Source organism: Methanolobus bombayensis, from assembly GCF_017873415.1.
GTDB lineage: Archaea > Halobacteriota > Methanosarcinia > Methanosarcinales > Methanosarcinaceae > Methanolobus > Methanolobus bombayensis.
The window spans coordinates 1-57,671 of record NZ_JAGGKD010000013.1; the positions used below are offsets into that span (position 1 = coordinate 1).

The following is a 57,671-nucleotide window of genomic DNA, read 5'->3' on the forward strand; positions in this document are numbered from 1 at the left end:
CTTAAGGTATTTCAAACATAATGCTTTGTGGACAAGCTATCAATCAATGATTGATAATCTACGACAAACAGGTTTGTTGATCGGAATCATTCCCATCAGAATGATTACGAAATGAGACTTATACTCGTAGGAAGCTCCTTCCTCGACAGCCGAAGGCTGACAGGGAGGGGTAGTTCACTGAAGAAATAAAAAAAGGAGGAGAAAAGAAGGAGGAATTGTTTTGTCAGGAACAAAACAATTGGTGTGACGATTAATTACATTCCGACAACGAGATTGCCGAAAAGGCATACATCATTTTTGGAACCCATAATTGCAGGTCTGAGTACATCAATACCGGACTCTACAATGTGTGATGCTTCAAATATTTCTGCAAGCTGTGACTTGCCTTCTTCAAAAAGGTCTCCCACGGCTTTCATGCCTTCAACAAATCCGAGTTCTATTAGTTCTACCGGACTGACTCCTGCTTCCAGGGCTTGTTGGGCTATCTTTTCGACGGCTATTTCATCGAGATTCATTACAGCATGCTTTGCCTTGTCAATGATCTCTTCCTTTGTTGGGTTCATATATCTCACCTTATCTTTGGTGTTTTATTATATTCAGGTCATTTTTCTGATTCTTTGTTTTTTATTCATCAAACAATACTCAGATCAAGTACCAGTGATAATGCAATTGCTATTACCGAGAAGGCAAATATCACCAGGTAATTCATACGTTCTTTTGATACTGAAAGGCTCCACATGATATACTCTAATCCACGGTAGTCTTCTTCAGTCAAAGAAGTTCTATTTTCTATCTTATTAAGCAACTCAAGGTTTTTCAAAACTCCAACCCTGCGTGTTGCAACATGGTATCTGTGTGCAAAGAATATCAGATATCCAAGTACTCCCAGGTAGAACAGAGCTTTTGACAAAATCCCGTTGTAATAATCTGCAATTATTATCAATCTCAGGAATACAGCTGATAACAGTCCTAACCAGAAGTAGAACTGTATTCTCTTAATGCTGTATCCTTCTGGGATGTGGAGGCCATTCAAATTCGTAACAGTTTCTGTCATATTATCTATCTACCTGTTTTCTCTATGGTGTCCAGAAAGTTATTATTTATATGGTTTTTCTGAACAGAATCCTTTTACCGTCTTTATGATATTTAAACTTTATTGCTATGGTGTAATATGGTGAATAATTGAAACTTAATCAGGTTGATTTCTTTTCAGCAAAATCATTATCATCAACCATGATAGGTTATCTTGCTTGAAAGCACACGGGAAATGGGAACTACTGTACCCGTGATTCTTCATTTACAAATAGTAAAATCAAGTTGGCATTTCTATGGATATTCAACTCAACCATCAAAATATCTTATAAAGGAAAGCTTTGGTCTGGTATAAGTTAAAACAAGTTAAGTTTACGAAATAAAATATGAAATGAAAAGAATGGAAAAAGGTCAGACTTCAAGACAGTCAACAGGTCTTTTAAAGAATGCTTTTATCATTCCCTCATCATCGACATTTTCAGTGAAGCGGATTAGTTCCCAGCCATCCATGCCGAACTTGTTTAGATCTTCTTTTGTTCTGTCCCACTCGCCGTAGTGGATAGATTTGATATCATATTCCCATGGTGCCATATTATTAACCTCTGTTGAGTAATTCAATTGAGTATATAATATCGTATAATCGCGTTGTATAAAAAGCTTGTCAAAAAATTTTCTTGCTTATTAATCAATCTGACTTGATATCATAGAATACTTATGATAAAAACAAAAAAGAATGCTAAAATCTCATTCTATTAAAAAAAGATGATTTGTAAAAAATAGTGGAATTATATTTAAAGTCCCGACAGTTTTCTGATCTTGTCAATGTCTTTCTTGTCTCTGACACCTTCAAAGAGGCGGTCCTTATCAATCCACATGTCTGATGCATTTTGCAGCCCTGCAGATTTGTGTGGCGTGAACTCTATTTTAAAACCAGGTGTGACAGGTGTTTCCGTATCAAACGGTTTGTAGAATGTATTCTCAAGCAACAGATTTCTGGTGTCTTTGTTTTCCATCTTTTCCGTTAACACTTTTTCATCTTTCTTGTTCTCGGCCATACTCTAATAAATTGGGCTCATGGTTATTAAAGGATTCTGGTGAGTAATACTACATAATATATGAGCCTGTCATTTTTTACAAAAAAACAAGGGCTATAAATGCAAGTTCTGCAACTGAAGCAGAAAATATTGGAATTACTAGGTTGTCATCGATTTTCACAAAAGTGGTTTCTACGTATGTTGCAACAAATGCCATGATGACTGAAATAAAAGGATTCCTGATGAACAAAAATGCAATGATCAGATCCACTATAAATTCTGCAATGCAACCTTCAATACTTTTACCATTTTTAATTCTGATGTTCCCAAATCTCTTTCCAATAAGTGCAGCACTCATGTCTCCGAAAGTTGTCATCAGTATGGCTGCAAGAACAACATTTTTGCTGAAAACCGATACAACTATCAAAGCACCCATAGTGAAGTAAACATACGAACCAATTCCTGATTTTTCCTTCTGGCGTAAAACTACATGGAAAAAAGGAAGCTTGAATCCTCTGTCAAGCCTTAGATGCTCGATAATAAGAATCGTTACAAGATAACTAATTAATAATGTTTGACATGCCTGCTTTCCCATGAATGCATAGACTAGTACAATGATTATTGAAGTGAAGTGAACACCTTTCCTCAGTAATTCATTGGCAAAAGAAATGCTGGTCATCGGACTTAATTTAGTTTACAGATATATAAAAAGCTTGACAAATAAGAACAGAAGAAGTAGGTATAGGCGAAAGAACCTTTTAACTGAAATTATCGTTATCAGTTCTTTTTAATTAGTTTTTAGATTAAGTTACAAATTCAAAATTTGTAAAAAAAAGAAAAAAGCATCACTCTAATGTGATTGCTTCAACCGGACAGACATCAACACAGTCACCGCAATCGACACATTCATTCGGGTCGACTACCGCAACATCATCGTTCATTGAAATAGCTTCTACCGGGCAGGAATCTACACACTGCTCGCATCCTGTACATGTATTTTTATCAACAACAGCTGGCATTTTCTTTTTACTCCCGTTGTATCTTAATTATGATACTACAATCCCATTGTGGGATTATGGAATAAATAATTATCGAAGATTACTGGCCTGCTCAATTGGCAAGAGTATGGTGAAAATGCTACCTTTTCCTTTTTCACTTTCCAATGAAATCGTCCCATCGTGCATTTGCACCAGCTTTTTTACAAGAGAAAGTCCAAGACCGGTTCCTTCATATTGTCTGCTGAGACTTGAATCTATTTGTTTAAAAGGTAAAAATAGTTGTTTTTGCTCCTCAGCTGAAATGCCAATACCTGTATCCTCTACCTGAAAACATAAATAATTATTTTTTCTGAATGTGGATATACTCACATACCCACCGGCAGGAGTGAACTTAAGAGAATTTCCTACAAGATTGATCATTATCTGTTTTAGTCTGCTTTGATCAGCCTGTATAGTTGTATCTTCAATATTCTTTACTTCTAATATGAGTTGATTCTTTGATGCAAGAGGTTTCATTATACTTATGATTTCATAGATAAGTTTTTTATCAGAAACCTCTCCGCAATTCAATATCATCTTACCGGCTTCGATCTTAGAAAGGTCAAGTATGTCATTGATTATTGTCAGTAGATGTTTCCCACTGTTGGAAATATTATTTGCGTATCGGGTCTGTTTTTTATTGAGGTCTCCAAAATAGCCTTCTGTGAGCATCTCTGAGAAGCCGATTATAGAATTTAGTGGAGTACGCAGTTCATGGCTCATATTAGCAAGGAATTCGCTTTTAGCACGGTTGGATGATTCCGCGTCCATTCTGGCATCAAACTCTCTGTTCTTTTCTTCCATTTCCCAGAGTGCTCTGCTATGCATAAGACAGGCTTCAAGTGAGAATGCAAATTTTGACACAACCTTGCTTAGCTGGTTCGCTACATAAGCAGGTTCATTCAGCTTGTTCGCCCAGTAAAGTTTCAGCACTCCATAATCTTTAAGTGGAAACAGCATGCACATTCCAGAATTAAAACTGTCTTCAATAACAATTTCCCTGAATTTATTTTCAGATGCACTGACAATGAATGGTTTTTCAGAATTGATCTCTCTGAGTATTGGATGAGATGCTGGGATTTTTTTCAATTTAACGTAGTATTCAGGGTTTGCATAGATCTGGGTTGCTTTGTCTGATTCTTTGAAATAAAGATATTTATCTTTGATCCATACTGAGGCAAAATTTACTTTTTTCCTGAACATAAGCTTCTTCAGAAAAACATCACAATTCTCATTTATGTCCAGGGAGTTACCAACTGAAAGTGAGAGTTCATATAGCAGGGATACTTGATTAAATATTTCTGCATACTTTTTCTCGTGGTCCATGAAGAACTCCTATAACAATTGTTTTGTTAAAATATTCCAGTACATCTCCTTTCATAGAGGCAATTTCCCCTGCAGAGAGAACTCCTTCAGGCACCACATTTACATTTTTGCTTTCAAGTCCTTTTTTAATGGTTAATAGTTCCTCTTTAAAATCATTCTGGAGGTATGATGATCTTCCTACACAATCAATAACAAGACAATGCTCAGCAATAATGTCATTTTCATCAATGCAGTCTTCAACAACTATTTCAGCGGCATGGATAAGTTCTTCTTTTTCTCCTTTCAATATACTGAGGACAACATTTTCAGGGATGTTGCCTGCGCAGACCAGTTCTCCGTTATCTTTGATCCTTAATATTTCTCTTATAAGATCTTCATGGTCTTCTACATATATTCCAAAAGGATAGTGACTTAGCACATTGTATCCGTTGTCAATATTGATATCTACTTGATAGTTTGTCTGAAGTGCTTCCTTGTATACTTCTAAAGCATTTCTCCAGTTTAGTTCTTTTATGGTGTTGTCCTTACTTTTCGTTACTACCAATGGTCCTACATCGCGTTTCCATCCGTGGCGGACTCCAAGTTTGCATTCGGCATCAAGGAATGCAACAATAGCGGCATCTTTAAAGAAACCTTCTGGGGAAAATATGCAAGGTCTTTCTTCCATATCTATGAAACCCGCACCACAGCCAAGGTATTCAATAGAGTCTGCAAACAGATTATACATGGAAGTGAGAAGGGGAGAAATATTTGATGTCATTCCGTCTACGACTATAAATGCAGTTGTATCTTTATTGAAAGGTGAACTAAATGCTGCTATAGTATTTTCGAGCTTTTTGCGTGGTTCTTTTATTCCTTTGATGAGTATTGGTTTTTGCACTGTCGGGAGTACATGCGCAATTGTTCCAGAATCATATTTGTCAGAATCATATATGAGTCCTGGAAAGACTGCACCAAAAAAATCTATTTTCATATTGTTTAGTTCAGATATAAGATTATTAATATCAGGGAGATTTCTCTCAGCCAGCATTAAAAGGACAGTTTCATCTTCCTTTATATCAAGAGTTTTAATAGCATCGATGATGCAATCAATTTCAGACGATGGGATATACATGAATATCTTAAAATTTTGAATGTGGTTTTGTTGCGATTTCAGCTTTTATCTTGAGATTAGCTTTAAATTGTATAATTATGAACAATAAACTCCAAATGGTTAACATTTACATTTTAGTATAGTATACTATTTATATATTCTCTTATAATCAATATGTGTATGAAAATTATATTCAGATATTATTTTTAAGGACCGTTATGGAAATATTCTTCTCCATAATTGGAAACCTTTCAGAAGGATTAAATATACTGTATGCTGTACCTAGTAAAAGAAGCAAATGCCCGCTAAAAACACCATTCCTACGGACATCAAACTGGTAATAGTACTTGTTCTTCTTACAGATATCTTTGTGCTTATTCCTTTTTTGAGCGACAGTCCTATACGTACAGTACTGGGATTACCAATGGTTCTCTTCCTTCCTGGTTATGCTTTGATAGCTGCACTCTTTCCAGGAAAAGATGATCTGGATGGTATAGAACGAATTGCTCTGAGTTTGGGGCTTAGTATAGCAGTTGTTCCTCTCATAGGACTGGGACTGAATTATACTCCGTGGGGTATAAGGCTAGTACCTATCGTAGTATTCCTTACTAACTTTACAATTCTCATGTCCATTGTGGCCGTCTACAGACGAGAGGCACTTGGAGCAGATGCCTTCTCTGTTCCGTTCAGGGAAATGTGTGAGGCTGTTGTTGCTGAGATAAATGAAAAGCCCGAATCAAGACTTGATCGCATTCTCACAATAATTCTTGTAATGTCTATACTTGCATCTGTCATGACTCTTGCTTATGTTGTTGTAACTCCAAAGCAAGGTGAGAAATTCACTGAATTTTATATACTGGGTCCGGAAAAAATGGCAGATAATTATAAAACCCAGCTAGAACTTGGGGAAAGTGTGGATGTTATCATAGGAGTAGTAAATCATGAATATTCTGTAGTGAACTATTCAATTAAAATCCGGCTGAATAATGAGACCATAGATACTCCTTCTAGTCTGAATCATATTGCACTTGCTCACAATGTTACATGGGAAAAGCCAGTTTCGTTTGTGCCAGGTGTTACAGGTGAAGATATGAAATTACAATATCTGCTTTACAAGGATGATAACATGACAGAGCCTTACAGGGATTTGCACCTGTGGATCAATGTGACAGAGGTTGCTAAATGAAACACAAGAAAGTGCAAGGTTCCTGGACCTTCCGTAACAGCTTCAAAAATGTACATGATAATGGTGATTCCGCAGTACCGGGTTTGACAGATACCTACATAATATCTGTCGCAATACTAATGATAATACTTGCAGAATTGCTTTTGTATTCAAGTAATTACAGAGCTGGTATTACACTCCATGTCATTACATTGATTTCTTTATCTGTATCATCTATATGGATTGACGGAACACATGTAGCAAGAAGCCTTCAGGTTTTGACCTTGCTTCCTATTCTTCGTCTCTTGAACATGTCCATGCCAATATTTTCTGAGATGACAATTGACCTTTATGTGTACATTTATGCCCCTTTAGCTGTACCGGTATACTTGGTTATAAGGCATCAAAATATTTCTAAGGAAACTTTAGGTGTACAATTCAGAAATGTGGGTAAGTACATTCCCCTTGCACTTATAGTCGGTCTTATTATTGCACAGGGTGAATATTTCACAATTGATGCAGGTAATCTTATACCTGACTTATCGATTGGAAGCTTGTTTAAGATTTCCCTTATCATGATCTTTTTTGTAGGTCTTGTGGAAGAAATTGTTTTCAGATCATTGATTCAGACGAGGCTTTCTAAATCTTTTGGAAATATTCAGGGTTTGATATTTGCGAGTATTTTATTCGGTGTGATGCACTCGGGTTATGGAACTATTTATGAGATACTTTTCACAGGATTTGCAGGTTTGATATTCGGATATATGTTCCAGAAAACAAACAGCTTACCTTTTGTTGCATTAGCCCATGGTTTTGTCAACATATTCCTTTTTGGTATAATTCCTCTTCTGACATGATTAAAATTTTTCTTAAAAACTATGATTGCATAATATCTATATTTTTAAAAAAATTTACAGTAATTATTAAATAAATATGTGTACAGTATAATAGAAAGGGATTAAATTATTGGCACATGCTTTATATGGTTCACAAAAGTTTATGGAGATACATCTTATATGATTCAAAAAAATAGCCTGCTTTACAATTCTTCAGGCTTTATAAAAAAAAGTTCTTTGCTATTAATAATATTTGGTATTGCTATCCTGCTGATGAGTTCAACAGCATTGGCAGAAGTAACTAATATCACTATCTCACCAGAAAATCCGTCTCCAGGTGATACTGTAACTGTTAGTGGTAAAGCTTCTCCTAATGAAGAGATACCTGTATCAATAGGTTTTGAGAAGATTCAGGCTGTTTCGGATGGAAATTATGAGTATCATATAGGTAAGGTTACCATTCCCGATGGTTCAGAATCCTTTAGTTTAAGGGCAGAAGGTGTCGATAGTCTGGATGTGACGGTTTATCTACTAGGTATTCCTGTTGCGGTTCCTGATAAATACGTTCAGGTTACTGGCGATGTGGCATCTTTTGGAACGGGTAAAATCAAAAGTGGAACTTATGATATCAAACTTAGTGGTACATCATCAAGTAATGAAGTTACTCTGAAATTTGGAGGCAAAGGTTCTATTACCGCAGATTCTGATGGAAACTTCCAGTACGTTTATACTACAGAAAATATGCCTGAAGGGGAATTCCCTCTTACTGTGGGTGGACAGACTCAACAGATATCTCTGGGAACAACTGATGATCCCATTGATGACGATGGAGACAGCGTAAATACAGATGATGACAGTTCCAGCAGTTCTTCCTCTTCCAGTTCATCCTCAAGCAAAAAAAGTAGTAGTCACACAGGAACTGAACTTAGGATTATTGATGCAAATGCTCTTGACAATGATGAAGAAGAACCCACAGGAGTTGGAGATGAAGCAGAGTCCATGGCATCTACTCAGGATGAAAGCTCTGATAGCTCAGAAAGTTCGAATGTTGGCAGTGATTCCGGTGAAGTAGACGGGTACATACTTGAAAATAGATCCTCATCAGGTATACAGAGTAAAATTCCGGAACTTGGTGTAATGGGTGCTGTTATTGGTGTATTATGTCTGGGTGCTATTTTTATAGGATTCCGCAAGAATAGGTATAAGTAAAAAGGTGATTGTTTTTCTATGACTGACCAGTAAGTGGTCAGTAAATTTCATTTTGATAAAGCAAATTCTTTTTTCAATATTCAAAAAAGAAAAAGGTATCAGAGTATTTCTGATACCTTGAAGATCACTATTGCTACAAACGATACCAACAACGGCAAGATAGTCATGTTTAATGAGCAATCCAAAGATTTGTTCCACTTTTCAGAAGCAGATAATATTTCTTTTGCCGAAAGCAACAAGATTAGAGCAACGACGGCCAGCACTCCGTATTCCGGCAGTCCTACTGGTGTCGTCATTGACACAGCACTTGCTGCTGAAGATATCGTACTGGTTGTTGTGGTTATTATTGTGCTTGTCAGCATTTGATCTCCACTCGTCTATTAAAACTACATGATACTATTAATACCTTGTGAAATTATGTTGTATATCTTTTCTATTTTTAATATGATATATCTTCATTGTGTTTTTAAGGATTTAATTATGGATTTGGTTGCTAAGTAATTTGTTTAGTGTAGCTTGTCAAAACAATTATTGTTCATATTTTAAACAAAAAGTAATTATATTTTTACTATCAAGTAATTATCATGTTACGACACAAGGAAAAAACCAAATCAAATCTCTATGGAATAAAAGGTATGCATAATGTTCACTCCTGGCAGGGTCTTGCTATACATTTTAAGAACAGTTCCCGTGTAATAAAATGCGATGTATATGATACTTGCCAGTCAGATAAAAGATCTCGTGCCTGTTTTTATTCCACCAAAAGATCAGATGCCATATATATGCTTCAGTCAGAATTCAATGTAAGTATTACTGTGGCTGAAAAATTACTTGATACTCTTGTAGATATGGGAGTCACAAAGGCTCTACGTTGTCGTAAAGTTGATTCCTCTGGTTTTTGTGATGAAGGATGTCGTATGCTTGCGTTTGAGGAAGATATCTGACAGTCAATCAAAACTTTATTAAGCCAACAGTGCAATTCTGCACCCATGTTTACTATTATTACTGGTGCACAATTCGGCGATGAAGGTAAAGGCAAGATAGTTGACCTTATTTCCGGTGACTATGATCTGGTTGTTCGTTTCCAGGGAGGAAACAACGCAGGACACACTGTTAAAGTAGGTGAGGACGTATACAAACTTCACCTTATTCCATCAGGTTTTCTTTTAGATTCAAGGGTTCTGATAGGTCCTGGTACTGTTGTAAATCCTGAAGTACTGGCAGAAGAGCTTGATATGCTGGCAGATGGTGGTATTAATTTAGATGCAACCAGAGTTGGTGTTGATGCAAAGGCCAGTATTATAATGCCATATCATATTGAACTGGATGGTCTCAGGGAGTCCCAGAGGACCGAGAAGATTGGCACTACCAAGCGTGGTATTGGTTTTGCATATATTGACAAGGTTGCCAGGGATGAGATCCGCATGGGTGACCTTGTGGATAAAGAAAAGTTCCTCAAAAGACTTGAAGATCTTGCAGCTTCAAAGGAAGCAGCTATAAAAGATCTTGGTGGTGATCCTTCTATTGTTATGGATCAGGAACTCATAGACAAATATGTAAAACTTGGTGAGCGCTTTGCTTCTTATGTGACTGATGTTTCCTATGAGGTTAACAAAGCACTTGATGAAGGTAAGAATGTACTCGCAGAGGGTGCACAGGGAACTCATCTCGATGTTATCCACGGGACCCAGAAATTTGTAACTTCTTCATGTACCATTGCTGGTTCTGCATGTGCTAATATTGGTGTTGGTCCTACCAGGGTTGATGAAGTACTGGCAATTGTAAAAGCATATATTACAAGAGTTGGTGAAGGTCCGTTACCTACAGAACTGTTTGATGACATAGGTTACCAGATACAGGATGTTGGTGGAGAATTTGGTACTACCACCGGCAGGTCCAGAAGGTGTGGATGGTTCGATCTTCCTTTACTTAAAAAGGCTATTTATCTTAATGGTTACACCTCTATTGCACTTACTAAACTTGATGTTTTATCAAATCTTGATTCTGTGAGGGTTTGTGTTGCGTATGAACTGGATGGAATGACAATTGATTATCCGCCAGAGGATACTTCTGAACTTGCAAGATGCAAACCTGTCTATGAAGATCTTCCTGGATGGGACAGCGACCTAACCGGTGTTACGTCATTTGATGATCTCCCACGGCCAGCTCAGGACTATGTAACTTATCTTGAAGATAAGATGGGTGTAAAGATTGATTATATTTCTGTAGGTCCTGCAAGAGAGCAGACATTCAGAAAGTAGTTCGGATATGCAAAAACTGCCGAAAAACGTATATACTACTCAATAGTTTAAACATCACAAATCCAGCTGAACTAATCACCTGATGCAATTGAGTCCTGCAGATGGTGGGTATCTTAACAGATATTATAATTCAGGAGAATATTAATGACAACTGTATATGACGTTCCTGCAGCCGAGTTTATAGCAAAGGTAGCAGAAAAGTTGAAAGAGAATGACAAAGTAAATCCGCCTGAGTGGGCAACATACGTTAAGACTGGTGTCCATAAGGAGCTTCCACCACTTGACAAAGAATGGTGGTACACAAGATGTGCCGCAGTACTCAGGACTGTATATACTCAGGGTCCGATTGGTGTTGAGAGAATGAGATCTGTCTATGGAGGAAAGAAAGACAGAGGCGTTGCTCCTGGCAAAAAGGCAAAGGGAAGCGGTGCTATTGCAAGAACTGTTCTTCACCAGCTTGAAGATGCAGGTTTTGTACGCACTCTCAAGAGCGGTCGTGTCGTGTCCCCACAGGGACAGTCCATGCTTGACAATGTCGCATATGAGGTAAAACAGGAACTTGTAGAAAGCATTCCGGATCTTGCTAAATACTGAATGCGAATTCCTGCCCGGTAACTTCTATAAAGAATCAATGCTTATTTCTTTGTACAGCATAGGTGACTTTCATGACGGATGACCTTGAAGAAATAAAGAGAAAAAGACTTGCACAACTCCAACAGCAACAACAGGCTTCCCAACAACAACAGATGGGCGGTGCTGATATGCAGGCAGCAATGCAACAGGAGCAAATGCAGGCTGAGATGGAAGCAAAGAAGCAGGCTCTGATGCGTCAGATCCTGACTCCGGAAGCGCGTGAGAGATTGACAAATCTGCGCATGTCCCGAAAGGAACTTGTTGAGCAGCTTGAAAGCCAGTTGATCATGCTTGCACAGAGTGGCAGGCTTCAGACCAAGATCGACGATGAAAAACTCAAACAGCTTCTGGTACAGATGCAGCCAAAGAAGAGGGAAACCACTATAAAGCGTATGTGAGCGGCCTTCATGTATGTATCAGTTTTGTTCAGTGGTGGTAAGGACAGTTCTCTGTCTGCAATACTACTGGAACCTTTCTTTGAGGTTGAACTTGTAACATGTGGTTTTTCGCTACTTCCTGTCGGTGAGGTAGCTGCTGAAACTGCAGAAAGGCTTGGTTTTCCACACCGGATGATCAAACCAGATGGTTCAATTCTCGAAAAGGCATATGATATGATACTGCAGGATGGCTTCCCAAAGAATGCTATCAATTTCATTCACAGGAATGTGATAGAGCATCTTGCTTCTGATCCTAATGTAAGTTTCATTGCAGATGGGATTCGTCGTGATGATCGGGTTCCTTTGCTTGAATTATCACAAATAAGGAGCATTGAGGATCGTTTAGGTGTTCATTATGTATGCCCGCTTAAAGGATTCGGACGTGCTGCGGTGAATGAACTTGTACAAAAGCATCTGGTAATTGAAGAAGGTCTTAGTGAGGATATACTGAAAGCGGATTATGAAACTGAGCTTAGGGAAATGATAATTCAAAATCATGGCCCTGAAAAGGTCAGGGAAATATTCCCTTCTCATGTTCAATCTCATGTTATCGAACGCAGGAATGCGTGAAAGAATGAAAAAGCGAACTTAAGGACATGATTAAGGATTTATACAATAATTATGTTATAAGTTCAAAATTCAATCAATAATTTAATACAAATCATAGCATAGGTGAGACAAGTGAGCCACAATACTAAAGGACAGAAGACTAGGTTGGCAAAAGCACACAGGCAGAACCACAGGGTTCCGACCTGGGTCATCATAAAAACCGATCGTAAGGTCGTTAGCCATCCAAAGAGAAGACACTGGAGAAGAAGCAGTCTTGATGTGAAATAAGTAGGTGACTATAATGGAAGAAGATATGGTAAAAGAGCAGATCTATACGATCCCTCTCCGCAGCGTGAAATCAACTCCTCGCTGGAAGAGATCCAGAAAGGCTGTAAAAGTTATCAGAGAATACCTTACAAAACACATGAAGGTAGAGCCTGATATGGTCAAGATAGACAGGACCATCAATGAAAAAGTATGGGAACATGGTTCTGAGAAACCACCTCTGTCCATTCGTGTAAGAGCGGCAAAGTTCGAGGATGGAGAAGTTCAGGCAGAACTCGCATAAATGCTCCCGGGTATCATTCCAGTTTAAGATTAAATAATGATACGAACTGCAAATATTCAGGAAAGCCCCATAATAGGGGCTTTTGCAACGTGTACTGAAGATATGGTACTTGTACCTCTGAACACGCCAGAGGCTGTCCGTGAAAAGTTAGGACAGTTTTTACAGGTAAATGTAGTGGGCACTCTTGTCAATGGAAGTACTATTGTGGGTTCACTTTGTCGAGGTAATTCCAATGCATTGCTTGTTTCAAAGGGTTCAACTATAAGAGGACAGGACCAGATCGATATTCCTATAGCAGAGTTACCAGGAAAACTCAATGCTGTTGGCAATGTGGTACTTGCGAATGATTCATCAGCATTGGTACATCCTGAACTTAACGACAGGTCTGTAGAACTGATTGAAAAAGCTCTCAAGGTTGATGTTAAAAGGGGTACAATCGGCGGTGTAAAAGCCGTGGGTATGGCCGGGGTTGCAACAAATAAAGGTTTACTTGTAAACCCACGTGCAACGGATTCGGAGCTTTCAATTCTTGAAGAGCTATTTGATCTGCCAGTGGATATAGGCACTGTTAATTACGGAACGCAGATGGTCGGTTCAGGACTGATCGCAAATTCCAAGGGTTACGTCGCAGGTTCGCAGACCACAGGTCATGAACTGGGAAGAATAGAAGATGCCCTGGACTTTTTAGAATAATGGTTTAAGGTGATTTATATGAAGACATTTCAGGTTACAGGCACATTTAAAGCCGGAATTGCATGGGAAAAGTTCACAAAGGTCATTGAAAGCCAGAATGAGAAGAATGCAATGGATAAAGTGTATTCTCTCTTTGGCAGCAAACATGGCCTTAAAAGGAACTTTATAAAGATTGAAAGTATAACTGAGGCATGATCCATGGCAGATATGAATGAACAGGATCCAAGGGCGCTTGCAAACCAGCACCGAGAGCTTCAAAAGCGCGTGGAGATGGTACAGCAGCAGATGAGCATGGTCCAGATATCACTAGAGGATTGTAACAGAGCAATTAATACAATAGATGAGCTCAGCAATGTTTCAGCAGGTTCTGAAATGATGTTTCCTATAGGTTCCGGTTCATTTGTATATGCCAGCATCAGTAATACCGACAAAGCAGTAGTTGATATTGGTGCAGGGTTAACTGTTGAACGACCTATTCCTGAAGCAAAGGAGATTCTCCAGCGCCGCAGGGAAAAACTCACAACAGCTCTTGATAATATGAACGGTTCCCTGTCCCAGTTAGGTCAGCAGATGCAGTCTATTGAATCATATCTTGCAAGGCTCCAGCAGCCTCAAGGTAATCCGGGTTCCCAGTGAACCCTTTTCTTTTTTCTATTTTTAACAAATTTACGAGTTGTATTCCGTGTTCAATAAGCTTAAGGCAAAACTCAGTGGTTTCAAGGAAAAGATAGGATCCAAGATCGATGAAAAAGCAGTTGAAATCGAACCTGTGGAAGGGGAAGTAGCAGGTTCCCCGGAAGGATCGGAATCCTTAGGTTCAGCTGGTGACTCGTCTCCTTCTTCACCGGTGGAAAAAGAGGATGTAGTTCCTGTCGAAGAAAAGAATCCAGTTCAAAAAGAAGAAAACGGTGTTACTAAAAAGTTTGGTTTTGCACAAAAGGCTAAAGCTCTTGTTTTTGAAAGAGAATTCATTCTGGAAGAGGACGATCTCGAAGAGTCTCTATGGGACCTGGAGATGGCACTTCTTGAAAGTGATATTGCACTTTCGGTTTCAGAAGCTATTGTAAATTCTGTAAAAGATCAGCTTGTAGGGACCAGAAGGCGTATTGGCAGCAATACGGGGAATATTGTGGAAGAAGCCCTTAAAAAAGCCATCTATGATGTAATGAGTGCCAATATTTTCGATCTTGATGACTACGTGAAGAATGCAAAGAAACCAGTTCACATAGTTTTCATTGGTATAAACGGTACAGGAAAAACAACTTCAATTGCCAAGTTATCCAAACGTTTCCAGGATCAAGGAATGTCTGTTGTTGTTGCTGCAGGTGACACATTCAGAGCAGGAGCAATTGATCAGCTTGCCATTCATGCAGATAAGGTCGGAGTGAAAATAATCAAACACCAGGAGCAAGGCGATCCAGCTGCTGTTATTTACGATGCAATTCAGCATGCTAAAGCTCACAATGTTGACATTGTACTGTCTGATACTGCAGGCAGGATGCATACTAACATCAATCTTATGGAGCAGCTTAAAAAAGTATGCCGTGTAGCTCCGCCGGATCTTATTATCTTTGTAGATGAAGCGGTTGCAGGTAATGATGCTGTGGAAAGAGCAGCTCAGTTCAATGAAGCCGTTCCTATAAATGGTTCAATTCTGACAAAAACAGATGCTGATTCCAAAGGTGGTGCAGCAATTTCCATTGCATACATCACAGGAAAACCAATTTTGTTCCTTGGAATGGGTCAGGGATATGATGATATTCGCAAATTCGATCCACAATGGTTCGTGGATCAGTTATTCGGGGAATGATGTTCATTCCTTAATTTATTTTCTAAGTTTTTATTGGTTTAATATTTTGATTTGTTTTAAAGAATAAAGAATTAAGCTGGCAGATAATTTATCTGCAGCTTTCCTTTAATTCTGATGCAAGTTTTTCTACTCTTTCATTTACATCTTCGCCAGAAGCAATTATGTTAACAAAAGCCGAACCTACAATAAATGCATCAGCACCTGCTTTGATAACTTCTGCAGCCTGCTTTCCATTGGAAATTCCAAAACCTACAGCCTTTGGCACTTCTGTATCAATGCCTGCGAGAATATTCTTTGTTGATTCAGCCACATCAACTCTTTCTCCAGTAACTCCAAGTCTTGAAACAATGTAGACAAAACCTGATGTTTTTTCCAGATTTTTTTCCATTCTTTTGCCGGTGGTCACAGGTGTTATCAGGAAGATAAGATCAACACCATTTTCCTTACATGAATCTTGCAATTCATCTGCTTCTTCTGCAGGAAGGTCAGGTACGATAATTCCTGTGATGCCTGCTTCAGCACAATCTTTTGCAAATTTCACCGTCCCTCTCTTGTATATGAGATTGTAATATGTCATACAGACAAGAGGAACATTTTCTTTAATTGATGCGGCCATCTCAAAGTAGATGTCCGGATTCATTCCTGCTGCAAGTGCCCTGGTTGATGCAGCCTGTATGGTAGGCCCGTCTGCAACCGGATCTGAAAAAGGCAGTCCAAGTTCAACGATATCCGCTCCACCTTTTACAAGTGCATGAACTATTTCTTTTGTAGCTTCAGCAGAAGGGTCGCCTGCACAGACATAGGCAATAAGTGCCTTTTCATTTTTTCCCTTAAGTTCTGCGAATTTATCTGCAATTCTCACTGGCAAGCCTCCTTTTCTTCTTCTTCTTTTAATTTAAATACTGTTTCAAGATCCTTGTCTCCTCTTCCGGAAAGGTTGATAACAACAAGATCTCCGAGCTCCCTGGTTTTTGCCATTTTCATAACATAAGCAACCGCATGTGATGATTCAAGTGCGGGAATTATCCCTTCAAGGCGGCTTAGCTCATAGAAAGCTTCCAGTGCCTCATCATCACTGATACTACATGGAGTGATTCTTCCAATGTCTGCAAGATATGCAAGCTCTGGTCCGACTCCAGAATAGTCAAGTCCGGCTGATACGGAACTGGATTCAAGTATCTGTCCGTACTTATCCTGAAGTATTAGTGTGTGTGCGCCCTGTAGGATTCCTTCTTCACCAACACAAAGAGATGCAGAGTGTAAAGCTTCTTTTTCAGTAGTTTTCATTTCTTTCCCACCTGCTTCCACAGGGAACAGTTTAACGTCCTTATCATCGATAAAAGGATGGAATATTCCCATGGCATTGCTTCCGCCGCCTGCGCATGCAACAATTGAATCTGGATATCTTCCTTCTTTCTCCATGATCTGTTCTTTTACTTCTTTTCCAATAACACTCTGGAAATCCCTTACTATCATGGGATATGGATGCGGTCCCACAACAGAACCAATGAGGTAATGTGTATTCTCCACATTTGTTACCCAGTCCCTGAGAGCCTCATTAATGGCATCCTTTAGTGTCTTTGAACCTGATTCCACGGAATGCACTTTGCAACCCATGAGTTCCATTCTGTAAACATTCATGTGCTGGCGCATGACATCTTTTGCACCCATGTAAACTTCGGATTCAAAACCCATATTTGCAGCAGCCATTGCAGTTGCAGTTCCATGCTGTCCTGCCCCCGTCTCAGCTATAATACGTGTCTTTCCCATGTATTTAGCCAGCAATGCCTGTCCAAGTGTATTATTAAGTTTGTGAGCACCACCATGAACAAGGTCTTCGCGTTTTAGATATATTTTTATCCCATATTTTTTACTCAGATTCCTGGCAAAATAGAGGGGAGTTTCCCTACCAGCAAATTCTTTCATGTAATAATCAAGTTCTTCCAGAAACTTCGGATCATCCTTGTAACGATTATAGGCTTCTTCAAGCTCAGTAAGTGCTGGCATTAGTACTTCAGGAACGAATTGTCCACCAAATTTGCCATACATTGCTTTTTTCATTGTTATTCTCCGTATCCTTAATTAATTATCAAGTGCATCAACAAGTTCTTTTGTTTTTGCGTATATTTTCCCGCTTTTAATAATAGATGTACCAACAAGTACGGCATCAGCTCCAGCTTCAATGACTCTTTTTATATCCTCTGCAGTATGCATTCCACTTTCACTGATGACAATGTGACTCTGGTTATTCTCACTATCAAATCTCTTGATTAACGGTATAAGTCGAAGTGTAGTATCAAGATTGATTTCAAGATTGCTCAGGTCACGGTTATTTATTCCTATGATCTTCGCTTTTGTATCAAGTGCTTTTTCAAGTTCACTTTCATTATGGATCTCCACAAGTGGTTCAAAACCTTTTGAGATTGCTATATCCACCATTTTCACGAGCCTATCGCCAAGAATGCCGGCAATAAGTAATATAAGATCACTTTTTTCTTCATTGAATTGTTTTTCATCAATGATGAAATCCTTACGTAGCACAGGCAGAGATATATCATCTCTTACTGCTCTGAGATTATCGAGCGAACCATGGAAAAATTCAGGTTCGGTAAGTACGGATATTGCCACTGCCCCGGCTTTCTCCATTTCCGTTGCTATTATAACAGCATCCTCTGGTTCAATATCCCGAAGTTTTTTCCCTGGTGATGCAGGTTTAACCTCTGCAATTACCGCAACCTTTCCCTTTTTTTTTCTTTCATTAATTAAAGTGAGTATGTTTCTTCTATCTTCACATATTTCCCTATTATCATAAGGTTCTGTTCTTGTTTTGAGATTCCTGACTCTCTTTTCAGTAGAACTGACTATATCATTTATTACGGCGTGCATCGAATACCCATTTATGTTCTGCAATGTACAGAGTTGTACATGAATGCTATAATATATATAGGTGTCGAAAGAAATATCTCTATGATGAGTTCATTCCTAAATTTAATGCACCTAACGAGCTGGTTATTATATTACTACTTATCTGATTTCAGGTTTTATTCAGATCGTCGATCAAAAAAGTTTCAATATTGTGATCTACGTGTATGTCCTGATTACTGTCAATTTGCTCCTGAATACCCAATTTTTCCTGAACGGTCATAGGTGGGAAATAAGCAAGATATGCAAGTACAGTACCTATAAGGACAAACAACCTTGCAAACAGTTGCATTGCATCAACTATTGCGATCATGTCTGTCAGCATAAAATCAAACACAAAAGAAATGGCTACCAATGGCAGCGCAGTCCTGTAACGTATCCTTTTTGGCATTCTTTGCAACAGGATCAACAGCAACAATCCCAGGATCATGGATGTCGGTATGACAAACAGTCCCATTAGATATAAGTTAATGGCAGCATCACTATTGATCATGAATATAGAACCCCATTCTGTAACTATTGGCCCTACAATTCCGCTGTCATAAAGAAAAGTAAGATATGCTGCTCCTATTAGTGTAAATACCAGTGCAACATATTCTCCTATTTTTTTACTTCCTGTTATCACATATATGATAAAGAATACAAGTGGAACAGATATAAATGCAAAAGGAATTGCTGTAATAAAGTACATTATTGCATCTATTTCCTGGTTACCTGCATAAGCTGCGAACATTCTTGCTGCTGCAGGCAGGTATGTCAGTCCGACTATTGTCCAGAAAAGTATTAATGAAAAAAGAGCAGGTTTACTATTTTTGTTGTATCTCTCCTTATTTCTGGAAAGTACCCATGCAAAGGCAAGAGATGACAATGTGATTGCAAAACAAATAGTTCCATTTAAAAGCAGTCCGGGATTCATCTCTTTCCTTTTATTAATAACTTACATTTTATTTATATATTTTCATTGTGCAAATGTTGCTAGTTTGGCGTTTGAGATTTCCAACCAAATGGTATTTATATTATTCATTACTATATTAGTAATATATCCAAAAATAATAGGATATAAGAGGAGGATCGTACATGAAAGCAAACAACGCATTACATTTGAACAAAAATACCAGAGCTCAGGTGGGTATTGGTACTCTTATCATATTCATCGCTATGGTTCTTGTAGCAGCAGTTGCAGCTGCTGTATTGATTCAGACTTCCGGTACTCTGCAGCAAAAGGCTCAGTCAACCGGTAAACAGGCAACACAGGAAGTATCTTCTAACCTTATGGTAAAGACCATTGAAGGTGTGCGTGCCAAGACTTCATCAACTAATATGTCAGAAACAATTGACCTTCTGAAACTTAAGGTCGGTCTTAATGTCGGAAGTTCACCTGTAGATGTAAACCAGGTAGTAATCTCAATTACTGATGGGACAACCGCAAACAATCTTGTTTATGCAGGCAATACAAAATCATATGCATCAGCAGGACAGGACAATGGTGATATGGACTCATTTAGTTCTTCTGATGCATCTTCGAATCTTGAGACTCTATTAACTGGCAACACAAGTGCAAGTAGTTCTATCAACAACGCAGATCACTATTATACTGTAGAGAAGATCCGTGATGAAGATGCATCATTTTCACAGAGCAATCCTGTTATGAACACTGGAGATCTCATCACTGTTTATATTGCAACAACTTCCGATACTGCAGTGTCAAGTGGTTACCCAACCCTTGGATCTGCTGATGTTTCAGCTGGTTTAATAACATCAGGTCTTAATCTTGTACCGAGGACTACTGTAAACATTGTCCTAACACCTGAATCTGGTGCAGCCACAACTGCAGACTTTGTAGCTCCATCTTCATACGGTGTTAAGGAGACTGTACAACTGTATCCATGATCTGTCGATGTGCGATTCTTCGCACATTTTTTGGAGCTGATAATATGAAAGCAAACAATAAAAAGATAAGATCGGACACAAGTGCACAGGTTGGTATAGGTACACTGATTATATTCATTGCAATGGTTCTTGTGGCAGCAGTTGCTGCTGCAGTCTTGATCCAGACTTCCGGTACTCTGCAGCAGAAGGCTCAGTCTACTGGTAAGCAGGCAACCCAGGAAGTTTCATCTAACCTTATGGTAAAGACCATTGAAGGTATACGTGCTAAGGACGATGCAACTACTATGGCTGACAATATCTCAATGCTTGAACTTAAGGTCGGTCTTAATGTCGGTAGTTCTCCTGTAGATGTGAACCAGGTAGTCATCTCAATTACTGATGGAACTACTACTAACAACCTTATCTATGCTAACAACGAGCAGACATATGGGAATGCTATGAAAGATTTCTCAGGTTCTGCCACGGCCGCTGCAAATAAATATAATATGACCACGGCAACACAGACAACTCCTGGTGACAATGCAAAGTATTTCTTTACAGTAGAAAAGATTCGAGATGAAGATGGGTCTTTTAGCCAGGCAGAACCTGTTATGAACACAGGAGATCTTGTGACATTCTATATCTCCACAGTAGCTGTAGGTGATACTGCATTTGATTATATTGGTTCTATGGCTACCAATGATGGTCAGGATGATACTGGCCTGGTGATTGGTCCAAGATCAGTTGTCAATATTGTATTGACACCAGAATCTGGTGCAGCCACTACTGCAGACTTTGTTACTCCGTCTTCATATGGTATCAAAGAAAATGTACAGCTGTATCCATAATGTGAGATTTTAAATCTCACTATATTTTATTTTTTTGAATTGTACATTTTATTATTGTTATCTGCTTCTATTTTATGTGGATTTCTGATTCAAATATAACTTTTGTGAAGTATTTTTGACCTTGCTTTTATCTATAGGGTAGTTTGATTGTATTACTTAAAATGGGTTCTTAAATTGCAGTAAATTCGATAAAAGTGTAGTTAGTTATAGCTGTGTATGTCAACTATTTTTAGCGTCTACTTCGTATGTTACAATGATGGGCTTATAGCTTCCGGTTCAATATTTGAAGCATATTCTTCTCTTTCAGAGTTCAAAAAAAACAATGTTTATTCTTAATAAAGATCAGGGCATTCTCTCAATGATTTCTCCCATTCTCTTATTCTTCTTGTAGAATGCAGTGCTGTCTTTCAGGAAATTTGAGGCTGTTATTCCTTTGTCAGTGACGATATATCCGCCACGTTTGACTTTTTCCACAAGTCCTTCAAGCTGGAATACAGTTTTCATCTTACTGCCTATGCTGCCTTTGTCTGCAAATTGGTCGGTATACTTTCTGATCTCGGAAAATTCTGTGATCTTTCCCTCATTTTTCCCAAGTACTCGAAGTATTAACCTGTATTGTATGTCTCCGGGTCCCTGGTGGATGCCCATTGACTGATAGAATTCTGCCACAGCCTGTTCAAGTCCTACATCAATATCTTCAGACATCAACATCTTCCTCCTCTTCATCGATGTCGATGTCCTTTTCGTAGAGTTCGTACTGGTATTTTTGTATGCCCAGTTTTTCCTGTAATGTCATGGGTGGGAAATAAGCAAGGAATGCCAGCACTGTTCCTATTAATACAAATAACCTTGCAACAAGTTGCATCACATCGACCATGGTGATCATGTCTGTAAGCATGAAGTCAAAAACAAAAGAGATTGCAACAAGTGGAAGAGCTGTTCTGTATCTTAGGTGTTTTGGCATTTTCTGCAGGAATATCAGAAGTAAAAACCCTATGATCATTGCTGTTGGAATTACAAAAAGCCCCATCATGTATATGTTAATGGCAATATCGCTATTTATTGTAAATATAGATCCATATTCTGAAACAATTGGACCTATGATTCCTTTTGTGAAAAGAAACATCAGGAATGAAGCTCCAAACAGTACAAAAAGCAGTGAAATGTATGCACTTATCTTTTTGCTGCCTGCTATTACATAAAGGATGAAAAATACCAATGGTACTGCAACAAAAGAAAATGGGATTACTGCAAGGCTGTACATCATAATGTCGAGATTTTCTTTTCCAAAGTAAGCCGCTATCATCCTTATGGTGGTTGGCAGGTAAGTGAGTCCTACAAGGGACCATAAAATTACAAGTGACCAGAGAGCAGGTTTACTCTTCTCGCTATGTTCTTCTTCGTTGCGAGCAAGCACCCATGCAAAAGCAAATGATGATATGGTTATTGCAAAACAGATTGTTGCATTTAATAGCAAGCCTGCATTCATCTAATCCCTCTGTTTTATTTACACATTGTTAATATATAATGTTTCCTCATGCCGAACTTACACTGTTTGGTGTTTGAGATTTCCAACCAATTAATATATATATTATTATGTAGTATATAAATTCATCCATATTAATGGATTATAGGAGGATATGCATGAAAGCGAACAATACATTATATTTGAAAAAAAATACTAAGGCTCAGGTGGGTATTGGTACTCTTATCATATTCATCGCCATGGTCCTTGTAGCTGCTGTAGCAGCTGCGGTTCTTATACAGACATCCGGTACTCTGCAGCAGAAAGCTCAGTCAACCGGTAAGCAGGCAACGCAGGAAGTATCTTCTAACCTTATGGTAAAGACCATTGAAGGTGTACGTGCAAAGAACAGTGCAACTGATATGTCAAGTACAATTGACCTTCTTAAACTCAAAGTTGGTCTTAATGTCGGAAGTTCTCCGGTTGACGTAAATCAGGTAGTGATATCAATTACTGATGGAACAACTGCAAATAATCTTGTTTACGCAGGAAATGAGAAATCATATGCCTCTACAGGTCAGGATAACGGAGACATGGACAACTTTGGATCAAGTGCATCTGAAAATTTGGCGAACCTCTTGGTAAATAGTACTACTGCAAGCAGCTCATTCAATAATTCTGATAACTATTATACTGTAGAGAAGATTCGTGATGAGGATTCATCATTCTCTCAGGGTAATCCTGTAATGAACACTGGGGATCTGATTACAGTTTACATATCAACAATTTCAGACTCAGCAGTCTCAGCCGGCTATTCAACACTGGGAACTACAAATGTTTCATCCGGAATGAAGACTTCAGGACTTAACCTTGTACCGAGGACTACTGTGAACATTGTCCTAACCCCAGAATCAGGTGCAGCAACAACCTCTGACTTTGTAGCTCCATCTTCATACGGTGTTAAAGAAACAGTACAGCTCTATCCATAATGCAAGAGATATCTGTGGTGTTCTCACTGCAGATTCTTTTACATTGAGAGGTTACTATGATCTCTAATGCCAGTTTAAAAAGGAACAATACTGCCCAGGTGGGTATTGGTACTCTCATTATTTTCATAGCTATGGTTCTGATTGCTGCTGTAGCGGCATCTGTACTTATACAGACATCCGGTACACTGCAGCAACAAGCGCAGTCAACCGGGAAACAGGCTACACAGGAAGTATCATCAAATCTTGTTGTTAAAAACATAGAAGGCGTTCGTGCAAAGACTTCGTCTACAAGTATGGCTTCAAACATTTCCCTTCTCAAGGTAAAGGTGGGACTTAATGTCGGAAGTTCTCCTGTGGATCTTAATCAGTTGATAATTTCCATAACTGATGGTACTAACACAAATGACCTTATTTATGCCAACAACGATAAAACCTATGGAAATGCAATGGCCAATTTCTCATCATCTGAAACAGCCGCGACAAATCTTTTATACCTATTAAATGGTACTCAGAGTAGTCCTGGTGCAAATGGCATGTATTTCTTCACCGTACAAAAAATAAGGGATGAAGATGTTTCATTTTCTCAGGCCAATCCTATTATGAATACAGGTGATCTGGTGACAATTTACATTTCTGTTGTATCTGATGGTGACCTTTCTTACACAACAATAGATGGTGTCACCACCGGTGGAACTCAGAAGGATTCCAATCTTGACCTTGCTCCACGTTCTACGGTTACAATAGTAATGACTCCTGAAGCCGGAGCCACTTCTATGGCAGAGTTTGTCACTCCTTCATCGTATGGTACCAGAGAAACGATACAATTATATCCATAAGGTGAATAAATATTCACCTTCACTTTTTTGAGGGATCGTATGTCAGAAAAAATTCTGTTAATATTTATCATTCTATCTTTGTTCTTTATTCCAGTTTCGTCTGCAGATGCCATTTTTACAAATGAGATACAGGTTTATGATTCGTCTCTGAATTTAACAATAAATGAGCGCTATATCGGGAATGATTCTGAAGCTTTCCGTTTAAGCCTTGATATCGATAACAATAGTATGGTAACTCAAGATGAAGTTGAAACCTTTGTTCAGGAATTTAAGAAGAATGGAACAATACAGTATTTAGGTTATATTTTGATTGATGATGGAAATATGGCTCTTTCACTTGATTCATTCGACCTGGAAGTTTCAGGTGCAGAAGGTAATGTGAATACTTCGGAAATAGGAGTCAGAGCTAATATTGTTTATGGTGTACCTGGGTCACTTGAATCCGGAAAGCATAGCATATGGATTCTTGGCCATCCGGCAATTGAAAAAATGAGTATTTCTTTGCCTTCTAATATGGTAGTGAGAGATGTTAATGGAATCGATGATATGGAAACATCCTGTGATTCCGAAAGACAGTTGATTATGGGACGTAGCGGAATTCGGTCATTTGTGGTAGATGGACGCCAGACTTTTGAGTATGCCGTTATGATAGAGGTAGGTAAATCTGACTTTGTTGCAGACCTTTCTATTTTCCCTTCTTTATTTTAATTTCTTTTTTCTAAGCCCTCTTATATACAATTAACTTAAATAAAATTAAATACTATGTCTATATTATAATTGTATGCTAATAATATTGCATACTCTATTGCATTACATTGATACTTATATTGATAATTTCAGGTGCTTGAATGAAGAAACGTATGTATGGTTCTATTGTTGTTATTTTTGTTATTCTGTTGAGCATATACAGTAGTGGTTGTGTCAGTAGTGATCCTGAGGAAGAAGTACCTGAAACAGTTAACACATTTATGACTGCTATTAACGACGGTGACTTTAACGCCGCTTTTAATATGTATACGGGTAAGGATTTCCTGGCAGTTGCAAGTATAAAAATGATTTTTGCCAACAAGGGTATCGAACCTGGTACTATTGAAGAAGTAAACATTGTTTCTCAGGAAATTGCTGAATCAATTGCTGTTGTTGAAGTTGACTGTACAGTATCAAATTCTGAGGGTGGCACAAGTAATATTCCTATCTATTTCAGTCTCCAGAATAGCCAGCTTGGATGGATTATTACAAGAGTATCTTTCACAGTTCCATTAACTCTTGATAATGCAGAAGTAGTGGATGTTGATGTGGAATCTACGAAAATAGATGTTATTGCAAACAATGCTCCGCTTATATTTGTTTTTGCTTTAGTCATGCTTGTTCTTGGTCTCTATCTTGACAGAAAAGACAAAGCTAAGAAAAAGGAAAACAGCAGGACTATAGATGTTTCCGGTGCAACTCCTATACAGAAGGAGTCTATTGCACAGTATGTCAAATTCGTTCCTTCTCAGCAGATCACAGTAGGCAAAACAGCTACAGTTGATGTATGGGTGAAGAATTTCACGCAACAGCCTTACAATGATTTTGCCATTAAAGCTAAATTCGCAAATTCTCTTGAGCCTGAAAAGATCAATCTTTTCTTTGATAATATAGCTCCTGGTGAAACCGTAAAAAGAACATGGGTAGTAAAACCAAAACTTTCAGGCTGGGCTTCAATTGAAGAACCAACTGTGGTATTCAATTTCGGAGGGAACAAATACATAGGTGTGCTCGACCCTGTGTGGTTGCAGGTGCAGTGAATTTATAGACTGAATTATATTGTGGGTGATATGGGTGTCGTCAGATACAAACAAAAACGAGGAATCTGCTAATCATTTGTCTCCGGATGTTATGAAAAAATTAAATGAGGCATTTTTGTCTTATTTCGATGGAAAACAGCCTGGGAAAAGCAGTATTGATCTCTCAGAAGAAAATGCTATTCTTGATCTGATCAAATCCGGTATAGAGGAAAAATCCAGTAAATCCGTTGAAGGCAATGAAGCCAAAAAAATGATTGTTATTGGTGAAGGATTTATTGAAGCCGGAGATGAGACCATCACCTACTCTGATGACCAGGATATGCAAATGGAGCCTGCAGTATCATCTCCTGCTTTTGGCCAGGGGGTTCCGGATGTTTTATCAAATGCTTTTGATGATGTGTCCTATCAGTCTGTTGAAATCGAAGTTGAAGAACCGGAAAAATCTTCTGAAAGCAAGGACCGGGATTACTCAAAAACCGTTTCTGATATTTTGGAACGAACTTCTAAAGTTCCAAAGGTTTCCTCTTATCATCATGATGAATCTTCTGGTACCGTTCCGAAAAAAGAGACTCTTACTGCTAAAAACACCAGTAAACCGCAAAATGAGTTTAACCTTAAGGAAAAAACAGGTGCACCCAGAAAGCCAATAACTTCACAACAAACAAAGGCTGCACCTTCACAAGTTAAACAGGAACCAATGGTTGAAACTACCAGAAGCGTTCCTTCATCATCAGAACCTTCTCCTCAAAGAAAGAAAGTTAATGATAAGGTTTCGACATCTTCCCCATTAAAGCCTGAAGTTTCAGGAAACATAAAAAAAGAGCCTTTCTCTTCTGTACAGACTTCAGAAAAACATCCTTCTCAAAAAGTATCTGACTCACAGATATCTAAACTATTCCGTAAAGCTTCTGAAAAAACTTCCGTAGATGCATCATTTTCAAATAATCCGCCTGCAATTTCTGGTGCAAAGAAGACAGCAAAACCCATTAACAAAGTTCCGGACAATCCTTCATCTCCTGTAAACATAGCTTTCCTTTACAGTAAAGATCACATGCAACATGATGCATCCTTACTTTCCATCATTACTCATGAAAAACCGGAGCGTATAATCAAAGCCATGTGGTATCTGGAAAAGAACAATGTGTTTTCAGATGGTACATGTACACTGATCGGTGATTTCCAGGCAGCAAGTGAAGAGGATCTGCACAGGGTTCATGGAAAGGAATATATTTCTTTCGTTAAGTCCTATTCAGGTTCAGGTGGTGGTTTCCTTGGTGACAGTACCTATATGACTTCAGGTTCTTATGAGATTGCCAGGACTGCAGCAGGTGCAGCCATGCAGGCAGGTGACCTTCTTGTGGACGGTAAATTCACTCATGCTTTTGTCCTGACACGTCCTCCGGGACATCATGCAAGTTCCCAGAAGTACGGTGGTTTTTGTCTTTTTAACAATGCAGCAGTGCTTGCTAGACATCTTCAGCATAACAGAAAGGTGGGAAAGGTGATGATCCTTGACTGGGATGCACATGCAGGTGACGGTACTATGGAAATATTCTATGAAGATCCCAGTGTAATGTTGTTATCTCTGCATCGTGATCCTCATGGATTTTATCCGCGAAAAGGTTTTAGTACTGAGGTTGGTGAGAATGCCGGCAAGGGTTATACAATGAACGTGGAAATGCCTGAAGGTTCAAGCAATGATGAATATATGCTTGCTTTTGACGAAGTGGTTCTTCCTATGGTAGAACATTTCAACCCTGATTTTATAATATTGAGCTGTGGTTTTGATGCACACTATCAGGAAATGAATATAGGACTGGAACTTGATTCTGATGGTTATCACCAGATGACTGCAAAACTGCATTCTGTATTCAAAGGACCAATTGTATTCCTGCTTGAAGGTGGTTATCATGATTTTAATGGCCAGTTATGCCACAGTGTACTGAGTTCCCTGCAAGGACGTCCGAATCCTGTAAATGATAAACAGCAAACATCCAGCTATAAACGTAATCAACAGAAGCAGATATTTGAAGAGGCCAGGAAAAAAGTTGCTGAATCTAAACGAAATCATCCTGTATTCTCATCACAGGTGGCCTGATGAACCGGGTAGGTCTTACTTTCAACAGTAACCATCATTTGCATGATTCCTTAATGAATGGTTATCCCTGTCCTGAAAATCCTTTAAGGATCAAGAATATAATGGAATATCTTAAAAACAGTGGTCTTATTGATGATGAAAACTGTCGTTTTTATGATGCTTTACCTGCATCTGTAAATGATATACTGAGAGTTCATACTCAGGAATATGTTGAACTGATAAGGACTTGTACAAAAGACCCACGACAAAGCCCGGGAAATGACGTTTATGTTTGTCCTTCCTCTTTTGATGTGGTTCTCGAAGCACTTGGTTGTGTTCTGAAAGCCGGTGATCTTGTTGTTTCAGGAGAATGCAGGCATGCATTTGCAATTGTTCGTCCACCTGGTCACCATGCAGGTCCTGATTCGTGCAGTGGTTTCTGTATTTTTAATAATTCGGGGATTCTTGCCCGTTATCTTCGTGAGGTAAAGGGTCTGGAACGAATTGCTATTATCAATATTGATGCCCATGCTTCAGATGGCACTTATGATGCTTTTGAAGCTGACACGAATGTATTATGTGTATCAATGCATCAGGATCAGAAAACCCTTTATCCTTTCAAGGGTTTTATCAGGGATATTGGTGTTAGGCCGGCACTTGGTTATTGTATCAATATGGAAATGCCAACAGAATCAGGAAATCCGGAATATTCACTTTTCTATGATGAGGTTGTTGAAAAGGTGCTTGATAAGTTCAATCCTCAAATAGTTATTCTTGAATGTGGTTTTGATGCTTATTACAAGGAGCCGCTGGCAAAACTTAATTTAACTGTCGATGGTTACTATAGAATAATATTTAAACTTGCAAGTAAATGGGACGTTGTAACCCTGCTTGAAGGTGGCTACCATGAAGATCTTGGTCTTCTTGCATCAGTTGTCCTTCGTGCATTGGCAGGGTTTGAGAATGTAAAGGATGATGTCGATCAGATAGACCTGCTTGCATCGAGACATGTTAAAACCAGAAAAGAGTTCAACAATAATCTCTCTCTTCTGAAAAGCAGGCTGGAACCATATTGGGGTCCATGGAATCGCAGTTAAAGGATAGTTGGTCGAAATGTTCGAACTTGGGATAAGTGATGATGATATAACTTTTTATAAACTTGAACATGCTTTTGAGCTGGACAAGTTAACAATAGGCGAATTCACTTATTTCAGAAAATATCTGGGCATGTCGGACTATGTCTCAAATTTCAAGAGCTGGCTTAAAAGACCTTCTGTGGTTCTTGTGGTTGCGGTCAGGGACAATACTGTTGTTGGTTGGTCTATGAATGAGCGATGGAGTTCTCCTGCCAGCGATGGTAGGCCAGTATATGTTCTGCGTGGCATAGAAGTATCTCCCAAACTTGCCAGAATGGGTATGGGGAAGAAGATTTTCTGCTTTATCTCAGGGATACTTGTGGGACACATTATCACCAAACCCGTAAATAAAATAGCAAAATTGTTCTTTGAATCATTGAATTTTGTAGAGCCAACACACAATAGTTCTGTTGATCTTGGTAATTATCCGGGTTATCTTGTACTTGAAGAGAACAGAAAGCAGATAGTTGTGTGTGATGGGATCACCCCTTATGATGACAAAGTAAAATCCTGCAGACTCAAACTTTTCCCTAAGGAAGCAGTTAGTGATTCTCTTATTAATATGAAGAAGGAATCTGAAGTATCAGAATCTTCTGCAGAATGTTCTGCACATGTGACTACGCATGTTCCTGGTGAAGAACCTCCGGAAGATGAATCAGGTCCTGTAGATTTCGAAGGAAAGTTCCTCGGAGAACAAAAAATGATGTCTCCTTGTAAATGTGGGAATTTCCTTGTGAACAAATACATGGTTACAGGTAAAAGAAGTGGTACTGCTTTTATATGCACTAGCTGTAGTGTCGAACGGTATTTCCTTCCTGTGAGGAAAAAGTAAGTTCACATTTATATTTTGACTTTTATCAGTATTTGATTCTGATATAAATTTAATTATGTATTTTTAATTGCACTTTTTTGTGTTGAAAGTGCAAAAGTTATGATTTTCCTTATTTCAACAGAAGGGTATTAATACCCTCAATACAATAGTATCTATAATTATAATACTAGATATATATTTATATGGGGTCTTTTCATATGGCTCAAGAGCAGGGTATCGCAAAAGTTGATTTAAGTTATATTTATAAAGCAGTGATGATGGGTAATTCCCTTTACTCTGATAATTGGGAGAAAGGTGTTCTCTACCTTACCAATCTAAATCTGTGGTTCTCAGAAGGCGGAGGATGGCTGACAATTCCTCTTAAAAACATTACAATGGTAGGCAGAGAAGTTCCTAATCCAATCAGGGTAAAGTCTCAGCGTACTATCGGAACTTCACATATTCTTATGATAGATTATCTTCAGCCATCATCTGTTGTAGAAGGAGCCACGGCGTCAGCTACCGCTTTACTTGCAGGTAATGAAGCAGTGATCAATACACTCAAAGCTTATCTGCAACCAATGTGTGGCACACCTCCAAAACAACAATCACTTTCTGATGTTGATAAGAAGCTTCTTTACATGCTTCACACAGGTGTGAACGATCTACAAAAACTGACTTTCTTTATTGGTGTGGACAACGACACACTTGCAACAAGTTTCAAGAGCCTGAGGGAGGCAAACATGTGTGACACCTCGGGTAAGCTTACAGAACAGGGACTGAAACAGATCAAGGAGATGATGTGATATGGATTTAATCACCACAAAGGAGGAATTATAATTGGCTGATCCTGGTCTCCCTCCGTTTATGACAGATTCTGCCGGTGGCCCGCCTCCGGCACAGGAAGGTAGTTTTGGCCAATCGATGGGTGCTTTTGGGGCATTGCTGAAGCTCCAGCAGAACATAAGTGATAAGTTCCCAAAAGCCAAAGTTCCATGGAACGAAACCAGAAAATTCCTTAAAGCGAGTACAATAGAGTTGATAAGATCAACATCTCTCTACAAGTTCCATATGAAATTCTTCAAGGATATCGGTCTTGGGAACATGCAGCTGATATCTTATGCACCAATGCATTACATATTTGCAGTCCCGAACAATCCGGTGTGTAATTTTTATCCTGCACTGCAGAATCAAAAGGTATGTGTAGCCACAACAGATGCACTTCACAGATTCTTCAGGGAAGACCTTGAACTTGAATGTTCCGTTGAAGAAACAGAATGTATCAAGAACGGTGATCCTGTATGCAAATTCAAGGTTGATCTCCAGCCTATATCCGCATATCAGGTAATGCTTGATGAACATGACAAAATGATACTTTCCGGTGTCAGACCGCCTGTTGATGATAATGAACTAAGGGACAGAGTAAAGACATTGACAATTTATAAATTACTTGAGAGTGGTCGTCTCTCGGAAATAGGCAATGCCTACATGCAATTTGCCAGCAATATGCCGGTTCAGGAGAAGATATTCGATCCACCGTGGAAGCTTCAGGAAGAACTCTCCTCAATCGCTGAATCGCACAATACATTTGGTGGAGCTTTCGGTGAAATGGCCAAAAAGATACAGGTTCCACAGCAGAAAGAACAGAAGGAACCTTCGCCGGAAGTATCTGAAGAAACCGCAAAAATACAGGAAGAAGCTAAAAAGACGGATAGTTTTGCCGAGCTTCTTTCTAAAATGAAGAAGGAGCAATCGTGATTTTTATGGCAGGTTACAGATCAGTTTCGCCATACACTCATCTGGATGATTTTGCAGGTGAGAATGTAAGGGTGATCACAAATAATTCACACTACAGGGGTGAATGTGAAAAGATAGACCGGAAAAACAACAATGTACTTCTGAAAAATGTTGTTGTTAAAAATGAAACCGGATGGGTTGAAGTTAGTGATTACATGTTGATCATGGGTCACTCCATTGAGTCGGTCTATATTGAAAAAAGCTTTCCTTTTGACAGTAATGAGTCACTTATTCTTTCAATAGAGGATGGGTCTCCTTTACCAGATTCAGAACCAGGACTTGAAGGGATTACAGAGAATACAGAAATTATGGATATTGGTGAATTAGGCAACCTTGATGAAATTAAACTTCCGGAGGAACTCAAATGAGCAGTGAAGATAGGATACCAACCGGAATTGCAGGTCTTGACAGGGTAATTGAAGGCGGTGTACGTGATAACACCACTATGCTGGTAGTAGGTTCAAGTGGTACGGGTAAATCCACTTTTGCAATGCAGTACCTGAATTACGGACTTGAACATGGTGAGAACGGACTTTATATAAGTATGGAAGAACCACCTGAGCAGATCCTGCGTGAAGCAAAGATGCTGGGTTTTAATCTTGATGGTTATTATGAAAAAGAACTTTTCTTCTTCCATTCAAAAGGTAAGGACTTTGTAAAGCTTGTCGATGAACAACTTCCGGCACTTGTAGAGGCAAACAAGAACTATGCGGTAAAGACCCGGGTGGTCATCGATCCGCTTACTCCGCTTATATGGGCCGTTCAGGATAAGCAGGAGCAGCGTGAGATTATAACAAAGCTGTTCTATACTCTGAAGCAGCTTGGCCCTGTTCTCATCACAACAGAAGAACATGCTTCTCCCGGTGAGACCATTGGTGAGGATGTACTTATCCCTATTTACATGTCTGATGGTGCCGTGCACCTGACATACAGGCCAATTGGAGGAGCATTTAACAGGGCCCTTGAGATTGTAAAAATGCGTGCAACAAGACATGGTGAGGAGGTCTATCCTTACATCTTTGTCCGTGGTGTCGGTGTTGTGGTCAGGACTACTCCGCTTGTATCTGCTGAGGATGTACGCAAGTATGATGATGTCTTTGACAAAGCCATTCGTACGGCTGCTGACCTTGGTGCCAATGAAAGAATGCTTGAACGTCTTGTGTATGTCAAAGAGAACTGGTCATATCCATTCTCTCCAAAGGAAACACTGCAGATATTCTTCGAATCCCAGGGTCTCAATGATACAATTACCAAAGAAGAACTTGAAAAACGCAGGGAAGAGACAGCTTCTCAGATTACAGAACCCGAAGTCGCAGAATCTGCAGAAGTTATACAGCAGGATGTTGAACCCGTTCAGGAAGAAGAATATTCCCAGGATGATGAACCACTTATTGAAATAGACAATCTGAGCGAACTGGAAGAAATGATCCAGTGATCAACTGAGGTGGGTTGACGTGTCAGCAAAAAAAACAAAAGATGACCTTGAGGATGTTTCCCTTTTGAAGTTTGCTCTGGTCGCACAACTTAAAAGGACACACCAATCCAGTGATGTGGATGTACTGCTCTTTGCCGGTGCTGACGGAAAGATCTATGCATCCTACATACCGGAAAGTATTGGTCCCAAGATATTCGAACTAACAAATCTTATCAGCAACAACCTGTTGCATGTGAGCCAGCAGCTTGCCATGGGACTTAAACAGTCAGTTATTGAATATGAGTTCGGTACGGTTATTTTCTCATCAGTGGGACGCGGAGCACTCTTAATATCCTTGTTCACAGGAAAAGCAGATCTTGCAGAGAACATGGATAAGATAGAAGTTGCCAAAGCTGTTATGCAGCATATTTTTGAGCAGCGTCCAATGACAAAGGAACAACTGGACACCTATCCTGCGGAAGTAGCCAGTGAACTTAGAATTCTGTCAAAGATCGTGTTCGATGAAATGTACACACAATCTTCTGAATACAAGAAGAATATGGAAATTCTTGCTGATATCAAAGAGAAGATCACAGGTGTCATGGGCAGGGGAGAAGTTGAGCAGGTACTTGCCATGGCTTTCAATGAAATTGCTTCATCTCCTAAATGGATGACAGAGGATTTGTGGCCATTACTTGTTGAAATGATAATCCGGGACCAGATACGACCGCTCCATGGGGATTATGTGGCAGATGTGTGTGAAGCTGAATGGATACCCGATATTCAGCATAAACTTGAGTCTTTCGTGTGAAGGTGATCTGTTATGGATGAAGAAATATGTGTACTGGAAACATGTGACCCTGGAAATATAGATCATGGTGTTTCACAAAACGGATCACGGGATTATGCAATGGAAGATGCTGAAGCTCATGTTGACAAAATTACAGACGGTGAGCTGAATGAAAGTAGTGACATAGATGATGAGATGGAAGCCAGTGAAGGGACTATGGATGACTATTCTGTAATTTCAGAAACTTCAGAACAGGCAATTTCTGATACTGAAAAATCCCTCATGATAATTGACGATGACCCGGATGTTGTGGCAAAAGGAGAAAAGGGTAGAGGAGACCTTAATGGTTCTGATATCAATGATGATAATTCGGCATTGCAGGAAGAACTGTTTTTAAGAATTAAAGATGCTGAAACCCGCTATTCTGAGCTGGAAACACGTTTATTCATGTTTGAAGAAAAATTCAACGATCTGCATACAAAGATGACCGAATCCCTGGATTCAAGTGAAAACCAATTATCAAGTGTACAGAATGATCTTTCCTCAAAGGCACATGATTCTGACTTCCAGGAGCTTAAGAAAGATTTTGATCAGTTTTCCAAGAGGCTCAGACGTGTTGCAGAAGCAGAGGATTCTGTAAATGCTGAATCCCTGGACCCTACAAAGGTACCTCCTGATGTCCTGGAAATAACCTATGCAAAGACCCTGAACGACCTCTATTTCGCAATGATCGAGATATATGGTGACCGTGAGTCATGTGATATGGTTGAAGCCGCAAGGGACAGTGTCCGTGAATTCAGTGCAGGAGTAGATTTTTTCAGGTTTGAGAATGAAATATTTGCTGTACGTGGATTGTCAGATGCCATTTCTTCAAAGATAGTTTCTGTTAAACAGATACATGGTACTTATGTGGAATTATTCAAAATGCTGTACCAGCATGTTCCTAATTATAATTCCCAGGATTTCCGTTCTTTTGTTGAGACCGGAAGCCGTGAATATACGATTGAAAAAGTCGTTTCACATGAAGAACACCTTGAGGAAGTTTATTCCACTCTTCAGGGCCATGGTGATGAACTAGCCAATCTTACTGAAAATGTTAGTTTCATTGCAGAATTACAGAATAACCAGCTTGAAGATATTGCTTCCAATAATCAGCAGCTTGAAGATATCAAGGAGCAGATGAAAAGCATTGCAAAAGCAGTGAACCTGCATACCAAGGCAATCAGTAAGCTTAATCAGACGCTAGTCGAGATAAAAGATACTTCTTATGCATCATCTTCGGAAGCATCTGACCAGAGAAATATCGACGAAACCATCACAGAATCATCAATAGCTGAAACACAGAACGCTGATGCTCATGATATGGCTAAACTTGAGGAGATCGTTACTTCTAAAGCAAGCAAAGAGGAAATTATGTTGATAGCCTCAGAAATGGAGTCATTTAAGACCATGGTGGGTGGAATGTTCAATTCCCTGCAGGAGCAGCTCCAGATACATATTCCGGCCAATGATGAATCAGTCCAAACTTCTGAATCCGATCTTGATGCTCAGGATGCCGAAGGTTCTTCTCCCAGACCTGTGGAGGAAGATGCTTTATCCCTTGAAGAAACCACAGAAGCAAATGCTGATATTTCCACTGAACCACTGAACCTTGAAGATTTCGCACCAGATGAGGATAATTTATTTTCAGAAACTGAAGACGTCCCCGTTAATTTTGAATCTGTTGAGCCTGAGTTTGCCGAAGTTGCTCCAGAGGAAATACCTGATGATCATGAATCTGATCTTGAATCTCTGAGCTTAAATCCTGAAGTTACTGTAAATGGTCCGGAACTTATTGAAGAATCCGGAATGCAGGTAGAAACATCAGATCATTCTCCGCAACCATTGAATCTGGAAGATTTCACCCCTGATGAGGACTCTCTTAATCTGGATTCTGAAAGCGTTCCTGTTAATTTTGAATCCGTTGAAACCGATGGTGTAGGACCTACTCTGGAAGAGTTCCCTATTGATACGGAATCTGCGGACATGAATTCGGAAATAAGTGTAGATGACCCTGAAGTTTTAGAGTTTTCTTCCATACAAGAAGACATATCTGAAGTTGCTCCCGGTGAACCACTTAATTTTGAGGAGTTTGCTCCTGATGAGGATACTTTACTTCAGGATTCTGAAAATGTCTCTGTTGATTTTGAATCTGCTGAACCTGAGTCTGTAGATCTTACTTATGAAGAACTTCCTCTTGATCTTGAACCTGATGACATCAGTTCAGAAGTTGTTCCCGGTGAAGCACTGAATCTGGAGGACTTTGCCCCTGATGAGACCACTTTACTTCAGGATTCTGAAGATGTCCCTGTTAATTTTGAATCTGTGGATTATGAGCCTGTAAACAACGAATCTGATGCTGCAGAAATTATTACAGAGGAACAAACCCTTGATCCTGATTCTGTGACTATTGATTCTATGGCGGTTCCCGATGGCTCGGTGGAAATTCAATTATCAGGATCTGAGCTGGATGAACCTTATATTTCAGGACAGCCACAGCCAATAAGACTTATTGACATGCCAATAGAGGAAGTTATAATCGGACAGCTTTCTATTGCAGGCTCTGCAACAATGAAGCAGCTTGAGAAACAGATCAAGGAAAATGGTTATCCTATTGACTTTGAAAAGCTTTCTCTTGTAATGGGTTATCTGGAACAGGAAAAACTTGTGAGTGCAACTAAGAAAGGAAGATACACATTCTATTCAGTCACAGGTACTTTGAATGTTTAATATCAGATGGTAAAAAATGTCAGTTAAAGATTTGAATATATTGCATGTGGCAGGAAATATCCAGTATGGTGTGCTTGAAACAGGCTCATCGATAGACCAGCTTGATATTGATATTGGAAATGCCAGCAATGCGGGGTTCAATTATTTTCATAATAAGTTTGGAATGCCATATGATTTCCTGCTGAAAAGTTCCATTAGTTCCGGTCATTCATTATTTATTGCAATACAGGATGAGAATAAACTCCTTGGTTTTGCACGATTTGAGCAAATTTCAGAAGAAACAGAAAGAACATACCGTGGAAAAACCAATGTTGTAAATCATTCCATTCATTTGCTCAGGAGTATAGAGATCCATCCATCGCACAGACATGTTGGTATTGGCAGATTGCTCTTTGCTATTGCTGTTAAGCATTTGAAAAGCAATGTAATAACGATGCCTGACAATCCTGGAGCATCAAGGTTTTTTAAGGAAAAACTTCGGTTCAAACCGCTGAATCCTAAAAACAGTGGACTCTCTTCAAGATATGAAGGTTATCTCATCCTTCAATATCCACGTGCAAAGAACATGCTTAAAACCATGGCTGGAAATTATCCCAGGATGGTGATGCCAGAACTTATAGGAAGTTACGAAGCACTTAAATTCAGGCATAATATGGGTAAGAATATCTCTTCTGAAGATATAAGTGATTTCTTAACTCTCTTTGAAAGTTCAAGGGAACTTCTGGATAACAAACTTAAAGGTGAGATGAACTCTTTTATCAGAGGATTTGATTTCAAATAATTTAGATAATTCAGGTGATATTTTGGCAAATTTAGATGTCCAGCGTTTGCGTAAGAATTTATTGAAATATTATGGAAAATTCAATGTATTACCGTCAAATACGTACGAATTATCCTCAGATATGGACAGTGGCAATTGTGCAGCTATAATCGATGATATTACCAGTTATCTTTTAAAGCCTGCAGAAAAGAACATACGTCTGGAATTGTCACAGCTTTTTAAGGAATGCGAAAATCCTGAGATCCCGTATTTTGAAGTTGTCATGGATATCATGCAGTTCATGAATGAGTTTGTCGGTGATCCTCATACAGTGGAGCTGATATTTGCCAGGGTTAACAATGACGTTGCCAGGAAGAAGCTTGAAGTTGAGGACAAGATCTATTATACGAATGATGAATGGACTCCTGAAGCTTCAGAGGCTGCTATACAGAAACTAAGGGACATGGGCACTGAAAGGGATTATCAGTTCATGGTGGATCAGCTCACGGATGTTCTATCTCATTTCACCAGTGAGGAAGGCATTAAGACAGTACGTATGAGACTTAACAATATTATTAAAAATCACTGCCAGCGGGAACTAAATGATTTGAACTTCCATCTCTGAATTGTTCCCATTTTATATTAAAAGGAGATTCCATCGTTTGTGATGGTGAATTTGTGTTTGCCTGTAATAAAGTCACTTCCTCTTTCCTTGATTATCTCAAGATACCTGTAATTGTTTTCATCATCATTTTGAATGTCGAGCACAATAACAGTATCAAAGATATAAGACCATATGCTCTCATTAATATTTGATGCAGGAATTTCTCCGGTAGCCAACAGCAGTATTTCATTCTCATCAAATTCCTGGAAAAGGTTCTGCACAAAGGCCCTTAATTCGGATTTATGGAAAGGTCGTTCATCGAATGTGCTTTCGATGTCTTCCAGGACGTTCATGGTGTCAATAACGACTCTTGATGGCTTATCCTTCAGGATGTTCTCATTGATGTATTCGAATATCGCAAAATCACCTTTTGCCACTACATCTGAGTTAATAGAGAAAATCTTCAGTTTGTCCTCTATAAGATTCTCATCATAAAATGTAAATGAAGACATTGCCCTGGTTATCTTTGTCTCTGATTCAGAAAGTAAGGATACGTAAGCACATCTTTCACCTTCTTTGGCAGCATTGAAAAGTGATTGCATACAAAGATTCGTTTTCCCCACTCCACATGAACCTGCAATCAGGATGCATGATGGTTTTATAAGTCCCCCGCAAAGAAGATCATCCAGTTTTTTAATGTATGATGGGCTTCTCATTCCGTCCATTGCTTTTATTTACGATTTGATATTTTATATATTTGTCGTACATCTGAAAAGATTAGTGATAAAGTCCTTAGATATTATCGGATGTATTTAAGCAAGCTTATATATAATCAGTTCAATTAAATTGAATAGTAAATATCAAAAAACTTTCCTTCATGTTGATGATTATGTCTGAGCTTCATAACAATAATGGGATTTTGGAATATCTTAAAGATATAAATGATCGTTTGAAATCATTGGAGTTACGTATAGCAGATCTTGAAGCTCGTAATTCTCCTGCGATCAATGATAAAATGGCTGTTTTCCTTACCGTTCCTGATTCTATCCGCAAATCACTTTTTGCTGTTTCAAAGTTGACTTCATGTACAGCTGATGAAGTAAGTGAGGTTACAGGAAGACACCGTTCAATTGAGAACAAATATCTTAATGAACTCTATAGGGCCGGGTGGCTTGAAAGAGAAAGAAAGGGTAAAAAGATTTATTATTCACTTAGCCAGAAAGTGGATAACAAGAGTAATGAATACTGGTCTGCGGTGGAAGAGGTTGAAAGCAAACTTGATCAGTTACTTGGGTGAGGAAAATGCTTCTGAGTTTTCATTCTTATAAGGGAGGTACGGGTAAAACAACTTTTGTAGGAAACCTGGGTGTCATGCTTTCTCAAAAAGGAAAGAAAGTGTGTATTATTGATACTGATGTTAACGGTCCCGGTTTGCATTCCCTTTTTGATATAAGATATGAAATGACGCTTATCGACTTCTTGCAGGGCGTCTGTGCTGCAGAAGATATTGTTTACAAATATGGGGACACTGATCTCTATATAGTTCCTTCTAAAGCCTGTGAAGAAGATATCTCTGCCATGTTCAACACCCCCGGAGAAGCCAGGGATAAATTACTTAATCTTATGAAAAAGCTGCAAGAAAAGCTTGGCATTGATGATTTCCTTTTTGACTGCAGTCCTGGTATTAACAAGTCCAGTCTTCTGACAATGAACCTTGTGGATAAGGCAATAATTGTTTCAACAATTGATGTTCAGGACATAAGGGGAACCTATGTGCTTTCCAGCATGTCTTCAAAACTGGGAACCCATGCGGCTCTGCTGTTTAACAGGATACCTGTGGAAAAGAGAAATGATATAACATCCATAGTTTCTGATTTCAGTGATAAGCTTGGAACGGAACTCCTTGGACTCATCTCATATGATGATTTTGTTGGAAAAACATGGTCCAGGAAGATTGCTATGCAGGATGATCCTGAATGTGATTATTGCGTAGAACTGAAAACTATATCAGAGAAGATTTTAGAAGAAAAATATACATGATTACAGGGATGTTCTGTATTCATCAAAACTCTGGCCAACTATTTTGTCCAGCTCTTTTTTCTCTTCGGCTGTCAGGCTGAAGATTTCTTTTATTTTATTCAAATCATCCTGAAGAACAGGTTCCAGATATAATCTGTCATCCCTGATTGAATATTTCAGGTTGGGAATTTCCTTATTATCGATTATTAGTTTCCCATTTTCTATCAAATAATAGTTGTTAAAGTGTGGTATAAGTTCAGATCTTATAAGTGGTGTCTGTGAATCAGAATCAATGGTTGTTATCATTGTACTCCCATATTCTTCACTCTTGCGAAGCAGGATTGACAGAAAGCGGAGATATGGACGTGAATTCTGCCCCTCTTCCAGTTTACTTATGTCTGATACAACAATCAGGTACTTTTTTCTGGAAATTTTTTTTTGGATTTGTATCAGTGAAGTGGTATAATTCCTGAAAATATAGAAAGAGCATGTATCACTGGGAAAATTGTGATTCTCCTGTTCGTTCTCGTTCCAGCAGATTCGGATCACAGGTAGATTATCTTCTTTTTGGATTTCCTGTGCAAGCATAGTTGCAAAGCCCCTTGCTTTTGAATCACTTTTGTAGCAAAAAACTGAGCTTTTTTCTCTGAGCAAAGAAAGAAGTTCTATAAATGCCCCCTGATTCTTACTATTATCCACCTGCATCTTTTTCACTATTTTTTTATTATTTGTGATGTATAATTATACTATGCCAGGTAGCATTTATATTTTTCTAATTGACACTACACTCTATCATTTTTTTAGGATTTAAAGTGGTTTGTACTTTGGTCTTTTCAATGACTCAGCTTATCTGATTGATTCCTTCCCGAAAAGGTTAATAACTATTGCATTAGATTTTATTTGAGGTGTTTTTGTATGTCAAAGTTCCATAAAAGAGACTATGAAAGAAAAGGTGAAAAGAAATACGAAGAACTAGATGCAAAACTTATACAGGAAAACCTCGAAGACCTGATTTCCCCGGAAGGTGAAAAAACAGATTGACAATAACGATTGATATTGAACTAATCAATTCGGACATGGCAGGTAAAAAACTTGAGGTTCCGAATGGTTCTACTTATGAAAATGTTCTGGACTTTCTTGGTATAAACCAGGAAACTGTCCTTCTTTTAAAAGATAAAAAAGCTGTTCCTATAGATGGAATAGCTGTGCCCGGAAATCTGACTATCATGTGCATTGCTTCGCAGGGATAGGACCGGACACACTTAACAACATCACATTCTCTTAGTAATGTCTTTAAGTTTTGTGATGGCATCCATCGTTGTCTTAGTGTCTTCTATGATCTTCTGCTCATAGTGTTTGATGATATCTTCAACAGGAGCGGAAAGTCTGTAGATTTTTGTAGGTCTGCCTTTTCCAACTGCTTTCTTGTTGTGGATATCAATCCAGTTTCTTTCACGCATGTGCCTCATGGCAACGCTAACTTCTGGCTGTCTCAGACCGGTGCTCATTTCAATCTCCTGAGAAGATGCTTCATCCACGTTTGAAAGGTAGGTAAGCGTGGTTGCAACATTCCTGGACATTCCCAGGCTTTTCAGTGCTTCTATGAACTTATAGTCTGTGTCATCAAGTATCTTTACTTCAAAGTCTTTCATAATAACCCCTTATTACGTTGTGCTCTAGTGAGCTCTATACTATAGTATGACATTATTATATTTAAAGTTATATATGCGCAAATTTAAAGCAGATAATAATTAATAATCTTTTCTAAAAATGATGAATTCTTTCGACAATGTGAATATATTGTTCTTTAATGTATTAATTGAGCTGAAGTCTCCAGTCGGGTTTCCATTAAAAAGAGTCTCCTGGATCTTTTTCCCGATTATGTCATCATTTCCGGGTTTCAGGCGTATCACTGTTGAGCCGGGATAAATGTGTTTCATATGTGAAAATCCATCAATATCTCCATCAGTGATCCCAATAATGGGGATTCTGAGTCGATAGAGTATATCTGCGGCAATATCGGTTGTATCGTCACCAATCGTTACAGCGATATCTGCTTCACCGATCAGTTCAAATGTTCTCTCTGCTTCGTGATCAATGATGACCGCTCTGATCATTCCTTGTAATGCTTCAGATTTATTGTTGGAAAAGGCTTCTGAGAGTGCTATATTTCCTGATTTTCCATTAGTAAGCTTTTTCTTTCGTAGAAAGAATTTACCACTTCGAAGAGGTCCGCTCTTGACCCAGCATGTGCGCAGATCAATTGGGATTCTGTTCTTATACCCGTGAAGCTTTTCCAGCCCGTGGTCTTTTATTCGGGCACCCCGGATCTCTGTAATGAACCCATTCTCACTCACAATATGGATGTCTTCGGATTCCGCAAATCCTACTATGATCCCGTTGACCATGATCTTTTCTCCGACATGAACACCATATACATTCCTGATAATACGATGTCCATGGTCTTCGATGTTTATGGTTCTGACAAGCTCAGGCAATTTTTCAAGTTTCATTTCAAACATTGCCGACACTTTTTCTGCCATGGACACAGAGAGATGATTCCATGGTATTATTTTTCCGTCGGGTAGTCCCGGACGTTCGATGTGTATCAGAGGTTTTACGTTTCGGTCATTGACCCTTGAAACAACAATATTTGCAAAAAGAAGCCCGTTATCAGTTGTTTTGCCGTGATTCAGAAGTATGACCAGGTCTTTTGTAAGAAAAAATTCTTCTATGCATTTACTTGGCTTCAGACTTTTGCTAATATCAATTATTTTTTCAAGGTGTGCATCAAGGACAGCTGTTTTCCCTATTGTCCCTGCCATTATGGCATTAATATTTCCCAGTGATTCCAATTTTTCAATAACTTTTGCTGCCATTCCTGAATCCACAACATCAGGTCCATGCACAACTATACCTATTTCCATGGCAGTCTATTCTGCTTCTCAACATAAATTTATTACTGCCCCTGTCGATAAGCTCATATTCTCATGTAATGTATTTCATACATGGAAAACCTTGTACTTACCTGGCTTGGACATTCATGTTTTCAGATAGACCTGGAGGACATCACGGTCCTTATTGATCCTTTCATAACAGGCAATCCATCAGCAACTGTCAGGGCTGATGAACTCTTCCCTGATATTATAGCAGTCACTCACGGGCACAGTGATCATCTGGGGGATACTGTGGAGATAGCTAAAAGGTCAGGATCTAAAGTGGTGTGTATACATGAACTTTCGCAATACCTGAAGTCAAAAAATGTTAAAACAGAAGGAATGAATATCGGTGGAACAGTAAATATTGGAAACTTAAGTTTTACAATGACAGATGCCAGACATTCTTCCTCCATTGATGAATCAGGGAGGGAGATAGATGGTGGAAAAGCTGCCGGTTTTATTATAAAAGCAGATGACAGGTCTATATATCATGCTGGTGACACGGGTCTTTTTGGTGATATGGCACTTATATCCAGGCTTTACAAACCTGATGTTGCAATTCTTCCTATAGGTGGACGCTACACCATGGGTCCTGAAGATGCCGCACTGGCTGTGAAGATGTTGCGCCCGCAAATTGCAATTCCAATGCACTATAACACTTTTGATGTAATTTCAAAGGATCCAAATGTTTTTGCATCTCATGTAAAAACGATGTCCAATGCAGATGTGATTATCATGGAAATTGACAGCCCAATTATTTTATAATCGTAGGGGTATAAAATAATTTATAAAATAAAATCTTCTTCATATATATACTACGGATAGGTTTATATTTCATTATGTCGAAGATGTGTTAGGCAAAAGTCGAGTTACATTTATTTATAACATATATCCCCTCTAGTTCTCGTCATACGGCTTTTGCCTTTATTGTCATTTGTTGTGGTTATTTTTGGTATTGACTCATAGATATGTTCAGATGCGGCATGATTATTTGTTAAAAGGAAATGCATTTCTTATTCATTTCTATTTATTTTTACTGATAATTTTGTTCTCATTTTATTATTATGTTTTATTCACAGACACTATTAAAAAAAATAGACTTCAAATGTAACTATGTTTCCTATTGTTATATATATGATTATGTATTGATTGGAACAAAATACGTTTATGTTGCTTTTTTACCTAGCAGCTATAAGTGTTGAATAGTGGTGACTATGGAACATGGATTTACTGACCTTGTAAATATCGGGCAATTACAGGATCTTATGGATTGTTTTTCCAGAGCTTACAGTATCTCATGTACCGTGTTTGATCCACTCAATGAAACAATTTTGTTCTTGTCTAAAGATCATTCTATTCCATGTATTGATGAGAATAATGAGTTAGATTGTTCTATATGCCATTGTCCGTCCATCCGGGAATCTTCACTTTCTTTCTTCAGCAGGAAAGAAAAAATGAGAGATGGAAAAGATAAAAGCAAATGTGAAATTGGCAGCCGTTTTTTGAACACAAAATATCAATTATACAAATGCAGGCATGATCTGGAGCATGCTGTTTTTCCTTTTGTCTTTGAGGGTGAGCATCTGGCTTCGGTGATCATGGGACCATTTTTATCTGAATCTAATGTGAGCTGTGAAATACCTGCTCATGATATACCGGTGATTTCACATTCGGAAATTGAGAATATGGTAAACAGGTCTGAAAAATTTCTGGATCTGCTTGTGAATGCAGGTATGCTCAATTTAAAACTTATGGGATATAAATCCCTTCTTATTAGTAATGAGAAGGAACTTTCCCGCAGCAGGGAAAAAGTGAGTTCTTTAGATCGTATGAAAAAGGAACTTATATCCATATTCAGCCATGAACTGAGAACTCCACTTTCTATAATCAAAGGTTACAATGAACTTCTCTATGATGGTATCTTGGGTACTGTTTGCAGTGAGCAGACAGATGCACTTGATAAATCTCTTCTTAGTATAAACAGGCTTGAAAGAATTGTTGATTCCCTGCAGTATATTGATGTAAGTCACCATGAGTCCCATATTTATGATTTCCTTCCTTTGAACCTTTCAGATGTAGTTGAAACAACCCTGGTTCATTCTACCCGGGCAATGAAAGAAAAGAAACTGAAAGTGCATACGGACTTTCCTGATAACATGCCAGTTATCCATGGTGATGGTAAAAAGCTCTTTCATGCACTGAGTTATCTGCTGGATAATGCCATCAAATTTTCCCCCCGTGGCAGTACTATATCAATTTCAGCACGCAAGGAAGATGATCGTGTCTGTCTGTGCATCAGGGACAATGGTGTTGGTATTCCTGAGGACAAACTACCTTATATATTCGAGGCTTTTTATCAAGGCGATAGTCCTCTGACAAGAACACAATCCGGAATCGGATTGGGTCTTAATATCTGCCAACGTATCATACACTGCCACAATGGCAATATTCGTGTAGAGAGCAGGAAAAATGAGGGTTCGGCTTTCCATATTGATCTGCCTTTAATAGCTCCTGAAGACCGTTTGATCTATCAGGCTGAATGATCAGTTGAAATTATCAAAAAAGAAAATGAGGGCAACTTGTGCCCGGAGTAAAATTCTATTTTTAAACTCTATTCCTTAAAGCAGGTGTCAAGGTGTTCCTTTGATGTTGGTTTTGTCATAAGACTGACAACAATAGCTACAACAAATGCCAGTGGTGTAGCTACAAGTATCGGATCTACAACTGTCCAGGTTCCTGTGAGTATGGTGTCAACACCAAAGATCGCCTTGCTGATTCCCAGTGGCACTGCTTCTGAGCTGTGGACGAATGCAAGCCAGAAGAGACTGCTGAAGGTTCCCACAAGAAGACTTGCGATTGCACCTTCTTTTGTCATACGTTTCCAGAAAAGGGCACCTGTGTACATTGGCAGGAATGCTGCTGCACAGAGTCCGAAGAATATTGCTGTTGCCCTTGCAATGATACTTATCGGAAGTATGTATGCCAGTATGACACTTGCAAGGATAGTGAATGCTATTGCAGCCCTGGTTATGTTGATGGTCTGTCCAAGTTCTCCTTTTTTGAGGAACTCACGGTAGAAATCATGACCAATAGAGGTACCCATTGTATGGAACTGGGAACTTAAGGTTGACATTGCTGCTGCAAGCAGGGTCAGCATGAAGAGTATGACAAATGTTTCTGGCATGGCACTGTTGATGAATTCCGGCATAATGAGGTCAGTGTTTCCACCTGCAACCACTACAGATATCTTTCCAAGTGTGTTATAAAAGTATGCGTTAGAGAGTGCACCGACTGTAAAAGCCACACCTGTCATCATGAGAATAAAAGGTCCTCCCACAAGTACTGCCCTGTTGAGTGCTGTGTCGTTCTTTACTGTCATGAACCTGACTGCAAGTTGTGGCTGTGCTATCACACCAATTCCCACACCAAGTACCAGTGTTGAGACCAGTGTCCACCAGATGGGCGAACCAAAAGCAGGCATTGCTGTCCAGCCAAGATGTCCTCCGGCTGCAAGGCTGTCGGGAACCAGGTCACTCATGGATGTAAGAGCCGAGTGGGCTGCAGTGACCCCTCCAAGTTTTATGTATGTGAACACAAGCAGGATGGCCATACCAATGAACATCAGGGTTCCCTGCAGGGCATCTGTGTACATAACAGCAATAAGTCCTCCTGTTATAACGTAAGCAGCTACAATAACTGTAAGAATAAGAACTGCAACGTCATAGTCAATACTCAGGGTTGATTCGAGGAACCTTGCTCCTCCGATAAGTACAATACCTGCGTACAGTGGCATGAATATGCCTATGAGTCCACCTGAAAATCCCTGGATGAATCTTGATTGATAACGTCTTCCAAGCAGTTCAGGGAATGTGACTGCGTTGAGATTTAAGCCCATGCGGCGGGTTTTGGAGCCGAATATTACAAATGCTATAAAGATACCTACGAAAATGTTCATAAATGCAAGCCATAAAAGTCCCATACCAAGGGCACCGGCGGCTCCACCAAAACCGATAATTGCTGAAGTACTGATAAATGTTGCACCGTAGGAAAGCGCAAGGATATAGGGATGAATTTTTCTCCCGGCTACCATATAGTCTTCAGTTTCTTTTGTTTTCTTGTATCCAAGCCACCCAAGGTAAAAGATCACCATCAGGTATACAAGTATAATTACTCCGAGAACTGGTGTACTGAGTGCCACTAGTCCACCTCTCCATTGTCGGAATCGTCGTTCCATTTAAAGGCTCCATAGATTATGCAGCCAACGGCACTTACAAAACAGAGTATGTAAGCAAGCCATATCTGTGGGTCATCTATTCCAAGCATTTTTCTCTTTCCATATATTTGGTACAAATAATAATGATAATTGTTAACATGTCATTTGTTAGCATGACACTCTATTTAAAGTTTAGTAAATGAAATTGTATGCCTGTGGCTGATAAAAAATTTTAATGGAAAGTAAATAGTGGAATCTTGAAAAATTTAAAAGAGAAAAGTATCACTTTGAATCTTGCCAATTAACTGGCATACAGATATCTACTATATGATGCTTCTGCGGATGTTCCTCAGGATCATTCAGATATATTTCATAACTTGCTCTTGACATATCGATCCCAAGCTTGTTCTGCATCAGCCATTCAACAATCTTTTCCCACGCAATACCATAATCCTCGGCTCCTGAAAGTTCAGCACGCATTGTCACATATTTTCCGCCGGGAAGCGTTTTCTTTTTTATCTCTCCCTCAACTTCAACACTATCTTCAATTGTCATGCATGCGTCCAGTTTAAGTTCTTCAGGTGGTGTAACGCCTGGGTCATCATAATAGGCAGACATGAAAACAGTATTCGGTCCCATCAAATGTTTCGACCCTGCCCAATTGCCAAGTTTGCCAAAAAGGCTCGCAAATACTTCTACATTTCCTATGTAGTTACCAACAAATGATACATAGGCCACTCTTTGTTCTTCTATATTTTTTATAGCTGGTTTTCTTAACATTTTCAAACTAATCACCAATCCATATCATTAGTTTTCTTTTTGTATTGTTTACTATAAAAGTTCATTTTATCCTGGGTGAAAGTAATGTTGAAGACTTGTGGCAGTGATCTTCCAATGTATAAGAAAAAAGAAGAAAAAATAGATCAATCAACAAATCGTGTTAATTGATCGTTAACAGAAAAGATATATTAGTTTTTCTTGAAGCACATTTCAACATGATCTTCTGCCATTGGTTGTGTCATGAGGCTCACGACAATTGCCACCAAAAATGACAGTGGTGTAGCAACAAGTATCGGGTCTACAACTGTCCAGGTTCCGGTGAGTAAAGTATCAACACCAAAAAGGGCCTGACTGATCCCAAGTGCTGCTGCTTCTTTTCCATGCACGAATGTAAGCCAGAAAAGACTGCTGAAAGTACCAACAAGAAGACTTGCAGTTGCTCCCTGTCTGGTCATGCGTTTCCAGAATATCGCTCCTGAATACATCGGGAGGAATGCTGCTGCACAGAGTCCGAAGAATATTGCTGTTGCTCTTGCGATAATTCCAGGTGGAAGTATGTATGCAAGGACAACACTGATGAATATTGTTACAGCGATACCGACTCTTGTAACAGTTATTGTCTGACCGAGTTTACCATTCATAATACCCTGACGATAGAAATCATGTCCGAAAGCCGTCCCCATGGCGTGGAACTGTGAACTCAGGGTTGACATTGCTGCTGCCAGAAGTGTTAGCAGGAAGAATACTACAAAGTAATCCGGCATTGCACTGTTAATGTATTCAGGCATGATCTTGTCGATGTTACCACCTGCAACCTCAAGAGAGATCATTCCTTGCGTGTCAAAAAAGTAGACATTGGAAAGAGCACCGACGATGTATGCAACTCCTGCCATCATGAAAATGAAAGGACCTCCTGAAAGCACAGCTCTTTTCAGGGCACGGGTATTCTTTACTGTCATAAATCTAACCGCAAGTTGAGGCTGTGCAAGTACACCGATACCGACACCAAGGATTATGGTTGATACAAGTGTCCACCATGTTGGTGAACCGAATGCCGGCATTGTAGTCCATCCTGTATGACCGATAGCTGCAAAGTTATCCGGTACAAGGTAGGCCATGTTCGTAAGAGCCTGGTGAGCTTCAGTAACTCCTCCAAGTTTTGAATAGGTGTATATAAGCAAAATACCCATTCCTACAAACATAAGTGCGCCCTGCAGGGCATCTGTGTACATGACAGCAATGAGCCCACCTGTAATTACATAGGCTGCTACTATAATGGCAAGAATTAGAATAGCGATATTGTATTCGATATTAAGAGCAGTTTCCATGAAACGTGCACCGCCTATAAGCACACTGCCTGCATACAGTGGCATGAATATCGTGATTAACGCACCTGAAAATCCCTGGATGAACCTTGACTGGAACCTTCTTCCGATCAGTTCCGGGAAGGTGACAGCTTTTAGATTGACACCCATGCGCCTTGTCCTTGACCCGAATACTACAAAGGCGATAAAGATTCCCACGAAGATATTCATGAAAACCAGCCATAGTATTCCCAGACCGAATGCCCCGGCATAACCTCCGAATCCTATTATGGCTGAAGTACTGATAAATGCAGCACCATAGGAGAATGCCAGGACGAAAGGATTTACCTTTCTTCCTGCGAGCATGTAGTCATCGTTGTCTTTTGTTTGTTTGTAGCCGATCCACCCAAGATAGAAAACAACCATCATGTAGGCTAGTACGGCTAGTCCAAGAACAGGAGTACTGACAGCCATCAGTTCTCCTCCTCTTCATCGTTCCAGTGTATAAGTCCATAGATGATACATCCAATGGCACTTACAAAGCATAAGATATATGCAATCCATATCTGTGGGTCTGTTATTCCCAGCATAATTAGCAACTCCAATAGATAGTGTCAACTGTTAACATGAAACGTACTTTAACTTTTCGATATAATTCAGACGTTAAAACCCAGAACCTGGACTTGAGTCTGGCAAAAATTATAAATAAAAATGAATCACACTAGATTTAGTGTTAAAAACAAGTAGTATTTGTAACACTATAATACAACAGGTGTAATGGCAAAAACATGTCAGACACTTCCTCCAGAATGAGGACATTACACATTTTTCCGGCGGACGAAACACGTTCGCCCCTCCTTATTATTTCCAAGTATCTAACTTTCGGTTCATTCTTATTATTCTAAATTCATTATTATTTCTGTGATCTATAAATAAAATGACCGATCCAGTAATAAACTCTATGTTAGTTGTTTTAAGTTTATTTCAGCATCAAGGGGACTATTTTACATTTAAAAAATGAATTATGTTTATATAATATGTGTTCTCATCAATATTTGATTGAAGTAGGAACTTAATTGCACAACCACCTAAATAGCACCCTTCCAAAATCTAAAATTCATTCCTGCTTCAATTGTTGTTGCCCACACTCCCTGGAACTATCCACGTCCTCTTTAGTGTGGTCAACAATACTTATTCTGTTAAGCTTACCACTGACAAAGGTATCTTGAAGCTTAGCAGTTGACTTTTGCTTTTACAAAAACCGCCCTGCTGACCTGCTGAGTCTCTACTGAAAAGCCCGCTTTCTCAAAATGATCTACCCAGTCCTGAATTCCTCTTTTAGTTCCATGGTGATGGTCAAGTGGTTCAACTGCCAGTACAGTACCATCTTTTGAAACTACTCTTTTCACTTCTGAGAGGGCCTTTGGAATATCATCAAGGTGATGCAACATAAAAAAACATGTAATGGTTTCATAACTTCCATCAGCAAAAGGAAGCTCATAAATACTTTCAGCCTTAAACGCCACATTTTTAATATCATAAGCAATAGCATTCAGGCGGCATTGTTCCATTGTCTTTTCAAGAAGATCGATTCCCATGACCTGTGAATCCGGATTCATTCTTGCCATCTGTAAAGTCTGGCTGCCAACACCACATCCCACATCAAGTATTGTCTTACCATTGGCCTGTGGAAGTGCGACATCCATGGTCTGTTTCTTCAGAATCTCCATTCCTGCCGGCGGGAAATCTGCATCCGGATTATCAAATGAAGTGTAAGGGACGACACCGTAAACTGAAGAATGATTTTCTGCAAAGAGTCCTTTGAAATATATCTGTTTGCCATTGACCTTTATAAGTTCGACAACTGATACACCTGCATCCTTACAGAATCTTTTATTCCATTCATCTCTCTTTTCCGGAAATTCCATGTCAAGTGGGTCATGGACAACTATGTAATGTGTATAATCTTCATGGACCAGACTTTCAGTATCTGTGTCCTCAAGCTCAACAATGCTCACACTCTCTTTCCAGAGAGCAAGAAGATGCATTGTTTTTTCATCTGCAAAATTAGACACTTTTCCAATGGCTTTCAATGACATAGTGCAAAATTGTATTTTTCAGATATACCTTTGGTGGTATGCTGAAAAACCAATCTCATTAAAAACAGTACTGTAAATACTCAATGGTTATTTTTGATTATATTTACTGAACAGCTATGACAGGGACATCGACATCATCCACATTGTCATAATTATAGAATTCAACACGGTTGTGTATGGCAACAGGTGATACAAGTCCCTGTACATTCATCATGAATTCAGTATGGCTCTCTATTGCAGTAACACGATAACTCTCTTTTTCAATAAAGTATCTGATGCTATAGTCGGTCAGACGCTCATCACCTTTTAGCTTCAGCCCTGCTTTTTCCGCTTCCTGAAGTAAAGTCTTGTTATCCGGTAAAGCAGTGAGGATAAGATAAAAATCTGTTCTTTCCATACTAAGTTCAGTTGAATTTGCCAGAAGCAGGTTTGTCTGGGTCAACTGGTCATAACTATCCCACATTTGCTGATTCAGTTTCTGTTTATCCCATAATCCGTTATTGTTCCTGCTGTAAGCACTTTCTTCAGCAACTATCAGATCCATGGAATCTTCCATAGATAACAGGCTTACAGACATCTCTTTGTTCTTATAATCCACAATTCCCTTTCCTTCCATCAACATGAATGATTCGCCAAGCATTGATATATTACTGTAGATGTCAAACTGGTAAGAATCAACATCCTTTGAAGAATCAATAACCCTGCCTGCAAGCGTGTATGCATCATTTATTTCCCGGTACTCAACATAATAAAGAGCAGAAATGACTAAAATAACGGTGAAGACAAGAATAAGAATTATCTGCCTGTCAATTCCTTTTTTATCTGACAAATGAAGTCACCTGCGTTTTGTAAACATGCTTTTTTCTCGATATCAATTATATTATTCTATATTTTTTATTCAGAACAACCACCATAATAGACAGCAGTATTAGAATGCCTGCAACTGCCAACCAGACAAGATTCACAGGTGCCGATGTACTTTCAGGAACAGTGGTTTCATACATGTCTTCGTGGACTTCTGATTCTTTCACAGAACCTTCAATATCATTCTCATCTGCATCCTGAACTGACCTGAATGCTACCAGCGGTTCTTCATCTTCTGAATCGATAATACCATCGCCATCGGTATCAGGGTTGAACGGGTCAGTTCCTATCCTGTACTCCACTATATTGAGGAGTCCGTCCCCGTCAGAGTCAAGTGGAGCATCATCTTCCGGTGTGACCTGTTTTCCTGCCAGGGCAAAACTGGAAAGATGCGATATTTTTACCCACACATGACCTTCGTAGTTCTCTCCATACATTTCCACATTGGAAGTATCTACACCTGTATTAGATAATTTTGTCCACCTGCCGGTATTTTCATTAAGATAGTACATGCACAGTGTATCCTCATCAATATCAGTTCTGTCAGAAAGGTCCCCATCCCCATTGCGGTCCAGCTCACTGAAGCGGTAATATATCGTTATCAGGGTGCCGTTGATAATATCAGTAGTTGCGTCCTCAACATTCTTACTAACTGTGATGTCAAGGTATTTTCCAATTGCATATTCATTTGATCCAAGTCCTGCACCTGATGCCAGAACGTGTGCCGAAGAACCTGTTTTTCTGATCTTCATCCATGGTTTGACACTGGTATCCAGAATCATTCCCACAGTGGAATCAGTCCTTTTTATCGAATCAGTGGAATCTATGACAAAAATATCAGCAGGTGCCATGAATTCTATCATTACTGAATTAGTTGAAGTGGTGACACGCTGGCTCCTGAATGCATGCAGTATCCTGCAATAATCGTACATATATGGTTGCGAGAGTACGACAACTGTCTGCGTACTGTTCCACACTCCATATCTGACAGCCATTCTGTCATAGACCGAATCTGTCATCTTTGGGAGGATATCACCATCTTCTTTCAGCACATCATAGCTTATGTTGCCAGCGGTTCCATTCACTTTTTCCGGTCTTCCAAGCAGAAGTACATAAGGTTCATGTGAATAGTTCATCAAAAATTCATCTGCAGAACGAACGGTTATGTTGGTATACCTGCTCAGAGTGTCAATAAGTTCTTCATTTTCCTCACTTTTATCATATACAACCGTAATATTCCTGACATTCGTGAGGACAGAATCGGTGTCAAATGAATCATTGATATTATCATCGTCAGTATCCTCCATCAGTGGATTGGTTGCAAAGTCGATCTCCTGCATATCTGTGTATCCGTCGTTATCGGTATCTGCAGACAATGGATTAGTCTTCATTTCAAGTTCTTTATTATCCTTCAGACCGTCAAAGTCCGTGTCATTCAACAGCGGGCTGGTTCCCGCACCATAAACTTCTGAGCCGTCGGAAAGGCTATCATTATCTGTATCACTATTCAGTGGATTTGAATTATAATACTTCTCAAGACTATCGAAAAGCCCGTCATCGTCGGAGTCCGGCTTGAGAAGGTTTGAATTGAATAGTACTTCTTCATAATCGGTCAGGTTGTCATTATCAGTATCTTTTTTCAGTGGATTAGAGGACAGAGTGAACTCTTCCAGGTCACCAAGGCCTTCACCGTCTGTATCCTGGATAAGTGGATCACTTCCAAAGAATACTTCTGTACTGTCATCCAGTCCGTCTGCATCTGTATCATAATTTATCAGGCTGGTGTTAAGGGCTTTTTCTGTAAAATCATTAAGACCATCGTTATCCGTATCGGAGTTTTGGGGATCAGAACTGCTGTTCTCATCAAGGTAGCATTCTTCATGGTCGCTCAGGCCATCAAAATCGCTGTCCTTGTAGCGAGGATCACTGGTCACATGGATAGTGTAGGTACCCGACGAATCAGTTATGATCACAGGCCATCCGATCTGTTCATTCACATCTATGAGACTGTCCTTATCCTTATCAGCACCGGAGCTTACCCACCCTTCCCTGGCAGGATAATAGCTGGTGTCAACAATTCCTATGACTTCCCTGTCATCTTTTTCAGGAGCTTGCAGGGATGTATTCCATGTCTGGTAGAATCTAAGTGCAAAGATGTCGGTGCTGTTAGGTGCGCTGAAGTTCAGGGTTACAGACCCGTAGGTTTCATTGCCAATGGCAGGTGTACCGTTGTATATTTCATCATGCAACGTGGAGTTATCCAGGCTTACAAATAGCCAGCACTTTGAAGGTTTATTTGTGGAATTAGCTTTTCCTATCAGAGTATAATCAATTACTGCTGTAATGTTGGTTTTTGGATCGGTCTTAATACTACTACCGAATCCATTCATGTCGACATTGCTGATATATGCCTTCGCTGTAAAATTCAGGTCATCAGAGTCTGGAATGCCGTTTCCGTTAGTATCTTTGGATTTTGGGTTCAGTCCTTTGAGGAACTCATAGAAGTCGGTCAGTCCGTCATCGTCCGTATCGCTTACAAGCGGGCTTGACCAGACATGCTGTGTAAAGGTGTCTTCATAGAAATCAAATTCAATGTCCCAGCCATGATATTCTTCGAAGTCACTGAGTTTGTCATTATCGGTATCCCACACAAGCGGGTCGTAACCATTACGTAACTCAAGTCCGTCTTCAAGTCCATCACCATCTGTATCCTTATCCATGGGGATGGTTCCATAGTCAAGTTCATATCCATCGGACAGTCCATCGTTATCAGTATCCAATCTTAAGTAGCTTGTACCATTACTCAGTTCATCAGTGTAGAGCACACCGTCACCGTCAGGGTCATTGGATGAAATGGCTGTCCACTCTACGAAATCATTAATATCTGCAGGTATGACATCAAAGTAGAGTGTGGATGGATCTGAATCGGATGTACCTGTATTGCTTTTTTCACTACAGTGCCATCCAAACAGCCACCAGCATTTATTATAGTAAACTCTGTAATCAGTTTCCAGCCAGAACTTGAAAGGGAAATTAACAGCTGCATCAGGTTCAACCCACAGGTCAGTGGTATACTGTGTTTCTTTCTTGCGGTAATTGTTCAGATAGGTGGTCGGGCCTGCTGTAGTGGAACTACCACCTGCAAGCGTGTATGCGGAACTGTACTGGTACTGTGGACGTATGTAACTGTTCTGAAGATTTGTATATGAACCATGGGATGTTCTTGTTACGATTCCTTTGAACTCGCTCTCCATTTCGATACGGTCGCCTGCTGTCAGACCATTTTCAGTGTAATCCACCACATTCACTGAAGTATCCAGCATTTGCAGGTCTACTTCCGTTTTTACCCTCACATCAAGGAAAAGTCCGATAAACCATTCGAAGAACATCTGCGACCAGCCTTTTCCGAATATCCATCCGACTATCAGGTCCGACAGAGCAACAAGTAATGCAATGGCCCAGCCCACCACCGGAATTGCAGCTATGGCTGCCAGAACAACTGCATAGATTATCATCAGCACAGCATACATTGTACCTACGAATATTCCATATCCTGACCACCCTTCGCTGGACGCTATTGACCAGAATGCATAGAAGGCTATTGCACCTATGACGACCCAGCCTATTGCAGAGAGCACACTGGATATCCTGTTAACAGCACCCATAAAACCACTACGTATCTTGGAGACAGATTCGGTCATTGCTCTCATAAGTTTCCAGCTTGTCTGACCGGCAACCGGTGCAAGCGGTTCAAGTCTTACAAAGGTGATGTAAGAGTAAACCGCAGCTCCTCCAATTATGAGGTTACATACGAAGTCAATAGCTGATATACCGAAACTGTCGATAGCATCAAGTACATCATTTCCTTCAGGGAACTCGAAATTTGTATTCATGGAACCGATTTTTGTTACAGTGGACTCACCGGTTTCCCAGGCGATAATGAGATTCATAAATATTCCAAGTGTCTCCACATCAAGATTTCTTGACTGACCCCATTTTCTGGTTTCTTCCAGCATTTCTTCAGTATTGATACTTTCACTGGTATCCGTATCGTACCAGGTCATCTTCATGCTCTTTGTGGTAATTAGCGGCTGACTCTTAAGTCCTATATCAAAACTATTCCCTGTAATGTATGGGCCCACAGCCATTTCATCCATGGATTTGTATCTGAAATCGTCCTCGAACAAGCTTATCACAGGCAAAACCATTCCTTCGGGCATGGATGACAACACATCAGGAGTTATTTCACCTGTTATCTTTGCAAGAGCTTCATCCTGGTGGGTGGCAGAACCTGTTTCATAATTGATGGTCACATTATAGTCATTCTGCAATTTTTCCGGCATCTGTTCAAGGGGAGTCTGGTCCCTTAAGAATGCATAGGAAAAAACGAAACCTGCTTCAAAGGTACGGTTCATATCTTCACTGTAGAATAGTCCGAAATCAGACCCATGATTCTCTTCAACATTAAAACCTGTGAGAATAAAATTCTCATGATATTGTGCAAGGGTTGTGGAAACAGATTCATATTCGCTTGTTTCAAGTGTGAAAGATTCCCAGTCTCCTTTTTTCTCACTATTTGCAATCAGTATGTTTCCTCCACCGTCTTTTGCAGAGACGTAAAGTCCGTTGTTAGCTTTGAGAGCTATCTGATTATTCTCAAGATCTAACAGTTCAAATCTTTCATTGGTACCGATGTCACTGCTGCCTGCGATAAGTTCATGTTCTCCAGCATCGGAAACATAGATATATTTACCGTCGGCTGATCTCAATGCTACTTCATTGTTATTGATATAAACTATCACAAACGTTTCAGCATCTGTGGCAGAAGTGCTTCCTGCAACAAGTCCGGAGTCAGTGCTGCTGATCGCAAGATATTGACCCTTGTGAGCCTTTAGA

Annotated in this window: 64 protein-coding genes (1 of these 64 running past the window's edge); 38 read left to right on the top strand and 26 right to left on the bottom strand. The window is 39.3% G+C overall.

What is annotated here, in order from left to right:
- Positions 1 to 254 precede the first annotated feature (254 nt).
- The 8 genes from J2746_RS11935 to J2746_RS11970 form a co-directional block, all read right to left on the bottom strand.
- Positions 255 to 563 carry a cobalamin B12-binding domain-containing protein gene (locus J2746_RS11935; RefSeq protein WP_209621232.1) on the bottom strand — a complete coding sequence of 103 codons (309 nt, stop codon included), beginning with the start codon at positions 561 to 563 and terminating at the stop codon, positions 255 to 257.
- A 68-nt stretch (positions 564 to 631) separates the two neighbouring features.
- Positions 632 to 1,054, bottom strand: coding sequence for a hypothetical protein (locus J2746_RS11940; RefSeq protein WP_209621234.1), 423 nt, complete (start codon positions 1,052 to 1,054; stop codon positions 632 to 634).
- 389 nt (positions 1,055 to 1,443) lie between these two features.
- On the bottom strand, positions 1,444 to 1,623 hold the full coding sequence (gene sp36, locus J2746_RS11945) for a Sp36 family protein (RefSeq protein ID WP_209621237.1): 180 nt from the start codon (positions 1,621 to 1,623) through the stop codon (positions 1,444 to 1,446).
- A 200-nt stretch (positions 1,624 to 1,823) separates the two neighbouring features.
- The gene (locus J2746_RS11950; protein WP_209621240.1) at positions 1,824 to 2,087 is read right to left on the bottom strand and encodes a hypothetical protein; all 264 of its coding nucleotides are present in this window, start codon (positions 2,085 to 2,087) and stop codon (positions 1,824 to 1,826) included.
- A gap of 76 nt (positions 2,088 to 2,163) precedes the next feature.
- Entirely contained in the window at positions 2,164 to 2,745 is a 582-nt protein-coding gene (locus J2746_RS11955; protein ID WP_209621243.1) for a diacylglycerol/polyprenol kinase family protein, read from the bottom strand.
- Positions 2,746 to 2,911: 166 nt separating this feature from the next.
- Complete coding sequence (locus tag J2746_RS11960) at positions 2,912 to 3,085, bottom strand: ferredoxin family protein (protein WP_209621246.1); 174 nt, start codon at positions 3,083 to 3,085, stop codon at positions 2,912 to 2,914.
- 69 nt (positions 3,086 to 3,154) lie between these two features.
- Entirely contained in the window at positions 3,155 to 4,429 is a 1,275-nt protein-coding gene (locus tag J2746_RS11965) for a sensor histidine kinase (RefSeq protein ID WP_209621248.1), read from the bottom strand.
- Positions 4,395 to 5,543 carry an FIST signal transduction protein gene (locus J2746_RS11970; RefSeq protein ID WP_209621251.1) on the bottom strand — a complete coding sequence of 383 codons (1,149 nt, stop codon included), beginning with the start codon at positions 5,541 to 5,543 and terminating at the stop codon, positions 4,395 to 4,397. Before J2746_RS11970 ends, J2746_RS11965 begins: the two co-directional genes overlap by 35 nt.
- A gap of 277 nt (positions 5,544 to 5,820) precedes the next feature.
- Between J2746_RS11970 and J2746_RS11975 the strand changes: the two genes are divergently transcribed.
- The 15 genes from J2746_RS11975 to ftsY all read left to right on the top strand — a co-directional run bounded on the left by J2746_RS11975 (position 5,821) and on the right by ftsY (position 15,683).
- Positions 5,821 to 6,708, top strand: coding sequence for a DUF1616 domain-containing protein (locus J2746_RS11975; protein ID WP_209621253.1), 888 nt, complete (start codon positions 5,821 to 5,823; stop codon positions 6,706 to 6,708).
- Complete coding sequence (locus J2746_RS11980; protein WP_209621255.1) at positions 6,705 to 7,544, top strand: CPBP family intramembrane glutamic endopeptidase; 840 nt, start codon at positions 6,705 to 6,707, stop codon at positions 7,542 to 7,544. The genes J2746_RS11975 and J2746_RS11980 overlap by 4 nt, the downstream gene beginning before the upstream one ends.
- Before the next feature lie 159 nt (positions 7,545 to 7,703).
- Positions 7,704 to 8,732 carry a hypothetical protein gene (locus J2746_RS11985; protein WP_209621258.1) on the top strand — a complete coding sequence of 343 codons (1,029 nt, stop codon included), beginning with the start codon at positions 7,704 to 7,706 and terminating at the stop codon, positions 8,730 to 8,732.
- 117 nt (positions 8,733 to 8,849) lie between these two features.
- A complete protein-coding gene (locus tag J2746_RS14975) occupies positions 8,850 to 9,098 on the top strand; it encodes a hypothetical protein (RefSeq protein ID WP_209621259.1) in 249 nt (82 codons plus the stop codon).
- A gap of 218 nt (positions 9,099 to 9,316) precedes the next feature.
- Positions 9,317 to 9,676: a hypothetical protein gene (locus tag J2746_RS11995; protein WP_209621262.1), complete on the top strand. Its 360-nt coding sequence runs from the start codon at positions 9,317 to 9,319 to the stop codon at positions 9,674 to 9,676.
- A 45-nt stretch (positions 9,677 to 9,721) separates the two neighbouring features.
- Positions 9,722 to 10,993 (top strand): adenylosuccinate synthase, encoded by a 1,272-nt coding sequence (locus J2746_RS12000; protein WP_209621265.1) that lies wholly within the window; start codon positions 9,722 to 9,724, stop codon positions 10,991 to 10,993.
- Between the two features lie 144 nt (positions 10,994 to 11,137).
- Positions 11,138 to 11,587 (top strand): 30S ribosomal protein S19e, encoded by a 450-nt coding sequence (locus J2746_RS12005; protein ID WP_209621268.1) that lies wholly within the window; start codon positions 11,138 to 11,140, stop codon positions 11,585 to 11,587.
- Positions 11,588 to 11,658: 71 nt separating this feature from the next.
- Positions 11,659 to 12,024 (top strand): DNA-binding protein, encoded by a 366-nt coding sequence (locus J2746_RS12010; RefSeq protein WP_209621270.1) that lies wholly within the window; start codon positions 11,659 to 11,661, stop codon positions 12,022 to 12,024.
- 9 nt (positions 12,025 to 12,033) lie between these two features.
- Positions 12,034 to 12,633, top strand: coding sequence for a DUF7411 family protein (locus tag J2746_RS12015; protein WP_209621273.1), 600 nt, complete (start codon positions 12,034 to 12,036; stop codon positions 12,631 to 12,633).
- Between the two features lie 111 nt (positions 12,634 to 12,744).
- Positions 12,745 to 12,900: a 50S ribosomal protein L39e gene (locus J2746_RS12020; protein WP_091707600.1), complete on the top strand. Its 156-nt coding sequence runs from the start codon at positions 12,745 to 12,747 to the stop codon at positions 12,898 to 12,900.
- Positions 12,901 to 12,913: 13 nt separating this feature from the next.
- On the top strand, positions 12,914 to 13,180 hold the full coding sequence (locus J2746_RS12025; RefSeq protein ID WP_209621276.1) for a 50S ribosomal protein L31e: 267 nt from the start codon (positions 12,914 to 12,916) through the stop codon (positions 13,178 to 13,180).
- Between the two features lie 36 nt (positions 13,181 to 13,216).
- Positions 13,217 to 13,873 (top strand): translation initiation factor IF-6, encoded by a 657-nt coding sequence (locus J2746_RS12030; protein WP_209621280.1) that lies wholly within the window; start codon positions 13,217 to 13,219, stop codon positions 13,871 to 13,873.
- An 18-nt stretch (positions 13,874 to 13,891) separates the two neighbouring features.
- On the top strand, positions 13,892 to 14,068 hold the full coding sequence (gene rpl18a, locus J2746_RS12035) for a 50S ribosomal protein L18Ae (RefSeq protein ID WP_245250140.1): 177 nt from the start codon (positions 13,892 to 13,894) through the stop codon (positions 14,066 to 14,068).
- A gap of 3 nt (positions 14,069 to 14,071) precedes the next feature.
- On the top strand, positions 14,072 to 14,509 hold the full coding sequence (gene pfdA / locus J2746_RS12040) for a prefoldin subunit alpha (RefSeq protein ID WP_209621286.1): 438 nt from the start codon (positions 14,072 to 14,074) through the stop codon (positions 14,507 to 14,509).
- 46 nt (positions 14,510 to 14,555) lie between these two features.
- The gene (gene ftsY, locus J2746_RS12045; protein WP_209621289.1) at positions 14,556 to 15,683 is read left to right on the top strand and encodes a signal recognition particle-docking protein FtsY; all 1,128 of its coding nucleotides are present in this window, start codon (positions 14,556 to 14,558) and stop codon (positions 15,681 to 15,683) included.
- Positions 15,684 to 15,771: 88 nt separating this feature from the next.
- On the opposite strand, the gene trpA is transcribed toward ftsY, so the two are convergent.
- The 4 genes from trpA to J2746_RS12065 all read right to left on the bottom strand — a co-directional run bounded on the left by trpA (position 15,772) and on the right by J2746_RS12065 (position 19,521).
- Positions 15,772 to 16,545 (bottom strand): tryptophan synthase subunit alpha, encoded by a 774-nt coding sequence (gene trpA / locus J2746_RS12050; protein ID WP_209621291.1) that lies wholly within the window; start codon positions 16,543 to 16,545, stop codon positions 15,772 to 15,774.
- Positions 16,542 to 17,744 carry a tryptophan synthase subunit beta gene (gene trpB / locus J2746_RS12055; RefSeq protein ID WP_209621294.1) on the bottom strand — a complete coding sequence of 401 codons (1,203 nt, stop codon included), beginning with the start codon at positions 17,742 to 17,744 and terminating at the stop codon, positions 16,542 to 16,544. Before trpB ends, trpA begins: the two co-directional genes overlap by 4 nt.
- 21 nt (positions 17,745 to 17,765) lie before the next feature.
- Entirely contained in the window at positions 17,766 to 18,569 is an 804-nt protein-coding gene (locus tag J2746_RS12060; protein WP_209621297.1) for an indole-3-glycerol-phosphate synthase, read from the bottom strand.
- 148 nt (positions 18,570 to 18,717) lie between these two features.
- A complete protein-coding gene (locus J2746_RS12065; protein WP_209621300.1) occupies positions 18,718 to 19,521 on the bottom strand; it encodes a hypothetical protein in 804 nt (267 codons plus the stop codon).
- Between the two features lie 161 nt (positions 19,522 to 19,682).
- Here J2746_RS12065 and J2746_RS12070 point away from each other — a divergent pair, with 161 nt between their 5' ends.
- Complete coding sequence (locus J2746_RS12070; protein ID WP_209621303.1) at positions 19,683 to 20,495, top strand: archaellin/type IV pilin N-terminal domain-containing protein; 813 nt, start codon at positions 19,683 to 19,685, stop codon at positions 20,493 to 20,495.
- A 44-nt stretch (positions 20,496 to 20,539) separates the two neighbouring features.
- Complete coding sequence (locus tag J2746_RS12075; RefSeq protein WP_209621305.1) at positions 20,540 to 21,322, top strand: archaellin/type IV pilin N-terminal domain-containing protein; 783 nt, start codon at positions 20,540 to 20,542, stop codon at positions 21,320 to 21,322.
- A 342-nt stretch (positions 21,323 to 21,664) separates the two neighbouring features.
- Here J2746_RS12075 and J2746_RS12080 read toward each other — a convergent pair whose 3' ends face one another.
- Positions 21,665 to 22,027, bottom strand: a complete 363-nt coding sequence (locus J2746_RS12080) for a hypothetical protein (RefSeq protein ID WP_209621308.1) — start codon at positions 22,025 to 22,027, stop codon at positions 21,665 to 21,667.
- Positions 22,020 to 22,811, bottom strand: a complete 792-nt coding sequence (locus J2746_RS12085; RefSeq protein WP_209621311.1) for a hypothetical protein — start codon at positions 22,809 to 22,811, stop codon at positions 22,020 to 22,022. The genes J2746_RS12080 and J2746_RS12085 overlap by 8 nt, the downstream gene beginning before the upstream one ends.
- 155 nt (positions 22,812 to 22,966) lie before the next feature.
- Between J2746_RS12085 and J2746_RS12090 the strand changes: the two genes are divergently transcribed.
- The 15 genes from J2746_RS12090 to J2746_RS12160 all read left to right on the top strand — a co-directional run bounded on the left by J2746_RS12090 (position 22,967) and on the right by J2746_RS12160 (position 38,578).
- On the top strand, positions 22,967 to 23,776 hold the full coding sequence (locus tag J2746_RS12090; RefSeq protein WP_209621314.1) for an archaellin/type IV pilin N-terminal domain-containing protein: 810 nt from the start codon (positions 22,967 to 22,969) through the stop codon (positions 23,774 to 23,776).
- A 56-nt stretch (positions 23,777 to 23,832) separates the two neighbouring features.
- Complete coding sequence (locus J2746_RS12095; RefSeq protein ID WP_209621317.1) at positions 23,833 to 24,612, top strand: archaellin/type IV pilin N-terminal domain-containing protein; 780 nt, start codon at positions 23,833 to 23,835, stop codon at positions 24,610 to 24,612.
- A 39-nt stretch (positions 24,613 to 24,651) separates the two neighbouring features.
- Positions 24,652 to 25,320: a hypothetical protein gene (locus J2746_RS12100; protein WP_209621320.1), complete on the top strand. Its 669-nt coding sequence runs from the start codon at positions 24,652 to 24,654 to the stop codon at positions 25,318 to 25,320.
- Positions 25,321 to 25,460: 140 nt separating this feature from the next.
- Complete coding sequence (locus J2746_RS12105) at positions 25,461 to 26,399, top strand: hypothetical protein (RefSeq protein WP_209621323.1); 939 nt, start codon at positions 25,461 to 25,463, stop codon at positions 26,397 to 26,399.
- 34 nt (positions 26,400 to 26,433) lie between these two features.
- Positions 26,434 to 28,497: a histone deacetylase family protein gene (locus J2746_RS14980; RefSeq protein ID WP_209621326.1), complete on the top strand. Its 2,064-nt coding sequence runs from the start codon at positions 26,434 to 26,436 to the stop codon at positions 28,495 to 28,497.
- On the top strand, positions 28,497 to 29,573 hold the full coding sequence (locus J2746_RS12115; RefSeq protein WP_209621329.1) for a histone deacetylase family protein: 1,077 nt from the start codon (positions 28,497 to 28,499) through the stop codon (positions 29,571 to 29,573). Before J2746_RS14980 ends, J2746_RS12115 begins: the two co-directional genes overlap by 1 nt.
- Positions 29,574 to 29,580: 7 nt before the next feature.
- Positions 29,581 to 30,444, top strand: a complete 864-nt coding sequence (locus J2746_RS12120) for a GNAT family protein (protein WP_209621332.1) — start codon at positions 29,581 to 29,583, stop codon at positions 30,442 to 30,444.
- A gap of 197 nt (positions 30,445 to 30,641) precedes the next feature.
- The gene (locus J2746_RS12125) at positions 30,642 to 31,229 is read left to right on the top strand and encodes a hypothetical protein (protein ID WP_209621334.1); all 588 of its coding nucleotides are present in this window, start codon (positions 30,642 to 30,644) and stop codon (positions 31,227 to 31,229) included.
- A 34-nt stretch (positions 31,230 to 31,263) separates the two neighbouring features.
- Positions 31,264 to 32,181 (top strand): hypothetical protein, encoded by a 918-nt coding sequence (locus tag J2746_RS12130; RefSeq protein ID WP_245250143.1) that lies wholly within the window; start codon positions 31,264 to 31,266, stop codon positions 32,179 to 32,181.
- Between the two features lie 5 nt (positions 32,182 to 32,186).
- Positions 32,187 to 32,588, top strand: coding sequence for a hypothetical protein (locus J2746_RS12135; RefSeq protein WP_209621336.1), 402 nt, complete (start codon positions 32,187 to 32,189; stop codon positions 32,586 to 32,588).
- The gene (locus J2746_RS12140; protein ID WP_209621337.1) at positions 32,585 to 33,655 is read left to right on the top strand and encodes an RAD55 family ATPase; all 1,071 of its coding nucleotides are present in this window, start codon (positions 32,585 to 32,587) and stop codon (positions 33,653 to 33,655) included. Before J2746_RS12135 ends, J2746_RS12140 begins: the two co-directional genes overlap by 4 nt.
- 19 nt (positions 33,656 to 33,674) lie before the next feature.
- A complete protein-coding gene (locus J2746_RS12145; protein WP_209621339.1) occupies positions 33,675 to 34,445 on the top strand; it encodes a roadblock/LC7 domain-containing protein in 771 nt (256 codons plus the stop codon).
- Between the two features lie 12 nt (positions 34,446 to 34,457).
- The gene (locus tag J2746_RS12150; RefSeq protein WP_209621341.1) at positions 34,458 to 37,193 is read left to right on the top strand and encodes a Rad2 family DNA repair protein; all 2,736 of its coding nucleotides are present in this window, start codon (positions 34,458 to 34,460) and stop codon (positions 37,191 to 37,193) included.
- A 16-nt stretch (positions 37,194 to 37,209) separates the two neighbouring features.
- Positions 37,210 to 37,974: a GNAT family N-acetyltransferase gene (locus J2746_RS12155; protein WP_209621343.1), complete on the top strand. Its 765-nt coding sequence runs from the start codon at positions 37,210 to 37,212 to the stop codon at positions 37,972 to 37,974.
- Positions 37,975 to 37,996: 22 nt separating this feature from the next.
- Complete coding sequence (locus J2746_RS12160; protein ID WP_209621344.1) at positions 37,997 to 38,578, top strand: hypothetical protein; 582 nt, start codon at positions 37,997 to 37,999, stop codon at positions 38,576 to 38,578.
- Between the two features lie 17 nt (positions 38,579 to 38,595).
- On the opposite strand, the gene J2746_RS12165 is transcribed toward J2746_RS12160, so the two are convergent.
- Complete coding sequence (locus J2746_RS12165; RefSeq protein ID WP_209621346.1) at positions 38,596 to 39,282, bottom strand: RAD55 family ATPase; 687 nt, start codon at positions 39,280 to 39,282, stop codon at positions 38,596 to 38,598.
- 233 nt (positions 39,283 to 39,515) lie between these two features.
- On the opposite strand from J2746_RS12165, the gene J2746_RS12170 reads away from it, so the two are divergent.
- A complete protein-coding gene (locus J2746_RS12170; RefSeq protein WP_209621348.1) occupies positions 39,516 to 39,854 on the top strand; it encodes a helix-turn-helix domain-containing protein in 339 nt (112 codons plus the stop codon).
- 5 nt (positions 39,855 to 39,859) lie between these two features.
- The gene (locus J2746_RS12175) at positions 39,860 to 40,597 is read left to right on the top strand and encodes a MinD/ParA family ATP-binding protein (protein WP_209621351.1); all 738 of its coding nucleotides are present in this window, start codon (positions 39,860 to 39,862) and stop codon (positions 40,595 to 40,597) included.
- Here J2746_RS12175 and J2746_RS12180 read toward each other — a convergent pair whose 3' ends face one another.
- Complete coding sequence (locus tag J2746_RS12180) at positions 40,598 to 41,290, bottom strand: hypothetical protein (protein WP_209621354.1); 693 nt, start codon at positions 41,288 to 41,290, stop codon at positions 40,598 to 40,600.
- A 201-nt stretch (positions 41,291 to 41,491) separates the two neighbouring features.
- Between J2746_RS12180 and J2746_RS14915 the strand changes: the two genes are divergently transcribed.
- Positions 41,492 to 41,617, top strand: a complete 126-nt coding sequence (locus J2746_RS14915; protein WP_280921245.1) for a hypothetical protein — start codon at positions 41,492 to 41,494, stop codon at positions 41,615 to 41,617.
- Positions 41,614 to 41,826 (top strand): hypothetical protein, encoded by a 213-nt coding sequence (locus J2746_RS12185; RefSeq protein ID WP_209621390.1) that lies wholly within the window; start codon positions 41,614 to 41,616, stop codon positions 41,824 to 41,826. The genes J2746_RS14915 and J2746_RS12185 overlap by 4 nt, the downstream gene beginning before the upstream one ends.
- 21 nt (positions 41,827 to 41,847) lie before the next feature.
- Here the strand turns inward: J2746_RS12185 and mreA are convergent, their stop codons facing one another.
- Positions 41,848 to 42,228 carry an MreA family transcriptional regulator gene (mreA, locus tag J2746_RS12190; RefSeq protein WP_209621356.1) on the bottom strand — a complete coding sequence of 127 codons (381 nt, stop codon included), beginning with the start codon at positions 42,226 to 42,228 and terminating at the stop codon, positions 41,848 to 41,850.
- Positions 42,229 to 42,327: 99 nt separating this feature from the next.
- Complete coding sequence (locus J2746_RS12195; RefSeq protein ID WP_209621361.1) at positions 42,328 to 43,503, bottom strand: DUF2117 family protein; 1,176 nt, start codon at positions 43,501 to 43,503, stop codon at positions 42,328 to 42,330.
- A gap of 81 nt (positions 43,504 to 43,584) precedes the next feature.
- Here J2746_RS12195 and J2746_RS12200 point away from each other — a divergent pair, with 81 nt between their 5' ends.
- Both J2746_RS12200 and J2746_RS12205 read left to right on the top strand, forming a co-directional pair.
- Positions 43,585 to 44,280, top strand: coding sequence for a metal-dependent hydrolase (locus J2746_RS12200; protein ID WP_209621363.1), 696 nt, complete (start codon positions 43,585 to 43,587; stop codon positions 44,278 to 44,280).
- A 449-nt stretch (positions 44,281 to 44,729) separates the two neighbouring features.
- Positions 44,730 to 46,058, top strand: coding sequence for an ATP-binding protein (locus J2746_RS12205; protein ID WP_209621366.1), 1,329 nt, complete (start codon positions 44,730 to 44,732; stop codon positions 46,056 to 46,058).
- Positions 46,059 to 46,126: 68 nt separating this feature from the next.
- On the opposite strand, the gene J2746_RS12210 is transcribed toward J2746_RS12205, so the two are convergent.
- The 8 genes from J2746_RS12210 to J2746_RS12235 all read right to left on the bottom strand — a co-directional run.
- A complete protein-coding gene (locus J2746_RS12210; RefSeq protein WP_209621371.1) occupies positions 46,127 to 47,713 on the bottom strand; it encodes a sodium:solute symporter family protein in 1,587 nt (528 codons plus the stop codon).
- Positions 47,713 to 47,838, bottom strand: a complete 126-nt coding sequence (locus tag J2746_RS14920; RefSeq protein WP_280921246.1) for a symporter small accessory protein — start codon at positions 47,836 to 47,838, stop codon at positions 47,713 to 47,715. Before J2746_RS14920 ends, J2746_RS12210 begins: the two co-directional genes overlap by 1 nt.
- 172 nt (positions 47,839 to 48,010) lie before the next feature.
- Positions 48,011 to 48,508, bottom strand: coding sequence for an AraC family transcriptional regulator (locus J2746_RS12215; RefSeq protein WP_245250145.1), 498 nt, complete (start codon positions 48,506 to 48,508; stop codon positions 48,011 to 48,013).
- 188 nt (positions 48,509 to 48,696) lie between these two features.
- Positions 48,697 to 50,286 (bottom strand): sodium:solute symporter family protein, encoded by a 1,590-nt coding sequence (locus J2746_RS12220; protein ID WP_209621379.1) that lies wholly within the window; start codon positions 50,284 to 50,286, stop codon positions 48,697 to 48,699.
- Entirely contained in the window at positions 50,286 to 50,402 is a 117-nt protein-coding gene (locus J2746_RS14985; protein ID WP_342451844.1) for a symporter small accessory protein, read from the bottom strand. Before J2746_RS14985 ends, J2746_RS12220 begins: the two co-directional genes overlap by 1 nt.
- Positions 50,403 to 51,044: 642 nt before the next feature.
- On the bottom strand, positions 51,045 to 51,911 hold the full coding sequence (locus J2746_RS12225; protein ID WP_209621381.1) for a class I SAM-dependent methyltransferase: 867 nt from the start codon (positions 51,909 to 51,911) through the stop codon (positions 51,045 to 51,047).
- 103 nt (positions 51,912 to 52,014) lie between these two features.
- Entirely contained in the window at positions 52,015 to 52,740 is a 726-nt protein-coding gene (locus tag J2746_RS12230; protein ID WP_209621384.1) for a hypothetical protein, read from the bottom strand.
- Positions 52,741 to 52,786: 46 nt separating this feature from the next.
- On the bottom strand, positions 52,787 to 57,671 hold the 3' portion of the coding sequence (locus J2746_RS12235) for an RICIN domain-containing protein (protein ID WP_342451845.1). The gene runs 872 nt beyond the window's last position; only the last 4,885 of its 5,757 coding nucleotides appear in the window; the start codon falls outside the window, past its right edge; the stop codon is at positions 52,787 to 52,789.

Coding starts and splice junctions, on each gene's coding strand:
- J2746_RS11935 (WP_209621232.1), bottom strand. CDS start 563: ATGAACCCAACAAAGGAAGAGATCATTGACAAGGCAAAGCATGCTGTA.
- J2746_RS11940 (WP_209621234.1), bottom strand. CDS start 1,054: ATGACAGAAACTGTTACGAATTTGAATGGCCTCCACATCCCAGAAGGA.
- sp36 (WP_209621237.1), bottom strand. CDS start 1,623: ATGGCACCATGGGAATATGATATCAAATCTATCCACTACGGCGAGTGG.
- J2746_RS11950 (WP_209621240.1), bottom strand. CDS start 2,087: ATGGCCGAGAACAAGAAAGATGAAAAAGTGTTAACGGAAAAGATGGAA.
- J2746_RS11955 (WP_209621243.1), bottom strand. CDS start 2,745: ATGACCAGCATTTCTTTTGCCAATGAATTACTGAGGAAAGGTGTTCAC.
- J2746_RS11960 (WP_209621246.1), bottom strand. CDS start 3,085: ATGCCAGCTGTTGTTGATAAAAATACATGTACAGGATGCGAGCAGTGT.
- J2746_RS11965 (WP_209621248.1), bottom strand. CDS start 4,429: ATGGACCACGAGAAAAAGTATGCAGAAATATTTAATCAAGTATCCCTG.
- J2746_RS11970 (WP_209621251.1), bottom strand. CDS start 5,543: ATGTATATCCCATCGTCTGAAATTGATTGCATCATCGATGCTATTAAA.
- J2746_RS11975 (WP_209621253.1), top strand. CDS start 5,821: ATGCCCGCTAAAAACACCATTCCTACGGACATCAAACTGGTAATAGTA.
- J2746_RS11980 (WP_209621255.1), top strand. CDS start 6,705: ATGAAACACAAGAAAGTGCAAGGTTCCTGGACCTTCCGTAACAGCTTC.
- J2746_RS11985 (WP_209621258.1), top strand. CDS start 7,704: ATGATTCAAAAAAATAGCCTGCTTTACAATTCTTCAGGCTTTATAAAA.
- J2746_RS11995 (WP_209621262.1), top strand. CDS start 9,317: ATGTTACGACACAAGGAAAAAACCAAATCAAATCTCTATGGAATAAAA.
- J2746_RS12000 (WP_209621265.1), top strand. CDS start 9,722: ATGTTTACTATTATTACTGGTGCACAATTCGGCGATGAAGGTAAAGGC.
- J2746_RS12005 (WP_209621268.1), top strand. CDS start 11,138: ATGACAACTGTATATGACGTTCCTGCAGCCGAGTTTATAGCAAAGGTA.
- J2746_RS12010 (WP_209621270.1), top strand. CDS start 11,659: ATGACGGATGACCTTGAAGAAATAAAGAGAAAAAGACTTGCACAACTC.
- J2746_RS12015 (WP_209621273.1), top strand. CDS start 12,034: ATGTATGTATCAGTTTTGTTCAGTGGTGGTAAGGACAGTTCTCTGTCT.
- J2746_RS12025 (WP_209621276.1), top strand. CDS start 12,914: ATGGAAGAAGATATGGTAAAAGAGCAGATCTATACGATCCCTCTCCGC.
- J2746_RS12030 (WP_209621280.1), top strand. CDS start 13,217: ATGATACGAACTGCAAATATTCAGGAAAGCCCCATAATAGGGGCTTTT.
- rpl18a (WP_245250140.1), top strand. CDS start 13,892: ATGAAGACATTTCAGGTTACAGGCACATTTAAAGCCGGAATTGCATGG.
- pfdA (WP_209621286.1), top strand. CDS start 14,072: ATGGCAGATATGAATGAACAGGATCCAAGGGCGCTTGCAAACCAGCAC.
- trpB (WP_209621294.1), bottom strand. CDS start 17,744: ATGAAAAAAGCAATGTATGGCAAATTTGGTGGACAATTCGTTCCTGAA.
- J2746_RS12060 (WP_209621297.1), bottom strand. CDS start 18,569: ATGCACGCCGTAATAAATGATATAGTCAGTTCTACTGAAAAGAGAGTC.
- J2746_RS12065 (WP_209621300.1), bottom strand. CDS start 19,521: ATGAATCCCGGACTGCTTTTAAATGGAACTATTTGTTTTGCAATCACA.
- J2746_RS12070 (WP_209621303.1), top strand. CDS start 19,683: ATGAAAGCAAACAACGCATTACATTTGAACAAAAATACCAGAGCTCAG.
- J2746_RS12075 (WP_209621305.1), top strand. CDS start 20,540: ATGAAAGCAAACAATAAAAAGATAAGATCGGACACAAGTGCACAGGTT.
- J2746_RS12080 (WP_209621308.1), bottom strand. CDS start 22,027: ATGTCTGAAGATATTGATGTAGGACTTGAACAGGCTGTGGCAGAATTC.
- J2746_RS12085 (WP_209621311.1), bottom strand. CDS start 22,811: ATGAATGCAGGCTTGCTATTAAATGCAACAATCTGTTTTGCAATAACC.
- J2746_RS12090 (WP_209621314.1), top strand. CDS start 22,967: ATGAAAGCGAACAATACATTATATTTGAAAAAAAATACTAAGGCTCAG.
- J2746_RS12095 (WP_209621317.1), top strand. CDS start 23,833: ATGATCTCTAATGCCAGTTTAAAAAGGAACAATACTGCCCAGGTGGGT.
- J2746_RS12100 (WP_209621320.1), top strand. CDS start 24,652: ATGTCAGAAAAAATTCTGTTAATATTTATCATTCTATCTTTGTTCTTT.
- J2746_RS12105 (WP_209621323.1), top strand. CDS start 25,461: ATGAAGAAACGTATGTATGGTTCTATTGTTGTTATTTTTGTTATTCTG.
- J2746_RS12115 (WP_209621329.1), top strand. CDS start 28,497: ATGAACCGGGTAGGTCTTACTTTCAACAGTAACCATCATTTGCATGAT.
- J2746_RS12125 (WP_209621334.1), top strand. CDS start 30,642: ATGGCTCAAGAGCAGGGTATCGCAAAAGTTGATTTAAGTTATATTTAT.
- J2746_RS12135 (WP_209621336.1), top strand. CDS start 32,187: ATGGCAGGTTACAGATCAGTTTCGCCATACACTCATCTGGATGATTTT.
- J2746_RS12140 (WP_209621337.1), top strand. CDS start 32,585: ATGAGCAGTGAAGATAGGATACCAACCGGAATTGCAGGTCTTGACAGG.
- J2746_RS12150 (WP_209621341.1), top strand. CDS start 34,458: ATGGATGAAGAAATATGTGTACTGGAAACATGTGACCCTGGAAATATA.
- J2746_RS12155 (WP_209621343.1), top strand. CDS start 37,210: ATGTCAGTTAAAGATTTGAATATATTGCATGTGGCAGGAAATATCCAG.
- J2746_RS12165 (WP_209621346.1), bottom strand. CDS start 39,282: ATGGACGGAATGAGAAGCCCATCATACATTAAAAAACTGGATGATCTT.
- J2746_RS12175 (WP_209621351.1), top strand. CDS start 39,860: ATGCTTCTGAGTTTTCATTCTTATAAGGGAGGTACGGGTAAAACAACT.
- J2746_RS14915 (WP_280921245.1), top strand. CDS start 41,492: ATGTCAAAGTTCCATAAAAGAGACTATGAAAGAAAAGGTGAAAAGAAA.
- mreA (WP_209621356.1), bottom strand. CDS start 42,228: ATGAAAGACTTTGAAGTAAAGATACTTGATGACACAGACTATAAGTTC.
- J2746_RS12195 (WP_209621361.1), bottom strand. CDS start 43,503: ATGGAAATAGGTATAGTTGTGCATGGACCTGATGTTGTGGATTCAGGA.
- J2746_RS12200 (WP_209621363.1), top strand. CDS start 43,585: ATGGAAAACCTTGTACTTACCTGGCTTGGACATTCATGTTTTCAGATA.
- J2746_RS12205 (WP_209621366.1), top strand. CDS start 44,730: ATGGAACATGGATTTACTGACCTTGTAAATATCGGGCAATTACAGGAT.
- J2746_RS14920 (WP_280921246.1), bottom strand. CDS start 47,838: ATGCTTGGAATAGATGACCCACAGATATGGCTTGCTTACATACTCTGT.
- J2746_RS12215 (WP_245250145.1), bottom strand. CDS start 48,508: ATGTTAAGAAAACCAGCTATAAAAAATATAGAAGAACAAAGAGTGGCC.
- J2746_RS12220 (WP_209621379.1), bottom strand. CDS start 50,286: ATGGCTGTCAGTACTCCTGTTCTTGGACTAGCCGTACTAGCCTACATG.
- J2746_RS14985 (WP_342451844.1), bottom strand. CDS start 50,402: ATGCTGGGAATAACAGACCCACAGATATGGATTGCATATATCTTATGC.
- J2746_RS12225 (WP_209621381.1), bottom strand. CDS start 51,911: ATGTCATTGAAAGCCATTGGAAAAGTGTCTAATTTTGCAGATGAAAAA.